The sequence below is a fragment of the Aminipila sp. genome (genome assembly GCF_032051575.1).
Lineage (GTDB): Bacteria > Bacillota > Clostridia > Peptostreptococcales > Anaerovoracaceae > Aminipila.
The window spans coordinates 45,226-102,896 of the sequence record NZ_DAMBYD010000002.1; the positions used below are offsets into that span (position 1 = coordinate 45,226).

56 protein-coding genes and 1 riboswitch are annotated in these 57,671 nt (G+C 36.5%); of the genes, 46 read left to right on the forward strand and 10 right to left on the reverse strand.

What is annotated here, in order from left to right:
* The 10 genes from RTW14_RS02395 to murA form a co-directional block, all read left to right on the forward strand.
* The coding region (locus RTW14_RS02395) for an S-layer homology domain-containing protein (RefSeq protein ID WP_312647963.1) at positions 1-2,287 on the forward strand (2,287 nt) is incomplete at its 5' end.
* A gap of 127 nt (positions 2,288-2,414) precedes the next feature.
* The gene (locus tag RTW14_RS02400) at positions 2,415-3,629 is read left to right on the forward strand and encodes a BTAD domain-containing putative transcriptional regulator (RefSeq protein WP_312647964.1); all 1,215 of its coding nucleotides are present in this window, start codon (positions 2,415-2,417) and stop codon (positions 3,627-3,629) included.
* Between the two features lie 41 nt (positions 3,630-3,670).
* The gene (locus RTW14_RS02405) at positions 3,671-4,630 is read left to right on the forward strand and encodes a transglutaminase domain-containing protein (RefSeq protein WP_312647965.1); all 960 of its coding nucleotides are present in this window, start codon (positions 3,671-3,673) and stop codon (positions 4,628-4,630) included.
* 74 nt (positions 4,631-4,704) lie between these two features.
* Positions 4,705-5,733 carry a type II secretion system F family protein gene (locus tag RTW14_RS02410; protein ID WP_312647968.1) on the forward strand — a complete coding sequence of 343 codons (1,029 nt, stop codon included), beginning with the start codon at positions 4,705-4,707 and terminating at the stop codon, positions 5,731-5,733.
* 18 nt (positions 5,734-5,751) lie between these two features.
* Positions 5,752-6,039, forward strand: coding sequence for a hypothetical protein (locus tag RTW14_RS02415; protein ID WP_312647970.1), 288 nt, complete (start codon positions 5,752-5,754; stop codon positions 6,037-6,039).
* 9 nt (positions 6,040-6,048) lie between these two features.
* Positions 6,049-6,546, forward strand: coding sequence for a DUF4860 domain-containing protein (locus RTW14_RS02420; protein ID WP_312647971.1), 498 nt, complete (start codon positions 6,049-6,051; stop codon positions 6,544-6,546).
* Positions 6,539-6,940 (forward strand): hypothetical protein, encoded by a 402-nt coding sequence (locus RTW14_RS02425; protein ID WP_312647973.1) that lies wholly within the window; start codon positions 6,539-6,541, stop codon positions 6,938-6,940. The genes RTW14_RS02420 and RTW14_RS02425 overlap by 8 nt, the downstream gene beginning before the upstream one ends.
* The gene (locus RTW14_RS02430; protein ID WP_312647975.1) at positions 6,930-7,418 is read left to right on the forward strand and encodes a hypothetical protein; all 489 of its coding nucleotides are present in this window, start codon (positions 6,930-6,932) and stop codon (positions 7,416-7,418) included. The genes RTW14_RS02425 and RTW14_RS02430 overlap by 11 nt, the downstream gene beginning before the upstream one ends.
* Before the next feature lie 27 nt (positions 7,419-7,445).
* Positions 7,446-8,510: a type IV pilus twitching motility protein PilT gene (locus tag RTW14_RS02435; protein WP_312647976.1), complete on the forward strand. Its 1,065-nt coding sequence runs from the start codon at positions 7,446-7,448 to the stop codon at positions 8,508-8,510.
* A gap of 347 nt (positions 8,511-8,857) precedes the next feature.
* On the forward strand, positions 8,858-10,120 hold the full coding sequence (gene murA, locus RTW14_RS02440; RefSeq protein ID WP_312647977.1) for a UDP-N-acetylglucosamine 1-carboxyvinyltransferase: 1,263 nt from the start codon (positions 8,858-8,860) through the stop codon (positions 10,118-10,120).
* A gap of 96 nt (positions 10,121-10,216) precedes the next feature.
* On the opposite strand, the gene spoIID is transcribed toward murA, so the two are convergent.
* Positions 10,217-11,224 carry a stage II sporulation protein D gene (spoIID, locus tag RTW14_RS02445; protein ID WP_312647978.1) on the reverse strand — a complete coding sequence of 336 codons (1,008 nt, stop codon included), beginning with the start codon at positions 11,222-11,224 and terminating at the stop codon, positions 10,217-10,219.
* An 80-nt stretch (positions 11,225-11,304) separates the two neighbouring features.
* Between spoIID and RTW14_RS02450 the strand changes: the two genes are divergently transcribed.
* A complete protein-coding gene (locus RTW14_RS02450) occupies positions 11,305-12,147 on the forward strand; it encodes a fumarate hydratase (protein ID WP_312647979.1) in 843 nt (280 codons plus the stop codon).
* Between the two features lie 9 nt (positions 12,148-12,156).
* Entirely contained in the window at positions 12,157-12,726 is a 570-nt protein-coding gene (locus tag RTW14_RS02455; protein WP_312647981.1) for a Fe-S-containing hydro-lyase, read from the forward strand.
* Positions 12,727-12,775: 49 nt separating this feature from the next.
* On the opposite strand, the gene RTW14_RS02460 is transcribed toward RTW14_RS02455, so the two are convergent.
* Positions 12,776-13,993: an EAL and HDOD domain-containing protein gene (locus RTW14_RS02460; protein WP_312647983.1), complete on the reverse strand. Its 1,218-nt coding sequence runs from the start codon at positions 13,991-13,993 to the stop codon at positions 12,776-12,778.
* 285 nt (positions 13,994-14,278) lie between these two features.
* Here RTW14_RS02460 and RTW14_RS02465 point away from each other — a divergent pair, with 285 nt between their 5' ends.
* From RTW14_RS02465 to RTW14_RS02500, 8 genes are all read left to right on the forward strand, one after another.
* On the forward strand, positions 14,279-14,491 hold the full coding sequence (locus RTW14_RS02465; RefSeq protein ID WP_312647985.1) for a FeoA family protein: 213 nt from the start codon (positions 14,279-14,281) through the stop codon (positions 14,489-14,491).
* A gap of 54 nt (positions 14,492-14,545) precedes the next feature.
* Positions 14,546-14,770, forward strand: a complete 225-nt coding sequence (locus RTW14_RS02470; protein ID WP_312647987.1) for a FeoA family protein — start codon at positions 14,546-14,548, stop codon at positions 14,768-14,770.
* A 38-nt stretch (positions 14,771-14,808) separates the two neighbouring features.
* A complete protein-coding gene (gene feoB, locus RTW14_RS02475) occupies positions 14,809-16,956 on the forward strand; it encodes a ferrous iron transport protein B (protein ID WP_312647989.1) in 2,148 nt (715 codons plus the stop codon).
* Complete coding sequence (locus RTW14_RS02480) at positions 16,938-17,114, forward strand: FeoB-associated Cys-rich membrane protein (protein ID WP_312647991.1); 177 nt, start codon at positions 16,938-16,940, stop codon at positions 17,112-17,114. Before feoB ends, RTW14_RS02480 begins: the two co-directional genes overlap by 19 nt.
* A gap of 159 nt (positions 17,115-17,273) precedes the next feature.
* Entirely contained in the window at positions 17,274-17,834 is a 561-nt protein-coding gene (locus RTW14_RS02485; RefSeq protein ID WP_312647993.1) for a DUF3793 family protein, read from the forward strand.
* Between the two features lie 29 nt (positions 17,835-17,863).
* Positions 17,864-18,289: a flavodoxin gene (locus RTW14_RS02490; RefSeq protein ID WP_312647994.1), complete on the forward strand. Its 426-nt coding sequence runs from the start codon at positions 17,864-17,866 to the stop codon at positions 18,287-18,289.
* A 15-nt stretch (positions 18,290-18,304) separates the two neighbouring features.
* Entirely contained in the window at positions 18,305-18,628 is a 324-nt protein-coding gene (locus tag RTW14_RS02495) for a DUF2325 domain-containing protein (protein ID WP_312647996.1), read from the forward strand.
* Entirely contained in the window at positions 18,615-19,205 is a 591-nt protein-coding gene (locus tag RTW14_RS02500) for an HD-GYP domain-containing protein (RefSeq protein WP_312647997.1), read from the forward strand. Before RTW14_RS02495 ends, RTW14_RS02500 begins: the two co-directional genes overlap by 14 nt.
* A 93-nt stretch (positions 19,206-19,298) precedes the next feature.
* Here the strand turns inward: RTW14_RS02500 and RTW14_RS02505 are convergent, their stop codons facing one another.
* Positions 19,299-20,558, reverse strand: a complete 1,260-nt coding sequence (locus RTW14_RS02505; protein ID WP_312647998.1) for a P-loop NTPase — start codon at positions 20,556-20,558, stop codon at positions 19,299-19,301.
* A gap of 55 nt (positions 20,559-20,613) precedes the next feature.
* Entirely contained in the window at positions 20,614-21,009 is a 396-nt protein-coding gene (locus tag RTW14_RS02510; protein WP_312647999.1) for a DUF134 domain-containing protein, read from the reverse strand.
* 157 nt (positions 21,010-21,166) lie between these two features.
* Here RTW14_RS02510 and RTW14_RS02515 point away from each other — a divergent pair, with 157 nt between their 5' ends.
* From RTW14_RS02515 to RTW14_RS02530, 4 genes are all read left to right on the forward strand, one after another.
* Positions 21,167-22,498, forward strand: a complete 1,332-nt coding sequence (locus tag RTW14_RS02515; RefSeq protein ID WP_312648000.1) for a sigma-54 interaction domain-containing protein — start codon at positions 21,167-21,169, stop codon at positions 22,496-22,498.
* Positions 22,499-22,800: 302 nt separating this feature from the next.
* Positions 22,801-24,105: a CitMHS family transporter gene (locus tag RTW14_RS02520; protein ID WP_312648001.1), complete on the forward strand. Its 1,305-nt coding sequence runs from the start codon at positions 22,801-22,803 to the stop codon at positions 24,103-24,105.
* A gap of 67 nt (positions 24,106-24,172) precedes the next feature.
* On the forward strand, positions 24,173-25,525 hold the full coding sequence (locus RTW14_RS02525; RefSeq protein WP_312648002.1) for an acyclic terpene utilization AtuA family protein: 1,353 nt from the start codon (positions 24,173-24,175) through the stop codon (positions 25,523-25,525).
* 3 nt (positions 25,526-25,528) lie between these two features.
* The gene (locus tag RTW14_RS02530) at positions 25,529-25,828 is read left to right on the forward strand and encodes an AtuA-related protein (protein ID WP_312648003.1); all 300 of its coding nucleotides are present in this window, start codon (positions 25,529-25,531) and stop codon (positions 25,826-25,828) included.
* Positions 25,829-25,933: 105 nt separating this feature from the next.
* Here RTW14_RS02530 and RTW14_RS02535 read toward each other — a convergent pair whose 3' ends face one another.
* On the reverse strand, positions 25,934-26,185 hold the full coding sequence (locus RTW14_RS02535) for a methyl-accepting chemotaxis protein (protein WP_312648420.1): 252 nt from the start codon (positions 26,183-26,185) through the stop codon (positions 25,934-25,936).
* A gap of 85 nt (positions 26,186-26,270) precedes the next feature.
* Positions 26,271-27,119, reverse strand: a complete 849-nt coding sequence (locus tag RTW14_RS02540) for a GGDEF domain-containing protein (RefSeq protein WP_312648005.1) — start codon at positions 27,117-27,119, stop codon at positions 26,271-26,273.
* Positions 27,120-27,519: 400 nt separating this feature from the next.
* On the opposite strand from RTW14_RS02540, the gene RTW14_RS02545 reads away from it, so the two are divergent.
* The 3 genes from RTW14_RS02545 to RTW14_RS02555 all read left to right on the forward strand — a co-directional run bounded on the left by RTW14_RS02545 (position 27,520) and on the right by RTW14_RS02555 (position 30,052).
* A complete protein-coding gene (locus RTW14_RS02545) occupies positions 27,520-28,908 on the forward strand; it encodes an aminotransferase-like domain-containing protein (RefSeq protein WP_312648007.1) in 1,389 nt (462 codons plus the stop codon).
* A 114-nt stretch (positions 28,909-29,022) separates the two neighbouring features.
* The gene (locus RTW14_RS02550; protein WP_312648009.1) at positions 29,023-29,724 is read left to right on the forward strand and encodes an AzlC family ABC transporter permease; all 702 of its coding nucleotides are present in this window, start codon (positions 29,023-29,025) and stop codon (positions 29,722-29,724) included.
* Positions 29,714-30,052, forward strand: a complete 339-nt coding sequence (locus RTW14_RS02555; protein WP_312648010.1) for a branched-chain amino acid transporter permease — start codon at positions 29,714-29,716, stop codon at positions 30,050-30,052. Before RTW14_RS02550 ends, RTW14_RS02555 begins: the two co-directional genes overlap by 11 nt.
* Positions 30,053-30,061: 9 nt before the next feature.
* Here RTW14_RS02555 and RTW14_RS02560 read toward each other — a convergent pair whose 3' ends face one another.
* Entirely contained in the window at positions 30,062-30,892 is an 831-nt protein-coding gene (locus RTW14_RS02560) for a carbon-nitrogen hydrolase family protein (protein WP_312648011.1), read from the reverse strand.
* A gap of 229 nt (positions 30,893-31,121) precedes the next feature.
* Here RTW14_RS02560 and RTW14_RS02565 point away from each other — a divergent pair, with 229 nt between their 5' ends.
* From RTW14_RS02565 to RTW14_RS02650, 18 genes are all read left to right on the forward strand, one after another.
* The gene (locus tag RTW14_RS02565; protein ID WP_312648013.1) at positions 31,122-31,805 is read left to right on the forward strand and encodes an HD domain-containing protein; all 684 of its coding nucleotides are present in this window, start codon (positions 31,122-31,124) and stop codon (positions 31,803-31,805) included.
* Positions 31,806-31,924: 119 nt separating this feature from the next.
* Positions 31,925-33,259, forward strand: a complete 1,335-nt coding sequence (locus RTW14_RS02570) for a sodium-dependent transporter (RefSeq protein WP_312648015.1) — start codon at positions 31,925-31,927, stop codon at positions 33,257-33,259.
* 61 nt (positions 33,260-33,320) lie between these two features.
* On the forward strand, positions 33,321-33,782 hold the full coding sequence (locus RTW14_RS02575; RefSeq protein ID WP_312648017.1) for an acyl-CoA thioesterase: 462 nt from the start codon (positions 33,321-33,323) through the stop codon (positions 33,780-33,782).
* A 19-nt stretch (positions 33,783-33,801) separates the two neighbouring features.
* Positions 33,802-34,698, forward strand: coding sequence for a cation diffusion facilitator family transporter (locus tag RTW14_RS02580; protein ID WP_312648019.1), 897 nt, complete (start codon positions 33,802-33,804; stop codon positions 34,696-34,698).
* Between the two features lie 30 nt (positions 34,699-34,728).
* Positions 34,729-35,988 (forward strand): nickel pincer cofactor biosynthesis protein LarC, encoded by a 1,260-nt coding sequence (larC, locus tag RTW14_RS02585; RefSeq protein WP_312648020.1) that lies wholly within the window; start codon positions 34,729-34,731, stop codon positions 35,986-35,988.
* Between the two features lie 286 nt (positions 35,989-36,274).
* Positions 36,275-37,393 carry a hypothetical protein gene (locus RTW14_RS02590; RefSeq protein ID WP_312648022.1) on the forward strand — a complete coding sequence of 373 codons (1,119 nt, stop codon included), beginning with the start codon at positions 36,275-36,277 and terminating at the stop codon, positions 37,391-37,393.
* A 265-nt stretch (positions 37,394-37,658) separates the two neighbouring features.
* Positions 37,659-38,777, forward strand: coding sequence for a hypothetical protein (locus RTW14_RS02595; protein WP_312648024.1), 1,119 nt, complete (start codon positions 37,659-37,661; stop codon positions 38,775-38,777).
* Positions 38,778-38,866: 89 nt separating this feature from the next.
* Entirely contained in the window at positions 38,867-39,601 is a 735-nt protein-coding gene (locus RTW14_RS02600) for an ABC transporter ATP-binding protein (protein WP_312648026.1), read from the forward strand.
* 47 nt (positions 39,602-39,648) lie between these two features.
* Positions 39,649-40,410: an ABC transporter permease gene (locus tag RTW14_RS02605; protein ID WP_312648027.1), complete on the forward strand. Its 762-nt coding sequence runs from the start codon at positions 39,649-39,651 to the stop codon at positions 40,408-40,410.
* Between the two features lie 6 nt (positions 40,411-40,416).
* Positions 40,417-41,547, forward strand: a complete 1,131-nt coding sequence (locus tag RTW14_RS02610) for a sensor histidine kinase (protein WP_312648028.1) — start codon at positions 40,417-40,419, stop codon at positions 41,545-41,547.
* 19 nt (positions 41,548-41,566) lie between these two features.
* A complete protein-coding gene (locus tag RTW14_RS02615; protein WP_312648029.1) occupies positions 41,567-42,262 on the forward strand; it encodes a response regulator transcription factor in 696 nt (231 codons plus the stop codon).
* A 14-nt stretch (positions 42,263-42,276) separates the two neighbouring features.
* The gene (locus RTW14_RS02620; protein ID WP_312648031.1) at positions 42,277-43,122 is read left to right on the forward strand and encodes a polysaccharide deacetylase family protein; all 846 of its coding nucleotides are present in this window, start codon (positions 42,277-42,279) and stop codon (positions 43,120-43,122) included.
* Positions 43,123-43,355: 233 nt separating this feature from the next.
* Positions 43,356-44,651: a stalk domain-containing protein gene (locus RTW14_RS02625; RefSeq protein ID WP_312648033.1), complete on the forward strand. Its 1,296-nt coding sequence runs from the start codon at positions 43,356-43,358 to the stop codon at positions 44,649-44,651.
* Positions 44,652-44,753: 102 nt separating this feature from the next.
* Positions 44,754-44,848: riboswitch (NiCo riboswitch) on the forward strand.
* Between the two features lie 48 nt (positions 44,849-44,896).
* Positions 44,897-45,778 (forward strand): cation diffusion facilitator family transporter, encoded by an 882-nt coding sequence (locus tag RTW14_RS02630; RefSeq protein WP_312648035.1) that lies wholly within the window; start codon positions 44,897-44,899, stop codon positions 45,776-45,778.
* 271 nt (positions 45,779-46,049) lie between these two features.
* A complete protein-coding gene (locus RTW14_RS02635; protein WP_312648036.1) occupies positions 46,050-46,457 on the forward strand; it encodes a hypothetical protein in 408 nt (135 codons plus the stop codon).
* 162 nt (positions 46,458-46,619) lie between these two features.
* Positions 46,620-47,633, forward strand: a complete 1,014-nt coding sequence (locus RTW14_RS02640; protein WP_312648037.1) for a glycosyl hydrolase family 18 protein — start codon at positions 46,620-46,622, stop codon at positions 47,631-47,633.
* Between the two features lie 235 nt (positions 47,634-47,868).
* The gene (locus RTW14_RS02645; RefSeq protein ID WP_312648039.1) at positions 47,869-49,266 is read left to right on the forward strand and encodes an oxaloacetate decarboxylase subunit alpha; all 1,398 of its coding nucleotides are present in this window, start codon (positions 47,869-47,871) and stop codon (positions 49,264-49,266) included.
* Between the two features lie 85 nt (positions 49,267-49,351).
* Positions 49,352-51,508, forward strand: coding sequence for a DNA topoisomerase 3 (locus RTW14_RS02650; protein ID WP_312648040.1), 2,157 nt, complete (start codon positions 49,352-49,354; stop codon positions 51,506-51,508).
* A gap of 102 nt (positions 51,509-51,610) precedes the next feature.
* On the opposite strand, the gene nhaC is transcribed toward RTW14_RS02650, so the two are convergent.
* Positions 51,611-53,080, reverse strand: coding sequence for a Na+/H+ antiporter NhaC (nhaC, locus tag RTW14_RS02655; RefSeq protein ID WP_312648041.1), 1,470 nt, complete (start codon positions 53,078-53,080; stop codon positions 51,611-51,613).
* Between the two features lie 253 nt (positions 53,081-53,333).
* On the opposite strand from nhaC, the gene RTW14_RS02660 reads away from it, so the two are divergent.
* Positions 53,334-55,283, forward strand: coding sequence for a fructose-1,6-bisphosphatase (locus RTW14_RS02660; RefSeq protein WP_312648043.1), 1,950 nt, complete (start codon positions 53,334-53,336; stop codon positions 55,281-55,283).
* A gap of 54 nt (positions 55,284-55,337) precedes the next feature.
* Here the strand turns inward: RTW14_RS02660 and metA are convergent, their stop codons facing one another.
* Positions 55,338-56,261: a homoserine O-acetyltransferase MetA gene (gene metA / locus RTW14_RS02665; protein ID WP_312648045.1), complete on the reverse strand. Its 924-nt coding sequence runs from the start codon at positions 56,259-56,261 to the stop codon at positions 55,338-55,340.
* Positions 56,262-56,273: 12 nt separating this feature from the next.
* The gene (locus RTW14_RS02670; protein WP_312648046.1) at positions 56,274-57,563 is read right to left on the reverse strand and encodes an O-acetylhomoserine aminocarboxypropyltransferase/cysteine synthase family protein; all 1,290 of its coding nucleotides are present in this window, start codon (positions 57,561-57,563) and stop codon (positions 56,274-56,276) included.
* Between the last annotated feature and the right edge of the window lie 108 nt (positions 57,564-57,671).

Consider the following 57,671-nt stretch of genomic DNA (forward strand, 5'->3'; position numbering starts at 1 on the left):
GTATACAAATGCAATGGATAGTAAAACAGTACAGTACCGAGTTTCAATGAAAGGTTATAAGACTGTTGAAGGGTCTGCTGATGTTAAGATAGCAAAGCAACCTATAACAGTAGAATCAGGAAGCTTGGAAAGAGTATATGATGGAAAACCATTAACTGCATCAACAGCAGTAGTAAAAGGATTGGCTGCAGTAGATGAAGGAAAGATAACAGCTACAGCAAAAGGTACAATTACAGATGCTGGAAGCATATCAAATGTGGCGGTAGTAAATGGTGATGCAGATTTGCTTAATAACTATACTGTTTTTGAAAAGTTTGGAACATTAACAGTAACAGCAAGACCAGTTACACTGGCAGCGAAGAGTGCAACTCTGGACTGGACAGGAGAAAAGCTGAATGTAGAAGCACCTGGATATGATATCACAGGTGGAACATTAGCAGAAGGCCAGACAATCACCAGCGTAACAGTAAGTGAAGGTCAGACCGATCCAGGAGAATATACAACAACAGTGTCCAATGCACAAATCGGAACATTCACAGGAAACTACGATATCAAGTATGCTGAAGGCAAACTTGTGATTAAGCAGCTAGATATGAGTAGTAAGGTGAAAGCAGAAGGTTACGAAGGTGTTTATGATGGAACAGCGCATGGAATAAAAGTAGATGCACCATCAGGAGCAAAGATTGAATACAGTGTAGAAAACTCCCTAACAAATGTAGGAGAATTAACAGTAGGCTACACAGTAAGCAAACCGGGATATGCCAACGTGACAGGAAGCAAGACCATAAAGCTTACAGCAAGACCAGTTACACTGGCAGCGAAGAGTGCAACTCTGGACTGGACAGGAGAAAAGCTGAATGTAGAAGCACCTGGATATGATATCACAGGTGGAACATTAGCAGAAGGCCAGACAATCACCAGCGTAACAGTAAGTGAAGGTCAGACCGATCCAGGAGAATATACAACAACAGTGTCCAATGCACAAATCGGAACATTCACAGGAAACTACGATATCAAGTATGCTGAAGGCAAACTTGTGATTAAGCAGCTAGATATGAGTAGTGAAGTGAAAGCAGAAGGTTACGAAGGCATTTATGATGGAGAAATCCATGGTATTAAGCTAGATTTACCACAAGGTGCTGAGCCAATATTTATCGATGGCAATGATAATGCGTTCAGAAATGTGGGTAAACATGTTGTAGAATATACTGTGAAGAAGTTTGGATACAATGATGTAACAGGAAGTGCTATTGTAAATATTACAGCAAGACCAATTACTTTAATAGCTGGCAGCACAAGTAAAACTTACGATGGTACTGCATTAACTACAACAAGTTATGCTATTTCAGCAGGAGCAATCGTAACAGGACAGAGCATTGCAGTAACGGTTACTGGAGGTCAAATTCAAGTTGGCTCAACAGCAAGTGCAATCTCTGCAGTAGTGATGAAAGATTCTGAAGGTAATGATGTTACTTTCAACTATGAAATTACAAAGCTGACGGGTGTATTAACTGTAAATAGCAGCGGTGGATCAGGCGGCAGCCACCATCATAATAACAACAACAATAATAATAATACAACAACCATCAATGATGAAGCTGTTCCACTAGCTGGAACTATGGAACTTAACAAAACGGATCACTTCAATTATGTTAAGGGATATCAGGATGGAAATGTTAAGCCGCTAAATAATATTACAAGAGAAGAAGTAGCAACCATCTTCTACAGATTGCTTACAGAGCCTTCAAGGGCAATGTATTTCTCACAAAATGAGAATTTCAGTGATATTGCAAGTAACAGATGGTCATTAAATTCTATTGCTACTCTTGCAAACGGAAAAGTTTTAACAGGTTATGAAAATGGAACATTTGGAGCAACGAGACCAATTACAAGGGCAGAATTTGCTGCAATTGCTTCCAGATTCGATTCCCTTGAACAAACTACTGACAATCAGTTTAGCGATGTTTCAAATCACTGGGCGAAATCTTATATTAATTCTGCAGCTAAGAAGGGCTGGATTAATGGATATGAAGATGGAACCTTTAAGCCAGATCAGTATATTACAAGAGCAGAAGCCATGACTCTTATAAACAAAGTTCTTGAAAGAAGAGTAGATGCAGCTGGATTAATGAATGGCTACAAAGTATTCCCTGATAATAAGGAAAATGCTTGGTACTATTATCAGGTAATTGAAGCTACAAATAATCATAAGTATGCTGATAGAAAAAACATGAGTGATATGGAAAAATGGACGGAAATTTTAAGCGATAAAACTTGGAATGAGTAGTTAGCAAAAGTATCCAAATTAATTGTGTTTTAATAAACATTGTTATATAATGAAATCGTATAAATATTTAATATTTATACGATTTTGTTTTCTACAAGTAAAGGAAATGAAGGTATAGAGTTTAGTGATGGAAAAGACAACACAAAGTGATAAGCAACTTAAAATTTATATGTTGGGTAGATTTGCGCTTGAGTATGATGGTAAAATTATGATTGAGAACCAGGGAAAGATTCATAAGGTCTGGACCTTACTTGGATATCTGCTTGCCAATCATGATAGAAAACTTGGAGCACAGGAACTTCCTGAGATTTTGTGTGGTGATGACAGAAGCAGTGAACCGGTAAAGGCTGTAAAGAATTTAGTATATAGATTAAGGTGTGTACTTGCAGAAAGTGGACTGCCTAAAGAAAACTATGTTATACAAACTGGAGGCATTTATAGTTGGAATAATGATTTAGATTGCGTTATAGATACGGATGAGTTCATTGAGGCTTATAATAAAGCGAGAAAAGTATTTTATGATTCTGACAAAGCCATTGAGTTCTATTTTCAGGCAATTTCTATCTATAAGGGTAAATTCTTACCACATGCGGCTTACGATGAATGGGCAGTAAACGCTACTACATATTACCATAGATTGTTTATAGACAGCGTCATATGCTTATACCAGCTCTTAGAGAAAAAAGAGTCTTATGAACCGATGGTAGAGATATGTGAAAAAGCTATAAACATTGATGCTTATAATGAAGATATTTATAAAATTTATATTCATTGCCTAACAAAAATAGGAAGACATAAGGAAGCCCTTGCTGCATATGAGACTATAACAACTCGTCTTTATGATGAACTTGGCGTTAATCCATCAAAAGAGTTGAGAAGCCTGTATAGGGACATTATAAAAACTTTGAAAAGCGTAGAAACCGATTTGGTTGCAATTAAAGAAGATTTGAATGAAGGCGGTCATGCTGAGTGCAGTTATTTTTGTGAATATCAAATCTTTAAAGATATATATAGGTTTATAGCCAGACGAGTAAATCGTACAGGAGAGTCCATTTATATAATGCTTTGTACATTAACAGATAATCAGGATGAAATTCCATCAACCGAGTATTTGGCTGAGGCTATGGATACCTTGAAAACTTCCATAGGGAAAACACTTCGTAAGTGCGATTTGTTTTCCAGGTATAGCAATTCACAATTTGTTGTAATGCTTCCAGACATTTCATATGAAAATGGGTGTATGGTAGCGGGACGAATAGAAAATGTATACAAGAAAAATAAAGTGAGTAAAGTTGTAGTTATGCATTATAAATTACAACCATTAGATCCGAAATTGTTTTAATTAAAATATAAAGGAGACGTTCAACAAAGGTGGTGGCAACGGTGAAAAAAAAGATTATAACCTTATCGTTAATTGGTGTTCTTTGTATAGCACCTATAATGGCGGGATGTGGACAAACTAGCAACGGTAATGCACAAAATGCTTCTGAAGAGGTAGTAATTGCAGATGAACAGGTGCCTTTAGCAAATTCTGGGGTAAAAGTATTGGAACCTTCAGCTCCAGGCACAACTACATATAAAGGAAATGGCGTTATTGTAGATGCCTCCAATATTAATCAAGGCTATATTATGATTAAGTATAGCGGAAAAAATCAGAAACTTAAGGTACAAATCGTTAAAAGTTCAGGAACTACATATACATATAATTTAAATGCAAGAGATGCTTATGAGGTATTTCCTCTTACTGATGGGGATGGAAGTTATTCGCTAAAGGTTTTTGAAAATGTTTCAGGTGCTAAGTATTCGCAAGCTTTTAGCAAGGATTTAAATGTAAAACTGGCTAATCAGTATTTACCATTTCTATATCCAAATCAGTATGTTAATTTTAATGCCAGCAGCGATGCCGTTAAAAAGGGTATTGAGGTCACAAAGTCTACTAATGATGATTTAGAAAAGGTACAGCTAGTATATGATTACACTGTTGGGGCTTTAACTTACGATAAAGTAAAAGCTGCTAATGTTCAATCAGGATATCTTCCAAACGTGGATGCTGTTCTTGCAGCAAAGAAAGGTATTTGTTTTGATTATGCTTCCGTTATGGCAACTATGCTTCGTTCACAGAACATTCCTTGCAAACTTGTTGTAGGGTATACTGGCAATGTGTATCACGCATGGATAAATGTTTATACACCTGAGTCAGGCTGGATTGATGGTATGATTTTCTTTGATGGCAAGAAGTGGCAGTTAATGGACCCTACTTTTGCTTCCTCTGGGAAGAAGAGTGAATCCATCATGAAGTATATAGGGGATTCAAGTAATTATACTGCAAAGTATGCTTACTAATAATAGAAATGGTTTTAGGGCAGATAGAAATATTTGCCCTTTTCTAGGTGTAAGTAGTAAATGAAGGAGTAAAAATGAAAGCAAATGAATTGTCATCATTTTGTATGCAGATAGCTTTTTTATTGGAGGCAGGAATTTCTATTGATGCTGGGCTGGCAGTACTTGCCGAAGATGCAGATAATCAAACGGGAAAGAACATGCTTTTGAAAATGTCAGAAGATGTTGAACTTGGGGCATCTTTAGCTGTAGCCATACGAAAAACAGGACTTTTTCCTGAATATTTGATAGAAATGGCTCAGATTGGCCAAGAGACAGGGACTCTGGATACGGTTATGAGATCTCTTGCACAGTATTACGAAAAAGAAAGCATATTAGCCCAGACCATTAAAAATGCTGTCACATATCCACTTATTATGGTATCTATGTTAATGGTGGTTTTGTTTGTACTTCTCACTAAGGTCATGCCAATTTTTGAAGAGGTCTATGAACAGCTGGGTGCACAACTTTCACCAATAACTAAACATGCTGTACAGATAGGTACTATTCTAAGTGGCACTGCTATAGGAGCCATATTACTTTTAGTTGTGATTTCTGCAGGCATAGTTATTTCGTCAAAGAGGGGCCATAAAATGTTATGGGCGGAACACCTGCTGGAAAGTGTAAAGGAAAAAAGCAGTATTGCAATAACCTTAGCAAAAAGGAGAATCACAGCTGTTTTAGCGATTTCAATCAAAAGTGGCTTGGAAATCGATGCAGGTATGGAAATGGCAATAAAACTGATATCACAAAAAAAGATCCAAGAAAAGCTTCAGGACTGCAAGAAGCAGATGGAACTTGGAACCCCACTGTATGATGCCTTAAAGGGAACGGGTATTTTTAAAGGTATGGATATGCAAATGATCAAAGTGGGAAGCCGTTCAGGAAAATCCGATGTGGTTTTTGATGAGCTATCGAAAAAATATGAAGGTGAAGTGGATTTAGTCATTGACAGCCTTATAGCGAGATTTGAACCTACAATGGTAGTGGTTTTAGCAATAATTGTAGGATTGATATTATTATCTGTAATGATGCCTCTTGTGGGGATTATGGCATCTATAGGTTAGCAAAAGATAGGAATAGGTATGAAAAATTATGTTTTATCAATAGTCGCTTTTATATGTGTGGTGACGATATTTATATTTGCTATCGATGGAATTTCACAAAAGTCTACCTCCGAAGGGGCCGCTACATTGCAGCGGGCAATTCAGAGGGCCTCTGTACAATGTTACGCCATAGAAGGCAGATATCCTTCTTCAGTGGAGTATTTGGTTGATAATTATGGAGTTCAGATTGATACAGACAAATATTCAGTGTTTTATGAAGGATTTGCATCAAACATGATGCCCGATATTACGGTTTGTCAGTTATAGGAGAAATTTATGAATAGTAAAGGAAATTATAATAAAGGACAATCCGTACAGTTTTTGTTTACAATGGTGTTATTATTTTCCCTTGGCATAAGTGCACTATTTACGATTTTATTTGGTGCAAGAATTTATGATAATATAGGAGAACGAATGAATGAAAATTTCAGCAGTACTACGGCATTATCCTATATTTCCAATAAGGTCAAGCAAAATGACAAAGCTGGTATGATAGTAGTAGAACAATTGGAAGGTGTATCAACTTTGAAGCTTGTTGAAGCATATGATGGAGAAGTCTATAACACTTTCATATATTGTAAAGGCGGTAAACTAAAAGAACTATTTTGCAAAGATGGCAGTGGACTGACATTAAACGATGGAATAGACATTATGGAACTGCAGGGAATGTCTTTTGAAAGGATAGATGATAACCTTTTAAGGGTGGATACCTTAGGAGACAACGCAAATTATTTACTTTTGTCATTGCGAAGTGAGGTGGATGATTATGAGTAATGGAAATTCATCTAAATCTCAAATATTTCTTATGGAGTTTATTTGTGTTGTAATGTTTTTTGCTTTATGTGCAGCATTATGCATAAATGCCTTTGTAAAGGCAGATGGGATAAGTAAAGAAGGACATGAATTAAACGAAACTTTGCTTTTAGCACAAAGTATGGCTGAAACTATTAAATCCATGGACTATCCAAGCAGGGAAGAGATAAACATTGCAGTTGATAAAATGAATAAGGAATGTAAAAATAAGTATACGGTGAGAGTGAAAGATAAAGTGCAGGTGGATATGTTACAGGCAGATATCTATGTATATAATACAAAAAGTAGTGAAAAGGAAATTTGCACTCTATCAATAAAGAAGTATTTGCCTGGAGAGGTACAAAATGAAGAGTAAAAGTACATCGAGTAAGCAAAGAATTCAGATTGGTACCAGCTCACTTTTATTAATCTTTACAGTGTTATGTCTTGTAGTTTTCAGTACTCTTTCTTTGGCCAGTGCAAAGGCTGATTATGCTCTGGCTGCCAAGAATGAAAAAAGCGTTAAGACATACTATGAAGCAGACTGTAAAGGTGAAGCTTTAAAGAAGGATATCAACAGGAAGATAATTAATCTGGCAGGTCAAGCGCCAAATAAGGATCAATTTAGAGAACTTATGAAGCGGTCATTTAAAGAAGCATTTAATGAAGAGGATAGTAGTATCAGTTATACTATTGATGCAGGTTCACAGCAGTTTCTTTTTATACAACTACGAGTAAACAATTATGAGGAAATTGCAGAAGGAAAGCAAAATTATAAAGTAACATCTTGGATTATTCAAAATAAAGTGGATTATGAAGTTGATAATAATATGCCAGTTTGGAGCGGCATTTAGTATTTAGGGTTGAATGGAGAAGAGAATATGAAGGCTTTAAAAATATTACAAATAGCGGTTGAAAAAAATGCATCAGATATTTTCCTAATTCCAGGCGTAGGTTTTTCATTAAAGATTAATGGAAAGATTTATCCTCACGAGGGTGAAATCTTACTCCCTGATGATTTGGCTGATATTATTTCACAGATATATAATCTGTCAAAAAGTAGATCGATGGAGAAAGTAAACCGGTCAGGAGATGATGATTTTTCCTTTTCGGTCCAGGGGTTATCCAGATTTCGTGCCAGCATATTTAAGCAGAGAGGTTCTTTGGCAGCAGTTATAAGGGTTGTAACTTTTGATTTACCTGATTTTAATGAACTACATATTCCTAAGACAGTTATAAACGTGGCAGAAATGAAAAAAGGACTGGTACTTGTTACTGGTTCTGCGGGTAGTGGTAAGAGTACTACACTAGCATGCATAATAGATCAAATAAATAAAACTAGAAATGCCCATGTTATAACCCTGGAAGATCCGATTGAATATCTTCATAAACATCAAAAAAGTATAGTAACCCAGAGAGAAATTTGCACAGATACAGAGGATTATGTTTCGGCATTGAGAGCTGCACTTAGACAGGCCCCAGATGTAATTTTATTAGGAGAACTTAGGGATTATGAAACGATTCGTACAGCTATGACAGCCGCCGAGACGGGCCATTTAGTTATTTCTACATTACATACCATAGGAGCGGCAAATACGATTGATCGAATAATAGATGCATTTCCGGAAAACCAGCAGAATCAGATAAGAATACAATTGTCTATGGTTCTTCAGGCTGTTATTTCTCAACAATTACTTCCTACTGTTGACGAAACTACTATTCCTGCATTTGAGCTGATGTTTCTCAATAATGCCATTCGAAACATGATTCGGGAAAGAAAGAATCATCAGATTGACTCGGTTATATCTTCTGGTCAAGAAGAGGGCATGATTTCTATGGACAGTAGTTTACTAAATTTATATAAGACAGGGCATATAAGCAAAGACGTAGCATTGACCTATAGTACGAATCGGGAATTTTTAGAAAAGAGAATGGAAAGAGCATAATATTATGATTATTTAATAGCCAAATTGTTAATACTAATTCTGTAAAGAAAGAGGCTATTAAAAAGTATGTTTTGTCCCCCTTTAGCATAAATTAGCAGCTTCTTTCTTTATTTGTGTGGTACTTAGTTGCCATAGTTTTACTAGATGGAAAAACTTGTTTGCGGCGATTATTAAATTGTATAATTATTCTTCTTGTAAATCAGAAAAAAAATGATATAATATTTAAGGTGTGCTTTGGAAAATAAATTTTTGGCTAAAACGCTTAGCATACATGAGTATACATAGAAATTTGATAGGAAATTAGTGAATATAATAATAGATATAAATAGATTTATTTGGAGGGAAAGTTGGCTAAATATTTAGTTCAAAAAAGTGGTCCGCTTAGTGGTGAAGTTATCATTAGTGGCTCTAAAAACGCCGTTCTTCCTATTATGGCAGCTGCCATTTTGAGTGGTGAAGCTTGTGAACTGACAGAGGTTCCAGCACTGAGAGATGTAGATGTAATGTGTAAGCTGCTTAGAAGTTTGGGCTCAAAGGTTAAAGAACAATATAGTGAAAATAAGCTTGAAATAGAAACAAACGATGTAATAACTAACGAAGCTCCTTATGAGCTGGTTAAGAAGATGAGAGCATCTATACTAGTAATGGGTCCTCTTTTAGCAAGGACTGGAAAGGCTAGAATAGCACTTCCAGGAGGATGTGCTATTGGTGCAAGGCCGATAGATTTGCACCTAAAAGGATTTCAGGCTCTTGGTGCGCAGATTATTGAGGGACATGGGTATGTTGAAGCTGTTGCGGACAAGCTTATGGGAAATAATGTTTATTTAGATTTTCCAAGCGTGGGTGCAACAGAAAATATTATGATGGCAGCAGTATTGGCTGAGGGAATCACCATTTTGGAAAATGTAGCAGAAGAACCAGAAATTGTAGATTTAGCTAACTTTTTGAATAGAATGGGTGCCCGCATTAAAGGTGCAGGTACGGATACAATTAAAATAGAGGGAGTTTCCGCTCTTCATGGAGCAAAACACTCTGTTATACCGGATAGAATTGAAACGGGAACCTTTATGGTAGCGGCTGCAATTACAAGGGGCAATGTACTGATTAGAAATGTAGTACCTGATCATGTAAAACCGATAATTGCTAAACTAAAAGAATGTGGTGCTGCTGTTGAAATTACAGATGAAGGTATGATTGTAAGAGGGGATATAGCACCTCTTACCGCTACAGATATAAAGACATTGCCTTATCCAGGATTTCCAACAGATATGCAGTCGCAGTTTATGTCTCTTCTGGCAACAGTAAAAGGCTCAAGCATAGTTATTGAAACTGTATTTGAAAACAGATATATGCATGTGGGTGAGCTGAACAGAATGGGTGCAAATATAAAAATTGAAGGTAGGAGTGCAGTGATACAGGGCGAAAAACTTCTACAGGGAGCCCAGGTTATTTCTACGGATTTAAGGGCAGGTGCTGCATTAGTTTTAGCTGGGTTAACGGCTGAAGGAACTACTGAGATTTCCGAAATTTATCATATTGAAAGAGGATATGAGAAATTTGTGGAGAAATTTAGAGGAATTGGTGCAACTATCATAAGAGTTGAAGAATAAAAATTTGTTTGTCAACGGTTGATATTTTGAACATTTTATGAAAATGCTCAAATATCAACCGTTTTTTATATAACGGAGTGTGAAGCCACGTCTTTTCTAATAAACTTTTACTCCTGTATAGTAATGCTCTAAAATTTGTTTATAGTTGGAGCCTTTTTGAGCCATTCCATTAGCACCATATTGACTCATACCTACACCATGACCAAAACCATTGCTGGTTATGGTAATCGTACTTCCATTAATTGAAGCTTGAAAATTTGCAGAGGACAATCCCAATGCATCACGTAATTCTCTACCGTTATAGGTGGAATTGTTTATTTTTATATTTTCAACACGGCCTCCTGTACTTTTTGAAATGACTGCAATGTTGTTTATTGGTGATGAGAGATTTCTGCCGGGATACTTTAAATTTAGTAAGTAAGCAAAGTCTTTTGCAGAAAAATGTTTTGTCTCTTGCTGGTGCGTTGCTCCTTCTTCATATGGGCTGTCTACACTTCTTAAATAAGGTACTGCTGAGGCAAAAACATCTTCTGAATTTTCAGTATGACCTCCACTGGAGGAGTGGAAAAGTGCCTGCTCTGCAAGCTGGCCATTATAATACATTAATTCGCCTTTTGTTGAATCTACTGCATCACATATTTTCTTCCAGTCTTCATTTATCCACTGGTCACCCTTTAGGGATTTAAGCTCATATACACTGCGATATACCTGACAATGTGTATCATCACAAAGAGGTGCGTCAGGATGTGCAGGTGGATTACCGCCCTGTCCGGAGCGGGTTATTTTCGAAAGTGAATAAGTTCTTGCGGCTACGGCTTGGGCTTTTAGAGCTTCGGGTTCGAAGTTGGATGGCATTTCCCCAGCAACAACACCTTTTACGTAGTCTTCAAAGGGAATCGATTCGGTCACTCCATAGGTGTGACGATAAACATTTATGTATTCAGGGGTCTGAATTTTATTTGTGAATATTTCAGGTGCAGGTGACTTAGAGTCCGGAGCTTTGTGAAAATTACCATTTATGCCTAGTAGTATAGATGGCAGTATAATAAACAAAAATAGCTCTGTAATAATAATATATAAAATAGTTTTTTTCGTTATTCTCATAGTAAATCCTCTCAATTTAGTTTATTATATTAACGAAAAGGACAAAGTATGCCTACCAAAAAGTATAAGGAGTCATAGTGATGAGAGAAATAAATGTTTCCCAGATTACAAAAGCCATTGCAGAAATGGCAATTGCTACGAATCATAATTTAAGCAGTGATGTATGCAAAAGAATAACAGACTGCAGCCGTAGTGAAAAATGGCCAGTTGCAAAAGATATATTAAAAAATATTGAAGAGAACATAAAAATTGCCCAAGAAGGTGTTTTTCCATTATGTCAGGACACCGGAATGGCATGTGTTTTTCTCGAAATAGGGCAGGATGTACATCTCATAGGTGGAAACATCGAGGATGCTGTAAATGAAGGTGTAAAAAAAGGATATACAGAGGGGTATTTAAGAAAATCTGTAGTCAGGGATCCGATTAGGAGAGGAAATACAGGGGATAATACGCCGGCACACATTCATTATGACATTGTGGCAGGGGATAAGGTTAAAATAATTTTTGCCCCAAAAGGTTTTGGATCTGAAAATATGAGCCAGATAAAAATGTTTCCTCCTGCAGCGGGAGAAGCAGGTGTTAAAGATTTTATTGTTCAGGTGGTAAAAGATGCAGGGGCAAATCCCTGTCCTCCGATTGTTGTAGGAGTAGGTATAGGAGGAACCTTTGACCGTGCAGCTCTTATGGCAAAAGAAGCATTACTAATACCTTTTGATAAAGAAAATGAAGAGGAGTATTACAGGGAGATGGAGGAAGAACTGCTTACAAGAATAAATGACCTGGGGATAGGGCCGCAAGGGTTAGGCGGGAAAACTACCGCATTGTCAGTTAAAATAAAGACTTTCCCTACTCATATTGCAGGGATGCCCGTTGCCGTAAATATTAACTGTCATGTTTCCAGGCATGAAGAGAGAATTTTATAGGAGGGCCGTATGACAGAAATAAAATCACAAATTAAGAAAATTGAATTTCCATTTACCAAGGATAAATTGGGACAGCTGAAGGCTGGGGATAGTGTTTTGATTTCAGGCACTATTTATACGGCACGTGATGCAGCGCATAAGAGACTAACAGAAATGCTAGATCAGGGAGAAGATTTACCGTTTAATTTAGAGGGTTCAATTATATACTATGTGGGACCGACTCCTGAAAAGCCAGGAAATGTCATTGGGGCTGCAGGACCCACTACCAGTTACAGGATGGACTCCTATGCTCCCAGATTTTTAGACTTGGGACAAGCAGCTATGATAGGCAAAGGTCAAAGATCCAGGGATGTGTTTGATGCGATTGTAAGAAATGGAGCCATATACTTTGCAGCAATTGGCGGCGCAGGGGCACTGATAGCTAGAAGTATCGTTAAGGCGGAAGTAATAGCCTTTGAAGATTTAGGTGCAGAGGCTGTGAGAAAATTAGAAATTGTAGATTTTCCTGCTATAGTGGTAATTGACAGCAAGGGCAATAACCTATATGAAATAGGCCCTAAAGAATATTTAGAATCATAAAAGGTGTCCAATAAGGACACCTTTTATGATATGACAAGGATTACTAATTTTAATTAGTATATTTAATTATTTCAGAAGCCCATTTGACGGAGTCGATATAAGTAGACAAGATGTTCATAGGTTTTAGTTTTAATAATCTGCACAATCTTTCAACTTCATTCCAATCACCTTTCTCATAAGCTAAAGTAAGCTTTAAAGGGCGCCCTAAAATATTATCTCTATAAAGAATCGCTTCCTTTGTTTCAATGGGTAATGGAAGGTCTTCCAGGACTTTTTCAAGTGGCTTATTCATAAGAATATCCAACATAGAGAATAATCCAACTAAAAAGCATTCCGGAGCCCTTTCACCGAGGCCACAGCTAGGTGCAATCATTTCAAGCATTTTAGCTCTTTGAAGTGATACACATACTACTTCATCGCTTTGACCAGAAGACATACAACGAAGCACAATTAAATACATCCACTTACGTATGTTAGAAAAGCCTAAACGCACAAGAGCTTTACGTACGGTACTGATTTGTTCAATGCCTCCATATATAGGTGAATTAGCAAATTTGAACAGCTTATAGGTTAAAGAAACGTCTTTTTCAACTATAGAAGAAAGGCTTGTATAATTAGGATATGGGCTGTTCAGTACCTTAATTATTTCAAAATGACTGGTTCCTATACTATTTATATCTTTGTATTTAAAAATCGAAGGTTTTGAAAAGTAGTAGCCTTGAAAATAATCATAACCAACAGATTTGGCACGGTCAAAATCCTTGGACGTTTCCACTTTCTCTGCTAAAAATTTTAAACCGGGTCTTTTATATTTTTTGATGATTTTTATTTGATCAGCGGGAGTTGTGAGTAAAAAATCTACTTTTATTATATCAACGATGTCGATGACCTCGGGGTAAGCATAATTTATCGTAAAATCATCTAAAGCCAGGGTATAGCCCTTTTCTTTTAATTCAAGAAGCCGTTGCATAAACTCATCATCTGGGATGATATCTTCTAAAATCTCTATAGTCATATAATCCTTTGAAAAAAGAAGTGGAGTACCATCATTAATCAGATTTTTTGTGAAGTTTATAAAAGCCCGCTTGCCATCTACAAGTTTTTCAAAAGTTGCTACTAGTGTGCTCCCCATAAGTACAGAGTTTGTGGCAGCATCAGCATCTTTTATATTGGCGGTTTGTGTTTCTGGATCTCTATATAATAGTTCATACGCAACAACATCTTTTAGTTGATCAAAAATAGGTTGTCTTGCAATATATATAAGCATAGAACCCTCATTTCTAATAGAAGTCTATTTAAATCGAAAAATCAAAGCTAATACTGATTTCCTAATTATACCATTACTAGTAGGAAAAATAAAGCAAGGATATTTTCCACTAAAAGGAACAAATTATAATAAATAAAATATTATAAAGTGTTGACAGAAGAAGTTAGCTATGGTAAACTCATAAATGAAGTTAGCAAAAGCTAACTATTTTTTAAAGCTTGCGGTTAGCGTAAGCTTACTTTTAAACATTAAGGTTAGCTTAGTCTAACATGAGGAGGTAACATTATGCCATTAACGATGACAAGACCAGGAACACAGGTGACGGTTTCCACGATTAGAGGCAGGGACAATACAAAACGTTTTCTTGAAAATTTAGGATTTGTTGAGGGAACACGGGTAATGGTAATCTCTGAACTTGGAGGAAATGTTATTGTAAATGTTAAAGATGCAAGGGTAGCCATAAGCAAAACAATGGCATCAAGAATTCTTATAAATTAAATAGATATAAACGGATAGGTATTAAATCTGTCATTTAAATAAATTGGAGGAGCTATGAAAAATTTAAAAGAAGTGAAGTGCGGTGAAACAGCAATTGTACAAAAGCTGCAAGGCGAGGGAGCACTGAAAAGAAGAATTATGGACATGGGCATTACAAGGGGAGCTGAAATTTATGTAAGAAAAGTTGCACCTTTAGGTGACCCAATTGAAATAACAGTTAGAGGATATGAACTTTCAATTAGAAAAAGCGAAGCGGAAAATATAATTGTTCAACAATAAATATTACTTTCACACTAATTGAAAATAGGAGGTAAAGCATGAAGAATATTACGATAGCCTTGGCGGGCAATCCTAATTGTGGTAAGACTACAATTTTTAACGATTTGACTGGTTCAAGCCAGTATGTTGGCAACTGGCCTGGAGTTACAGTAGAAAAGAAAGAAGGAAAATTTAGAGGAAATAAGAATGTCACAATTACTGACCTTCCAGGGGTTTATTCACTTTCTCCATATACTTTGGAAGAAGTTGTAACTAGAAACTATTTAATAAAGGAAACCCCAAGTGTAATATTAAATTTAGTGGATGGAACTAATCTGGAAAGAAATTTATATTTAACAACACAGCTTCTTGAACTTGGAATTCCTGTTGTTTTGGGCATAAACATGATGGACCTGGTTAGAAAAAATGGAGATAAAATTGATATAAAGAAACTTGCAGAAAAATTAGGGTGTCCTGTAATGGAGACTTCTGCACTTAAGGGTGAAGGCTGCAATGAATTAGTTAATTGCGCCATAGAGTTAGCTACAACTAACCGAATAAAGAACCACAAATTTGATAAAAACATAGAAGCGTCAATTGAAGCAATTGAACATCTCATAAAAGATGTAACAACACCAGAGCATCTAAGATGGTATGCAATTAAGTTATTTGAACATGATGAAGAGATTGCTAAAGAATTTAAGTTGACCGAAGATACTGCAATAAAAATTGATGACATAATTACAAAACTTGAAAATCTAATGGACGATGATAGTGAGAGCATAATCGCAAACGAAAGATACAACTTTATCGGAGATGTTGTTAATGGAGCATTAAAGAAAAAACAAAAAGGACTTACGACTTCTGATAAAATTGACCAGATTGTTACCAATAGATGGCTGGCACTACCTATATTTGCGGTAGCAATGTTTATTGTTTATTATGTATCGGTCTCATGGCTAGGTACTATTGTGACAGATTGGACAAATGATGTACTGTTTGGTGAATACATACAAGGTGGAGTTTCAGCACTTATGGATAATGCAGGTACTGCGGAATGGCTTCAAAGTTTAGTTGTTGACGGTGTAATTGGCGGTGTAGGTGCTGTTCTCGGATTCGTACCACAGATGTTTATCTTATTCTTCTTCTTATCTATCCTAGAAGATTGTGGATATATGGCAAGAGTTGCGTTTATAATGGATAGGATATTTAGAAGGTTTGGTCTTTCAGGAAAGAGTTTCATACCACTTTTAGTAAGCTCTGGATGTGGTGTGCCGGGAATTATGGCTACTAAAACCATTGAAAATGAGAAAGATCGTCGAATGACTATTATGACGACTACGTTTATTCCGTGTGGTGCCAAGCTGCCTGTTATTGCGCTAATTGGAGGAGCTATGTTCCCCAATATAATCTGGATTGCTCCGGCGATGTATTTTATGGGAATTGGTGCAGTAATATTTTCAGGAATAACACTTAAGAAAACTAAAATGTTTGCTGGAGATACAGCCCCTTTCGTAATGGAACTACCTCAGTATCATATGCCTGCGCCTAAAGGTGTTTGGATTCACATGTGGGAAAGAGGAAAATCATTTATTATAAAAGCAGGTACTGTAATATTCGTGGCTTGTGCAGCTATCTGGTTCTTATCTAATTTTGGTTTTACATCTGGCAGCTTTGGTATGGTAGAGCAGAACAAAAGCCTGCTTGCTGTAATTGGTTCTTTTGTAGCACCAATCTTCGCACCTCTTGGATTTGGAAACTGGCAGGCAACAGTTGCAACTTTGACAGGTCTTGTTGCTAAAGAAAATGTGGTAGGAACATTTGGCGTGTTACTTGGGCTAGGTGGCGATGTAGCAGAAGATGACACAGGACTTCTTGCCCAGCTTACTATAATGTTCCCTTATGGTTCAGCTGCATTATCCTTCTTAGTGTTTAACTTGCTTTGTGCTCCATGCTTTGCCGCAATTGGTGCAATCAGAAGGGAAATGAATAGTGCAAGATGGACTTGGTTTGCGATAGGATACCAGACAGTTCTTGCTTATGTGACGGCTTTGATAATTAATCAGCTGGGTGGTATAATATTTGGAGGTCTTACTTTTGGGGCAGGCACAGTTGTGGCTATAGCATTACTAATACTAATGATATTTTTACTAGTAAGACCAATGCCTAAAGAAAGAAGGTTGAAGGTATGCTGTCAACAATCATAGTGAGTGGAATATTAGTTGTTTTGGTTTTCTTTGCTACAAGACACTTAATCAGAAATGCAAAAGCTGGAAAGTGTGCAGGGTGTAGTGGCTGCGGCAGCTATGGTAAAGAAGACGGGTGTAGTTGCTGTAACAGCAAAGAGACTCATAAACATGAATAAGTAAACATACAAAGAACATAGAAATTATCAAAATTGATGAAATGAAAGGGTGGCATGCGTTTGTCACCCTAAAAAATGGAAATAAGTTAGCTATGGCTAACTTGAGCCGATTCAGGAAATAAGGTATGAGCAAAATATATTTTAAAGGGGGTTTTTAATATGCTGGAAAAATTGATTATTGAACAATGTGCACCAACACTGGCAAACTTAAAAACAGGAGAAATTGTAAACTATAGATTTAATAACTTAGAACAGGCGAAAAGGGAAATAAGAATATTAAGCCATACGTTAGAATTAAGAGGGGTTAATATAGAAATTTTAGTAAAAAGAGAAAAAAGCTTATTACTTTATGTATATAGGAAAAACCGGCTTGCATGTGATTTATCATGTCCAATAGCAAGAAGCTTTTTAGAAAAGAAGGGATATAAGCCAGATAGTATTGACGAAACAATACAGAATTTACGCATTAGAATGAACGTAGATAAAATAAAAAACAAATTTCCACACGAAATTGGATTGTTTTTAAGCTACCCAGTTCAAGATGTAATGGGATTTATTAAAAATCAAGGAAAAAATTGTAGGCACTGCGGCTATTGGAAAGTTTATGAGGAAGAAGAAAAAGCAATTTTAATGTTTGCAAAATTTGATAAGTGTAAGGCCGCTTATAAAAAAATGTGTAGGCAGGGAGCAAGCATTAAAAAGCTTACAGTTGCATGTTAACGTATGAGAGAAAGGGAAGGTAAATTCATATGAAGAAAATGGCGATCATTTATTGGAGTGGAACAGGGAATACAGAGAAGATGGCAGAAGCTGTTTTCCATGGTGCAAAGTCAGCAGGTGCAGATGTTACATTGTATAATGTAAATGAATTTGTCAGCAATAATATCGACACTTTTGATATTGTTGCTTTTGGCTGCCCGTCTATGGGAGCAGAAGTTTTGGAAGAAACTGAGTTTGAACCAGTATATAATGACTGTCGAAATAAATTAAATGAGAAAACTGTTGGAGTTTTTGGTTCTTATGGCTGGGGGGATGGCGAATGGATGAGAAACTGGGAACAAGATCTGCTTCAGGCAGGAGCATTGTTACCAGAGGGTTATTTGATTATAAATGAAACCCCTGATGAATCGGGAATAGAAAATTGTAAAAACTATGGTGCAAATTTAGTTAAGTAAGTAAAAGGATAAAATATGAGTGTAGTAATAGTAGGCGGTAACGAAAGAATGGTTACACAGTATAAAGGGATTTGTAAAGAATTTGGGTACAAAGCAAAGGTCTTTGCTAAAATGACAACAGACTTTAAACGAAAAATAGGGACTCCTGATTTAGTAATCTTATTTACAAATACTGTTTCACATAAGCTGGTAAACAGTGCAGTTCAAGAGGCACTAAGATGTAATTCAGACGTGATACGCTGTCATAGCAGCAGTTCATGTGCATTAAAAAAAGCGTTGGAATATCACTGTAGTGGAAATTGTCAGGAATGTGAGATGTTAAACTGTGATTTATCATGATTTAGTAGACAGTATTGTAGCAGCTCTGGAGGCTAGAGACCAATATACAGCAAATCATTCAAGACGAGTAAGTGATATGACTGAGCAAGCTTGCATTTGCTTAGGTATGGCAGAAGAAGATTATGAAAATATTCACATGGCAGCACATGTACATGATATTGGAAAAATAGGAATTCCAGATGCTATCCTCTCAAAACCAGATAAGCTCAATGACGAAGAATGGTCGTATATAAAAATGCATCCTCAAATTGGAGCTGATATTTTAAGCAAGTCCAAAACATTGCAGCCGCTAGCAGAAATTGTATTACACCACCATGAACGCTGGGATGGAGGAGGCTACCCATCAGGGCTGAAAAAATCTGATATTCCATGGGGAGCAAGGATTATTGCAATCTGTGATTCCATTGATGCAATGATGAGCAACCGGGTGTATAGGAAAGCCTTAACATCAGAACAATGCAAAAGGGAAATGGCAAAATTCTCTGGAAAATTGTATGACCCACAAATTGTACAATGTGTAGTAGAACATTGGGATAAAATAGTAGAGCCAATATATATAAATCAGCAAGAGTTATGAATACTATGCAACATAAATCTGAAAAAGCTTTCTATGATAGTTTGATATATCATAGAAAGCTTTTGTAATAATAAACTTGATATTATAGTCGTATTAGTGACATCCACCACCGCATCCACCACCGTGGCTTCCGCACTGTCCACCTTGATGATTATGATCATGTTCACCACAACTATGGCCCTCACCGTGTTCATGATGATCGCAAGTAGGTTCATCAGTAGATTGAAGTTTACCAGTCAGGAATAAATCTATCTGTTCATCAATATCACCAGAAACTCCAGCAACGACTTTAATTCCAGCCTCTGCTAAAGCTGATATAGCACCGCCGCCAATGCCTCCACAAATTAAGGTAGATACATTGTTTTCAGCAAGAAAACCGGCTAATGCACCGTGACCTCCACAATCAGGAGTAACTACATCCTTTTTTACAACTTTACCTTTTTCAATTTCAATTATTTCAAACTGTTCAGAATGACCAAAGTGCTGAAATATCTGTCCATTTTCGTAAGGCACGGCTAATTTTGTATTCAGGCTGCTTTCAATGAAATCAGCTAAACCGTCTAGCCAAGTTCCATCAAATAATTCAATCATTCCCTTATCAACCGCAGCAGCCAGCTTAGGATTTATGGGTAGTCTTGAAACGTTCTTAATGTTGTATTCGTTTGCAACTTCATCAATGTGGCTTTCACCAAAAATAGGATATTGTTTGCCACAATCAGGACATGTAAAGTAGGACATGTTTTCAACTATACCCAGGATAGGTACATTCATCAATTGTGCCATTTTTACAGCTTTACCAACAATCATAGACACTAATTCCTGAGGGGAAGTAACGATGACAATTCCGTCCACAGGAAGTGATTGAAATACTGTTAGAGGAACATCGCCGGTTCCTGGAGGCATATCAATAAACATGAAGTCTACATCCCCCCAAATAACATCTGTCCAGAATTGTTTTACAGTTCCAGCAATGACAGGACCTCTCCAGACTACAGGATCTGTATCATCTTCAAGTAGTGAATTTACAGACATCGTTCTGATACCTGTTTTAGAGTCCACAGTCAGAATACCAGCTTCTGTGCCTACAGCTTTTTCGTTTAGACCAAAAGCTTTTGGTATAGAAGGGCCTGTGATGTCAGCATCAAGGATTGCAGTAGAATAATCACGTCTATTCATAGTAACTGCAAGAAGAGAAGTGACTAAAGATTTTCCTACACCACCTTTACCACTAACAATTCCAATCACTTTTTTTACACTGCTTAATTCGTTGGCTTCTTCAAGGAAGCTCTGAGGAGCTGTTCTGTCTCCACAATCTGAACCACAGTTTCCACATTCATTTGAACAATCACTCATATTTTTATCTCCTTTAATCTATAGTTTTCTAATTTTTATAAAAATTATTAAAACATTAAATGGTTGAATGACATCTTTGATGACATTTTTTATTGCAACCGTGTCCACAACCTGCCTCAAAATTCTCACAGAGCATATAATCTCCGCCTGTAATGATTAATCTTTTACCATGAACAAGGGAGTCAGCTAGTTTTTTTCGTGCTCCATTATATATACCCTGCACAGTGGTGCGTGCAATACCCATTTGTATGGCACATTCCTCCTGTGTGCATCCTTCTAAGTCCATAAGTCGAATCGTTTCATATTCATCGACAGACATTTGGACTGGTGGGCAATCTATTGGAGGCATAGAATCGCAATCCACATTTATATTTTTATTAGAACAAATGGGACCAAAGCATTCAGTTATAGGCATGCAGCAGACACGTCTGAACTTGCGCGGCCTAGGCATAATGTACCTCCTTTAAATTTAAGATGTTTCCGACATATGTCGCCAACTAGATTTATCATAACACTCTTTGAGCAGATGTCAATAAGTAAAAACAAATAATTGATACTATAGTTGGACAGTGTTATTATTGTAGCAAAGACAAAGAAAGGGTTGTTACATGATTAAATTTGAAACAGTTTTAAATGCCATGGACGAAGGTGTCCTTATTGTGAATGATGAGATTAAAATAGTTTATTTTAATAATGCCTATGGAAATTTTATTGGGCATACACTTGAAGAGGTGAAGGGCGCATCTTTGACTGACATTCGTCCAGGTGCCAGAATGCCAGAAGCATTAAAAAACGGAAAACCCATGGAGGTAGTTTTCAGAGAAGAAAAGGGAGAAGAATATTTTGCAAACATCTATCCCATTTTTGACAACGGAAAACTAAAAGGTGGTGTTTCAACTGTTACCTATTTAAAAAATGCAAAATTTATCATGGACACTTTAAAGGAACTGGAAAAAAAGCAGGCAGATTTAAAAGAAAGAATGAGACAAACAAATGGCACACGATATGTCTTTAAGGATATTATATGTGAAAGTCCCAAATCTATTCAATGTATTGAAGATGCTAGAAAACTTGCAAAATCAGATATTCCAGTACTTATACATGGTGAAAGTGGATGTGGCAAAGAACTGTATGCCCAATCCATACACAATGAAAGTTTACGAAGTGAATACCCCTTTGTAGCCATTAATTGTGCGGCCTTAAATAGCAGCATCCTTGAAAGCGAACTTTTTGGATATGAAGAAGGCGCTTTCACTGGGGCTAAAAAAAATGGCAAACCAGGAATCTTTGAAATCGCTGAAAAGGGGACTATATTTCTGGATGAAGTGTCAGAAATGGATTATATTTTGCAGGCTAAGCTGCTTAGAGTGCTTCAGGAAAAGAAGATTAGACGTGTGGGGGGGACGGCAGAAATAGATATAGATGTAAGAATAATCTGCGCCTGTAACGTTGATTTACTGAAGTATATAGAGGAAAAAAAGTTTAGGAAGGATTTATATTATAGAATTTCTACTTTTCCGCTATTTTTACCGCCGCTTAGAGAGCGCAGAGAAGACATAATTCCTCTTATGGAAAAACATTTAAAGGTGCTTGGCATTCAGCAAAAAAGAGAATTATCCATCAGTGAAGAAGCAAAGCAGGCTCTTTATGTTTATGACTGGCCAGGTAATGTAAGAGAATTGAACAATGTATTAGAGTATAGTGCAGTTGTTTGCCGTAACAATGAAATAGGAGATTCTAACTTACCACCTTCGGTTCTTCCGACTATTGACAAATCAAATTATAAATTCAGGCCATTGTCAGAGGCTATCCGTATATTTGAAAAAGAGCAGATAAAACAAGCTATGGATATTTATGGAGATACAGTAGAAGATAAAAAAAATATTGCAAAAAAATTAGGAATTTCATTAGCTACACTTTATAATAAATTAAATAATTAACAAGGAATAAATAAGCAATTTCTAAAATTATAGAAATTGCTTATTTATTTCTAGAATTTTAGAAACAAATAGAGGCATAGTCATAGACTATTGATTTATAAAAAATAGTAATAGAAAATTCTAAAATTTTAGAAATAGTACAGTCGTGGGAAAAGAAAAAATACGTCAAATGCTGAGCTTTTCAACAATACTAAACTTGGCACATGAATTGCTATATATGACAGTATAAGGGTGAAGCATCGATGGCCAGGATGAATACATCTTTATGCGAAATATTTTTATAAAAGAAAAGGAGAACGATTATGTCATTAGCACTGATTGGATTTTTAACAATTGTTATTATGTTAACATTAATTATGACCAAAAAGCTACAGACACTTCTTGCACTTATTATTGTACCAATTATAGGCTGCCTAGTCGCAGGTCAGGGTTCACAGTTAGGCACTTTTATCACAGAAGGTTTACAAAATATAGCTCCAACCGGAGTAATGTTTATTTTTGCTATTTTATTCTTTGGAGTTATGTCAGATGCAGGCACATTTGATCCGATTGTAAAAGGAATTTTAAAAGTGGTAGGAAAGGATCCAGTAAAGATTTGCATTGGAACTTTCTTACTTGCAGCAATTGTTCATTTAGATGGTTCAGGAGCAGTAACTTTCCTGATTGCAATTCCTGCATTATTACCCCTTTATCAAAAGCTGGGGATGAAAGCCACCACGCTTGCAACATTAGTAGCACTTGGTGCAGGTGTTATGAACATGCTTCCTTGGGGAGGCCCTACCATAAGAGCTATAACAGCTATGAAATCGGATATTAATGGTGTATTTATTCCAATGCTTATTCCAATGGCAGTTGGTTTCATTGTAATTCTTGTTATGGCAGTGTTTCTTGGAAAATCTGAAAAGAAAAGACTGGGTGAAACTTTAAATGATATTGATTTAGACGAACTCGACCAGGAAGAAACTCCAGAAGATGTAGCTTTAAAAAGACCTAAATTATTTGTTGTAAATCTTATTTTAATTGTGCTGGCAGTTTTTGTTATGCTTAAGTCAATTTTACCTCCAGCAGCAGTATTTATGATTGGAACTGCCCTTGCACTAATTATAAACTATCCTGATATGAAAATTCAGAAAGAAAGAGTCGATGCTCATGCAAAAGCTGCGCTAATGATGGCTTCCATGTTATTTGCGGCAGGTTCATTTATTGGGATTATGCAGGGCTCAGGAATGCTTACAGCAATTGCTCAGACTATTGTTACATTTATTCCAGCATCCCTTGGTGGATTCATTCCAATTTTAGTTGGTATATTGGGAGTACCTTTAAGTTTAGTTTTCGATCCGGATTCCTATTATTATGGTGTACTACCTGTACTATCTCAGGCAGTAGATATGATGGGCGGAGATCCACTTTCTGTAGCAAGGGCCTCTATTGCAGGTCAGATGACTTTAGGATTCCCAATCAGCCCGCTTACAGGTGCAACATTCTTGCTTACAGGGCTCGCAGGAATTGACCTTGCAGAGCATCAGAGAAAAACTCTGCCTTTAGCATGGGGGGCATCTATTGTAATAGTAATCGTTGCAGCTATAACTGGAGCTATAGCATTTTAGGGGATAGATAATTTGGTACTGTCTGGCAGTTAATGTTTGGACAGCAGAATTTAAGGAGATAATAAAAATGAAAAAAATCAGAATTGGAAGTGGAGCTGGATATGCAGGAGACCGTATAGAACCAGCAGTAGAACTGATGGAAAAGGGCAATCTTGATTACATCATATTTGAATGCCTGGCTGAAAGGACGATTGCAATCGGCCAACAGGATAAAATGAAGGACCCCCAAAAAGGATACAATCAGTTGCTGGAAGCAAGAATGAGAAAGATTCTTCCTCTTGCAAAAAAGAACGGCATTAAAGTTATTACAAATATGGGTTCGGCAAATCCTCTTTCAGCGGCAGACGTGACGGTTACAATCGCTAAAGAGCTTGGTGTAAAAGGACTTAAAATTGCAGCAGTGACAGGTGATGATATTTCTGACAGCATTACAAAGTATTATGATAATGAGGTTCTTGAATTAGGATGCCCTCTAGGAACGATAAAGGAATCTATTTTATCTACAAATGTTTATTGTGGAGCCGATGGTATTATTGAAGCTTTAAAGAATAATGCCGACATTATTATTACTGGTAGAGTTTCTGATCCAGCACTTGCTATAGGACCCCTTGTTCACGAATTTGGATGGAATGTTAAGGATGACGCTGACAAGATGGGGCAGGCAGTTTTAGTAGGGCATCTGCTTGAATGTGGTGGTCAGGTAACCGGAGGATATTATGCGGACCCTGGATATAAGGATGTTCCCAATTTAGAAATACTTGGATTCCCCCTTATTGAAATTGATGAAACTGGTGAATTTATAGTAACTAAAGTAGAAGGCTCTGGAGGAATGGTGACAACCGACACTTGTAAGGAACAGATGATTTATGAAATTCATAATCCAGAAAAATATATGACTCCAGATGTTATTGCAGATTTTTCACATGTAACTTTTACACAGATGGAAAAGGATGTAGTACAGGCGGCACATGCTACTTCACACGGCAGGCCAGAAACACTAAAAGTTAGTGTTGGATACAAAGACTGCTTTATAGGAGAAGGTGAGATTAGCTATGGTGGATTAAACTGTATGAATCGAGCAAGATTAGCAGCAGATATTGTCGAAAAACGTCTAAAGCTAATAGGCGTTGAGATGGAAGAATACAGAACAGACTACATTGGATATAATTCACTATACAAAAATGATATTTCTAATAAAATAGCTCCTGACCATTTTTCTGAAATTCGAGTAAGATGCTCAGGAAGAACAAAAGATAAGGCAAATGCAACATTGATTGCCAATGAAGTAGAAGCATTATATACAAATGGTCCTGCAGGTGGAGCAGGTGCTACAAAAAAGGTCTCAGAAGTGGTTTCAATTTGTTCCATTTTTGTCCCAAGAGAAATTGTAGATATAAAAGTGTCATATCAGGAGGTGTAGAAAATGAAATTAAAAGATATTGCACATTCAAGAACAGGGGATAAAGGAGATATTTCAAACATCTCTTTGATACCTTATGATGAAAAAGATTATGAAATGCTAAAGAAAAAAGTTACTCCAGAAAAAGTCAAAGAATATTTTGGAGAAATCTGTAAGGGTGAAGTGGTTCGTTATGATATTGACAGCATTTGTGCTATGAATTTTGTGTTGGATAAAACTTTAGGCGGTGGTGTAACCAGATCGCTTGCCCAAGATAAGCACGGTAAGGCACTGTGCATGGCTCTTATGGAAATGGAAATTTAGAGGTCAGTCTGATGGGTAATTACAATTGACTAGGTCTGATAAAAGTGCTGTTTCGTCATGAAGCAGCACTTTTAAGATTGTAAAAAGTCTATAAAGGCTGTGCAGTTAATCTAATTCAATACTGCTCATTTGATGCATAGATTTTCCCATGGAAGCTGCAATTTCTTGTATTTCAGTATATACGGAGGTTGCGTTAGATGAAAGTTCACCAATTTCATTTGCAACCACTGCGAAGCCAACGCCTGCTTGTCCGGCTCTGGCGGCCTCTACCGATGCATTAATTGCTAATATGCGCTCCATTGAAGCCACACGCTGTAAATCTTTAGTTCTGCTGTTAATAGTTTTTATTGACTGTATAACATTTTGTGATAATTAAACGAAAAATTGATGTTGATAATACTGTAATCCTTATAAAGAGTATAAGCAATGTAAAAAATTGTTATCAAGGTGCATTTTTATAGTCAAGATAGCCAACTGCTCTGTTACGGCCTAGTTCTTTTGCTTTATATAAGCTTTTATCTGCCATATGTATTAAATCTTTGTAGCTGTCCGAGCTGCAGGTATTTAATTCCGCAAATCCAATACTTACTGTAATGATGTTATCAGGGGATTCCTTGAATGAAATTTGCAGATATCTTACCGCTTTTAAAATTTCTTGGCATATTAAGCTGATTTCTTCATAATTATACTTTTGTCCTAAAGCAATAAATTCTTCTCCACCATACCGAAAAATTTCTAAGCCATATCGTTTAAATAACGAAGAAAAACATTTTCCCAATTTTTTAAGACAGGCGTCACCTTTTAGATGTCCATAGCAGTCGTTATACTTTTTAAAATAATCAATATCCAGCATAATTACTACAGATAAAGAATGCAACCCAAAGGTGTCATCCCAATTCTCAATGGTATCTAATAATTTACGGCGGTTAAAAAGAGAAGTAAGTATATCTGTATCACGCTGTTTTGTCAATTTACGCTGCATTTCCATATTCTCCACTCGGATAGAATACATAATCTGACCGACTATAATGCCCATGATACAAAAAACAACGCAATTGGTTATATCAACAATAGCAATCGATAAAGTCTGATATAAATAAGATATAATGCAGAAAACCATAGACATGAAGATTATGATACTATTTATGCGCCATCGTTTATCCAAAATCAGCATAGGAGCCATAAGCAGTAAGCACATAAAGGTAACGGAAGCTGAACTGGGAGGAACAAAAATGCCAAGATATATAGCAGCAATAAAACAATAAATTAAATATATATATGTAATTAGCAAAACTAAATTCCTGTGTTTAGAAGTAATAAATTTTGAAATCAAAAAAACTATCATCGACACCATAGACCCGATACCATAGAAAGGTGTTAATAGATGATCAGAAGTGAGAACACTGATGAAAAACAAAACTGCCCATATTAATGTAACAATAGAGGATAATTGCGTGAGTATTTTATTATTTAGTTTAGATATTTCTTGAAAATTTCGAACAAATATATTATTTTTAATCATTTTAAGTTAGTCCCTTTTGCAATTAGTATAACATGGAGTATATCATTTAAAATCATAGTCTGCAATGAGTGTATTTCTAAATAACGACAAATTTGAAGTATAGGCTGAATAATGATAAAATGATATAATCTACAGTGAATAGACCATATAAAGTATAAGGAGGCGGGCTATGCCTTTTAATTCATTCGAAAATTACCCTATGTCATGGAAACCAGTTATAGACAAGGAAAAGCGTGCGCTTTACAGAACACTGGCCAGTCAGCTGGAAGAGGATATTGTGAAGGGAAAGCTTTTGCCGGGGACAAAGCTTCCACCACAAAGGGAATTGGCAGATTTTTTAGATATAAATGTAAGTACTGTTTCAAAGGCTTTTAAAGTTTGTGAACTAAAAGGCTTGCTTAGTGCAATTGTGGGGAGCGGGACTTATGTTTCTTTTGATGCGTTGTCTAATGTGCGTTTGTTAGCGGAGAATACACCAACACAGATTATTCAGATGGGCACAACCGTACCTGATTATGATGCCAACGAGTTTATTATGCAAATGCTAAAGAAAATGGTAAACGAGCAGGGTAAAGAGAACTTATTCAGCTATGCAAGCCCTAATGATACGCTGTGGCAGAAAGATGCGGCGGTTCTATGGATGAAAAAGTGCGGTTTTGATACAAAAAACAAAAATATCTTATTTGCTAATGGTGGTCAGAATGCGATTGCAGCAATACTCGTTGGGTTATTTAAATACGGTGATAAGATTGGTGTTGCGCCACATACTTACTCAGATATGAAGGCCGCAGCAAATATGTTTGGCATTCAGTTAGTTCCAATTGATTTTATCGGAAAGAAAGATGAATTAAATAGTGAAGCGTTGATATATTCCTGTAAAAAAAATAATTTAAAAGGAATATATATTATACCGGATCATCAGAATCCAACTACACATACCATGTCAATTAAAACAAGAAAAGAGCTGGGGCATATTGCATGTGAGCAGGGGCTAGTCATAATTGAAGATGGCACCTATCATTTGATGAGTACGCCCAAGGCAGCTATAGCTGCCTTTGCACCAGAGAATACAATTTACATTGCAAGTTTATCAAAAGCCATTGCACCAGGGTTAAGGCTGGCATATGTGGCAGCACCAGATCAATATAGAACACAGATATCCAATGCATTATATAATATGAACATAACTGTTTCACCGTTGATGGCCGGGTTAGCTGCTCGGCTGATTATTTCTGGTCAAGTAGAGAAAGTATTAGAAATACATAGGAAAAAGAACGTTCTTAGAAATGAGAAAGTGAATAAGTATTTGTCTGAGTATGATTGCAGAGGAGAAAATACAGGGATATTCCGATGGCTTCTGTTGCCAGAGCAAATGAGTGGCGCTGATTTTGAAGCCCTTGCATTTAAACATGGAGTCCAGGTTTATGCTGCGGAGAGATTTGCAGTTGGAAATACCGTTCCAGAAAGGGCAGTCAGAGTAGCCGTATGTGGTACGGGTTCTATCGAAGAGTTAGAACAGGGACTGAGAATTATAAAGGAGTTACTTGCTCCTTTATAAAGGTAGTATTAAAATAAAATTGTACGCCATACATTAAAATAATTGTATGGCATTTTTTTATGTGCTAATATAACTAATTATACCAAAAAATACAGATTAGGAGGACTACTTGTTTTGAAAAATTTCCGTTTTGCTGTGAAAGAAATCATACCAATCATGTTTGAATACATATTTGTTGGAATTGCTTTTGGTGTACTATTAAATGATGCAGGTTATTCGGCTATATGGGCGTTTATATGTGGCTTTTTTATTTATGCTGGTTCTATGCAGATTGTAATGATATCGCTTATGACATCAGGGGTACCTTTATATATGATAGCAGTCATGACCTTCTTTATTAATGCAAGGCATATTTTTTACGGTTTAGGCTTTGTAAATAAATTCCGTCAAATGGGATGGAAGTATCCATATATGGTATTAACTATGACAGATGAAACTTATTCCGTCCGATGTGATATAAGATATCCTGAAGAGGTGGATGAAGAGAAAGTAGACTTTTATATCGCATTGCTGCCTCATTTACTATGGACTATTAGCTGCACTGTTGGTGCCCTGCTAGGTGAAATGCTGAACTTTGATATGACGGGCATAGAATTTTCTGCAACTGCATTCTTTGTTACAGTATGCGTGAACCAGTGGAAGCAGTTTGGCTCACGTATTCCTGCAATCGCGGGCTTTATTAGTGGTATGCTGTTTTACGTTATGTTTGGTGCAGAGCATTTCCTCTTGCCAGCATTGTCGGTTAGTTTAATTGTACTTATTATAATGAAGGATAGAATAACGTTGCAGATGGGAGGGATGGAGAATGTCAAATAGTGTGATTTACTTTGTGGTTATAATCTCCATTGTAGCCCTGGTAACCTGGCTGACTCGTGCGATTCCTTACATATTATTTGGAGGGCAGAAAGAACTACCTGCGACTGTTGAGTACCTCGGTAATGTCCTTCCGGCTTCCATTATGATTATTTTAGTAATTTACTGCCTTAGAAATATCAATTTAACAGCTTTTCCTTTTGGATTAGCAGAACTGATTTCTGTGGGAGTTGTTATTTTAGCGCAGATTATCAAGAAGGACAGTATTTTAAGTATGGTATTAGGGACTGTCTGCTATATGGTTTTAATCAGAACGCTGTTCGCAGGGTAAAATTGAGTACTATAAAATTTGTGATAAAGAATAAACATCAGAACGCCTATGGGCTAACAAAGGCAGCTGGCTGCGGACTTGTTCCACTACATCTAAGTTTAACTCCTGGATGGTATATCCTTCCTTCTCATCCATTTGATTCAGGATATCACCCCAAGGTGAAACGATAATACTGTGTCCCCAGGAGATGTATTTGGAGGACAGATTACGGGCAGGGGCAGTTCCGGCAACATAAACCTGATTGTCTATGGCTCTGGAACGAAACATTATTTCCCAATGAGCGGGCCCTGTTGTCATATTAAACGCAGCAGGAACCAGAATAATCTTTGCACCTTGATCTACCATAATGCGGGATAATTCTGGAAAACGGAAGTCATAACAGATGCAAAGTCCAATTTTACAAAATTCTGTGTCAAAAACAGTAGGCTGACTGCCAGCGGTCAGAGTGTCTGATTCTTTAAAACTTTGGCCATTTTTTATATTTATATCAAATAAGTGCATTTTTCGATGTTTTGCAATTTGTTCTCCCTGCGGGTTAAATACATATGCAGTATTATAAACATTGCCCTCATCGTCTTTCTCAGGAATAGACCCTGCTGAAAGATAGATATGATATTGTTTTGACAAGGCAGAACAAATACTCCATATTTCCCCCTTTTCTTTTTCTGCAAAAATAGGGAAGCTGGAGGTATTATAGGGGCAGGTAAACATTTCAGGCAAAGTAATCAGGTCGATTCCTTGACTGCAAACCTTATCCATAAAAGAAGATATATACTTGAGAATCTGATTTTTTTCTGGAACAACTTGCGTTTGAAGTTGTGCTATTCTTATAGTATTCATATATTTTACCTCCTGTCTTTTAAACAAATAATATATATATAATTGTATGAAGTCAATTAAAAATAATGATTTGAGGAATGCTATTCATAGTAGCATAAACTTAATAATAATTTAATTTTCCCTTAACACAATAAACATATTCATATGTTAAACTAGTATAGTGATATATATGATGCAAAAAAGGTTTGTTGCCGGATGTGGAGGCAGCAAGGAGAAAGAAGAGGAAAATATGAATAAGAAACAGATAACATTTGAGGACATTAAAAATAGTGTAGAGATTTCTACCTATATCAAAAAGGGAAATGACCTACTAGGAGCAATAGGCTTCACTGAACATGGATTTGCCCATGCAGGAAAGGTAGCTGAGAGAGCAGCAGAAATTTTGACTGTTCTAGGTTATGATGAGAGAACCATAGAGCTTGCTAAAATAGCAGGATATATACATGACATTGGAAACTGCATAAACAGACATGACCATGCGCAGAGTGGGGCGGTTATGGCCTTTAGGATCTTAGATCGTATGAAATTTGATGCGGAAGAACTGGCAGACATAATTGGAGCTGTGGGTAATCATGATGAAGGCACAGGTATTGCATTTAGCCCGATTTCAGCAGCGTTAATCTTAGCAGATAAGTCAGATGTAAGAAGAAGCCGTGTCCGCTATAAGAACAGAAATGAAGAAAAATTATCAGAGGACATACATGATCGTGTAAATTATGCGGTGCACCATACCCACTTGACCGTTAGTACTGAAGAAAAGTCCATATTACTTGAACTAAATATTGATACTGAAATTAGTGCAGTGATGGAATACTTTGAAATCTTTCTAACAAGAATGGTGATGTGCCGTAATGCCGCTCAGTTCCTAGGGTTATCCTTTGAATTAAGTATTAACAACATTAGGTTGTTATAAATTCATAAAATGTTATAAAACTGGTCTTTGATTCATACAGGGGCCAGTTTTTGTTTAGTTGAAATAGTATTTTGATTTTGATATACTTAAGCCTATATAAAGTAATTGAGGAGAAGAATATGAGCAGTAGAAAAGAATCTATATTGAAGGAAAGGGACAGCTTTAGCACGAAATTTGGTTTTGTTATGGCTTGCATTGGTGCTTCAGTAGGAATGGGTAACATCTGGCTCTTCCCGTATAGAGTGGCAGAATTTGGTGGAGCGGCGTTTTTAATTCCATATTTTATATTTGTGGTGATATTAGGATTTACAGGTTTAATTGGTGAAATGGCATTAGGACGTGCTATGGGAACTGGACCTATAGGCGCTTTTGAAAAAGCTTTTAAACAGCGAGGGTGGAAAGGCGGCGCAATAGTTGGATTTATTCCCACAATTGGTTCCTTAGGTATCGGTATCGGATATGCTGTGGTTATAGGATGGATTCTAAGGTATTTGGTTGGAGCCATTGCAGGGAATTTTATTGCGGAAGAAAGTGCTGGTGCGTATTTTGGGGCTATTGCAGGGAATTTTGGTAGTATACCATGGCACATGATTGGACTTGTAATAACTTTCATATTTATGATATTTGGTATTTCAGGTGGAATAGAAAAAATGAATAAAGTATTAATGCCGATTTTCTTTGCATTATTTGTAATATTGGCTGTGAGAGTGTCATTTTTAGAAGGGGCAGCAGGTGGATATGCTTATTTATTTTCTCCAAAATGGAGTGCTTTGGCCAATCCCAAGACTTGGGTATTTGCATTAGGACAGGCTTTCTTTTCTTTGTCTTTAGCAGGCTCAGGGACCTTAGTTTATGGCAGTTACTTGAAAAAGGATGCAAATGTTATACAATGTGCCACCAGGGTTGCATTCTTTGATACCACAGCAGCTCTTCTGTCTGCTTTGGTTATTATACCTGCAGTATTTGCTTATGGCTTAGAAATGGGTGCAGGCCCTGGATTATTATTTATAACAATGCCAGAGGTATTTAGAGATATACCTTTTGGACAGATTGTTGCAATTGCTTTTTTCTTTGCAGTCTTCTGTGCGGGAATTACTTCACTTGTTAATTTGTTTGAAACACCTGTTGAAGCTATTCAGGAACGAATGGGCGTAAGCAGGCCTATGGCTATAGTCATTGTAGCCATTATTGCATTTGGAGCAGGTGTGTTTATTGAGGGCGATCTGCTTTCGCCTTGGATGGATATTGTATCGATTTACATAGTGCCTATGGGAGCTCTTTTAGCTGCACTTGTTATGTTTTGGGTTTGCGAGCCGTGGTTTGCCAGAGATCAAATTCAGCTGGGTATCCAAAAGAGAATCGGTGGGTGGCTGGAACCAATGACAAAATTTGTCTTTTGCGGAATTGCAATCATAGTTTATATTTTAGGTTTGGTATATGGCGGAATTGGTTAAAATTAATAGCATGATAGAACAAAATAAGATATAGAGTTTAATTTTTAGGAGGATAATATAAATGAAAAACAGACAGATTATTATGAGTCAGGTAATGCTTCCGAATCAGGCTAATGTAGCAGGAAATGTACACGGTGGCGAGATCATGAAGTTTATGGATACAGCAGCTGGGGCTGTTGCAATGAGATATGCTAAAAGCAATTGTGTAACAGCAAGAGTGGACGAGTTAGAATTTCATCTGCCTATTTTTGTAGGGGCTTTAGTTACTTGTACAGCTACAGTAGTATATGTAGGAAAAACCTCAATGGAGGTATTTGTAAATGTGGAAGTGGAAGATTTAGAATCCAATAATGGTCCACAAAAAGCATTATCTGCATATTTTACTATGGTGGCAATGGGTAGAAACGGAAAACCTCAGTCTGTTCCAGAATATATCCCACAGACAGAAGAAGAAATTCAGCGACACGAGGAAGCTAAAATTAGGATTGAAGAACATAAGGCAAAGAAAAATCGATTAGCATAATAAAATTGGAAGTGAAATTGTGAACAACAAACTTCGTTTTGAAAAAAGGATAATACAGATATCTATGGCAGGAAGTACTCTTTTTATGATAGCAGAAGGTATCATGGCGTACATTACCAGGTCAAGTTCTATTTTGATGGACTGTATATTTGATACTGCAGATTTAATTATGATAGGACCTTTTTTACTGCTAATACCACTATTGTATAAGCCTGTTACGGAAAAACGTCCGTATGGATTCTCACAAGTAGAATCTCTTTTTGTTATTATAAAATGCAGCATTTTACTTGGAGTCACAGCCCAGTTGGTCTTTTATAGCGTGCAGATCATAATAAAAGGTGGAAATCATGTAAATGCAGGGATTGTTGCAGCGTTTGAAATGTCTTTATCCATGGGATGTATAGTGATTTATGCTATTTTAAAACATTACAATAAAAGTTTTTCATCGCCCTCTATTAAAGCAGATCTCTATATGTGGAAAATAGACATTATAAGCAGCCTTGGTGTAGGGCTTGCTTTTATTGCTCAAATAATGTTGAAAGAAACAAATTTAAATTGGTTTATTCCATATATTGACCCATCTATAGCAATTATTATGGCCATTGGGTTTACCATCGAACCTTTTAAAATGATTGTTGAAGGAATTAAAAGTTTAGTACTTTTTGCCCCAAAGATGGAAATAATGGATCATATAAGGGTTGTAGTGAATAAGCATTTTGAGGATTATCCATACACTGTAAGCTTCTTGGATGTAATTCAGACAGGAAGAAAGGCATGGGTGGAAATATATATTAAGAGTGAAAGTGATATAGTAAAAATCAGTCAGCTTAAAAAGGCTCATGATGAAATCAAAAAAGAGCTAAGAGAAAGTTTTGATCAAATATATGTTGAATTAATACCAGAGAGTTTTGAATAGATAAAAAGATGAAGTTAATAGGAGCAGAATATGAGTAAAATATTATATTTAGAGTGCTATTCAGGTATAAGTGGGGATATGACCGTTGGTGCATTATTAGACTTAGGTGCTGATCAAAAGGTACTTGAAGAATCACTTGGAAGTCTGAACTTAGAAGGGTATCATCTTCACTTTGGACGAACTAAAAAGTGCGGAATAGATGCCTTTGATTTTGATGTACATTTACAACATGAGCATGAACATCATCATGACCATACACATGAAGAACATCATCAACACCAACATGGTGAAGAACACGAGCATCACCATGAACATAGAAATATAAACGATATTTATAAAATAATAGGCCAGTTGAAGGCTAGCGAAAAAGTAAAAGCGTTAGCACAAAGGATGTTTGATATTGTTGCAGAGGCAGAAGCAAAGGCTCACGGAATTCCTACGGAAGAAGTCCATTTTCATGAGGTTGGGGCTATTGATTCTATTATAGATATTGTTGCTGTGGCTGTGTGTATCGAAAACCTTGGCATAGATCAAGTAATTGTTTCCCCCTTGTCAGAAGGGCATGGCTATGTAAAATGCCAGCATGGTGTAATTCCAGTTCCGGTTCCTGCAACCGTCAATATTGCGGCGGAACATTCCCTGGTACTGAAGTTGACGGATAATGAAGGGGAGATGGTTACACCAACAGGTGCCGCTATTGCCGCAGCGTTAAATAGCGGCAGATCTTTACCTGCCAGTTATACCATATCCCAAATTGGTATTGGTTCAGGAAAAAAGGACTTTAAGAATGCCAATATATTAAGAGCTATGATTATTGAAGAGGTTGTAGCGAGTAATAGCCATGCAGCTTCAGTTAAAGGATCAGATCAATTATGGCAGCTAGAGACCAATATTGACGACTGCAGTGGAGAGGCCATGGGATTTACCTTAGAGTGTTTATGTGAAGCTGGTGCTGCAGATGCGTGGTTTACACCAATATATATGAAGAAAAACAGACCAGCATATCTACTCCAAGTACTTTGCACATATGAGCAGATGGAGCAAATGGAGAATATTATTTTTGCACATACTACAACTGTGGGAATACGTAGAATCCAGGTAGAAAGAACCATCCTTGAACGTGAGATAAAACAGGTTAAGACTCCTTATGGAAACGTAGCAGTAAAGGTATGCAGCCATAAAGACAACACTTATTTTTATCCTGAATATGAAGATATTAAAAGAGTTTGTTTAGAACAACATAAGAATTACAAGGATGTTTATCAGGAAATAATCAGACATTGTAAATAAGAATAAAGCAGCAGCTATGATGGTGAAAAACATAAATTTACCATTTTGGCTGTTTTTTTATATAATAGAAAATATCGTGGCCAAGCCACATTTTTTATATACAGAAAATGGATATTAAATAATTCATAATTGTTAATAAACCGTTAATAAATAAGATATATAATATTAAACATCATGTTTTAGAATGAATATTGTCAAAGAGCTTAAGCAATAATTTGATAAAAAGAATTGTCCATTGAAAGCAAGGACTAGAGATTAGAATAAAAAACCATAGGAGGGTATTGGGATGAAAAATTTAAACTTTAAAGGGAGAAAGCATGCAGTAACTGCTACTTGTCTGCTGGTAGGGATGTTTGTGCTGACTTCGGCGGCATATGCAAATTATGATGATTCAAGGGGATATACGAGCTACAAAGATGCGGTTAAAGATTTAGCTTTTTACCAAGATAACTTTTCGGCAGATGGGGAAATGTCCATACTAGTTGATGGCGAAAAGATGGCAACCATTAAAGGGGCACTTAAACTAGATGGCGATGATTATTATATACGCACAGTAAGTGAAGCTAGTTCAAAGAAGGAAGGCAGTAAGTCTGAAAGTATACAAGTTTATAAAGACGGAAAAGCTTATTATTACTCTCCAGATTCAAATTCTTATTGGAAGTCTGAAGGGGCTGAAAGCCTTAGACCTGACATGAGCGATCCAGCCGTGAAGAAAGGGATTAAATTTGCAGAATTATTTGCAGATTCTATGGTAGGAGATTTAAAGAATAACTTTGTGCTGGCATCTAAAGATGGTGACAACAGAACCTATTCAGTAAATGTTTCAGGTAGTCAGATTCCGGAGGTTGTAAATGCAGGTATCTCATTGATGTTTACAGCGGCTAACAATGCTGATAGGTCACAGTCCTCATATGTAACTTATGAAAGCTACGAAAAGACACTGGCAGCTTATTATGAGGCGCAGACTGGAAAAAAATTAGCTGACGATTTTTATGATGAGACTAACGATGAATCAAATAAAGTTTTAAAAGATTTCGATAAAAAATACAGTGATGTTTTAAAATCAAAAGGGAATACTGGCATACTTTATGTAAAGGCAGATGGAACTTATGATTACTATAAGACTTATGCTGAATATGAAAAAAATGTTAAGCCAAGCAATGTTGCAACAAATGATATTATGGCTATGTTAGGAACTGATCCTTATATTGACAGTGCAGCCAGCACTTTTACGCTTGATAAAGATGGCAAACTAGTTTCAGACCAATCGGAGGCTACTATGACAGGTGTGGATAGCAAAGGCAAAAAGCACACCATCACTATGAAGGTTGCCTACAATATATCCGATTATGGAACAACAAAGGTTGATACCTTTGATACAAATGGAAAAACTGAACAAAAATAAATGAAATGAATAATTTTACTAAGCTGGCAGGGCTGTAATCAGACCTGCCAGTCTTTAGTTATTAGGCTTTTGTTTTTGTTATATATTTTAAAATCGCAATAGGTTATAATTGTTAATAAACAGTTAATAATTTAGATATATAATGTTAAAAACTATGCTTTAGAATAAATATTGTCAGAAGGTGCTGAGCACGGTAATCTAGATAAGGTTTACAGCTGCAGCCCAGGGACAGGGATTAAAATAAAAGACAATAGGAGGTATTGGGATGAAGAAATTTACTTTTAAAGGAAGAAAGCATGCTGTAACAGCTACGTGCCTTATTGCAGGGATGTTTGTGCTGACTTCGGCAGTATATGCAAACTATGATGATTCAAGAGGATATACAAATTATAAAGATGCGGTTAAGGATTTAGTTCTTTACCAAGACAATTTTACAGTAGATGGGGAAATGTCTGTATTAATTGATGGTAAAGAGATGGCAACCATGAAAGGGAATTTTAAACTGGATAACGATGACTTTTACTTGCAGACCGTAAGTGAAGACAGTTTTAGTGAAGGGGATAACAAGTATGAAAATATACAAGTTACAAAAGATGGGAAGGAATTTTCTTATTATCCGAAAACAAATTCTTATACAATATCTGAAGCCTCTAATGATTTCAGACCAGATATGAGTGATCCGACAATGAAGAAAGGCGTTAGATTTGCGGAGTTGTTTGCAGATGCGATGGTAGGAGATCTGAAAAATAATTTTGTGTTGTCCTCCAAAGAGGGAGATAACAGAACTTATTCGGTAAACGTTTCAGGAAGCCAGATTCCGGAAGTAGTAAATGCAGGAATATCACTTATGTTTACCGCAGCAAATAATCAGGATTATTCAAATTATTCAGCTATAGAATATGAAAATTATCAAAAGACTTTTGCGGCTTACTATGAAGAACAGACCGGTAAGAAAATGACTGAGGACATGTATAATGAATGGAATGAAGAAATAGAAAAAATAAATGAAGATTTTTATGGGAAATATGAGGATGTTTTAGAGGCAAAAGGGGATGTTGGAATCGTATATGTAAAGGCTGATGGAACTTATGAGTATTACAAGACTTATGATGAATACAACAAAAACGTTCAGTCTAATGCTTTTAACGATCGTAATATTATGAAGCTGTTAGGAAATGATCCTTATATTGATAGTGCAGCTTGCAATTTTACACTTGATAAAGATGGAAAAATCGTTTCAGACGAAATGGAAGCATCTATGACAGGAGTGGACAGTCAGGGTAAAAAGCACACAATTACTATGAAGGCAAACTATAAGGTATCTGATTATGGAACAACAAAGGTTGATGCCTTTGATACAGCAGGCAAGACTAAAACAAACTAAGATGAACTAGTATATTTAAGCAGGTGGGCCTGATTGCGGGCCTGCCATGCTTTGGTTATGGTTCAGAGTTTTTAGAAGGGGAAATATAAATGGAAAAAATACTTGAAGTGAATAATCTAACAAAACTTTACAAGAATGGGAGAGGCGTTAAAAATATAAATTTTTCCATTGAAAAAGGTGATGTTGTAGGGTTGCTTGGACCAAATGGATCGGGCAAAACTACAATTATGAAAACCATTATGGGGCTGGCACATGGCAGTGAGAATAGTGTCACAGTATTTGGAAATGATGTAGAGATGGATGTAGAAACAACCTTGAAAGAGGTAGGGGGATTAATTGAGCGGCCGGCTATTTTTGAACACTTGTCAGCTAGAAATAATTTGAAGATGATGGCAAGATATTATCCAAATGTAGATGATGCCAGAATTCAGCATGTACTGGAAGTGGTAAGAATCAGTCAATACCAGAAAGAAAAGTGCGGAAAGTTTTCATTAGGTATGAAACAACGACTGGGATTAGCACTTGCTATACTATCAGATCCAGAGCTGGTTATACTGGATGAACCTACAAATGGATTAGATATTGAAGGAACGGTAGAAATAAGGGAAATCATAAAAAAGATGGCAGCAGAAAAAGGAACGTCGTTTTTAATTGCCAGCCATCTTGCACCTGAGATTGAAAAAACCTGCAATAAGGTAGCTATTGTTCATGATGGAGAATTATTATCCTTTGAGACAATGGATGAAGCATTAAGGTTAAATCCTACTTTAGAAGACTATTTTTTGTCAAAAGTAAAAGACAAGAGAGGCTCGGTAGTGATTTAGCCAATTGTAAAGACAGAACTTAATGAGGAATACAGGAGGAATGTTCGGTGACAACATTTATTGCAAGTTTGCAAAATGAATTAATGAAAATATTTACAAGAAAGAAATTTTTTGTATTACTTATAATAGAAATACTTATTTGTATTTTATGTGGAGGTGTCAATTATTTAATAGGAAAAGCATCTGCAGGGGCTGTTTCCACATCCTTGATGCTTTCTAATATGCCTATGAACATGCTATCATTTTTTATTCAGATATATGTACCTCTTATGATACTTATGGCTTCTTCTGATTTGTTTGCGTCAGAGGTGCAGGATGGAACCATAAGGGCTTCATTTATGAGGCCGGTAAGCCGGTTTAAATTGTATGCATCAAAGGTAACAGCCATTACGATTATGGCAGTAATCTATTTAGCAGTATTATTTGTTTTAACAACCATTATGAAATTAGTTGGCGGCTCAGGGGTTGCGTCAGCTACAGGAATAGTGGATAGCTTCTTTGCTTATTTTCTAGATATATTCCCAATAATAGTTTTGGTTCTATTTGCAGCTATGCTGAATCAACTATTAAACAGCCCCTCGCTTTCTATTGTTATTTGCGTTATAATCTATATCGGACTATATATATTGGGAATAGTTGTACCTCAGGCAAGTGGACTTCTATTTACTGGTTACTTACAGTGGCATAATCTATGGTTGGGAGTAACACTTCCGTTTGGGGCTATGCTTTCAAAAATTGGTCTGATTTTTGGTTATGGATTGGTCTTTGGGTGCATTGGATATTATTTATTTGAAAGAAAAGAAGTGTAAAGCAAGATGAAATCTCTAAGAGGACGTTTTATAAGAGCAACTATATTAATGGCAATAATTTCAACAGCACTGGTAATTTTTGTTACCTTGCTGTTGTTATTTGTTTTTTCAGTTTGTGAACCTTATGGATTTGAACGGATTTGGATGGGGATTAGCAATATGTCACTTGAAACCCATAGCGATGGACATAATTTTGTCATATATGCTGTTTTATGGGCTATACTTGCTATGGGCACGATTCTATTAACATGTACATTTTTAAGTGCCAAGTTGTCAAGAGATATGTTGAAAGCTATAAAGCAATTACAGCGGGCAGCAGAGAATATTACAGAAGGCAACTTAAACTTTGAAGTAATGGCATGTAAAGATCAAGAACTAAATGACCTATGTAATGCTTTTGATGAGATAAGGAAAAAATTAAAAGCCAATGCAGAACAGGAAATTAAGAGCAAGGAAGAGCGAAATATGCTTATGGCAAATTTATCCCATGATATGAGAACACCGATTACAACCATAAAAGGGTATTTGGAAGGAATAAAAGACGGGGTTGCTAATTCACCTGAAAAACTGGACAAATATTTAGATACGATATATAGCAAGGCAATAGTACTTCAAAGGCTTGTAGATAACATGGCGGAATACTCCGAATTAGAACTTGGGAGAATGCAGTATGCATTTGAATTTGTGAATATTACAGAACTGCTGAATAGTTTGGTGCGGGGATACAAAGCTGAAGTGCAAGAGCAGGGATTAAACATGGAAAGTAATATTGTATCAGAGGAATTGACTATTGTTGGCGATAAGAGCAAACTAAAAAGAGTATTTGATAATTTAGTATCAAATGCGATAAAATACAATAAAGAAGGCGGTACCATTTCCATAAGCATGGAAAATGAAAGAAAAGGTGCGCTAATTTGTATATGTGATACAGGAAAAGGAATCAAAGAAAAAGATATAAATAAAGTATTTGATGGATTTTATAGAGGCGATGCCGCAAGAAGTAATATAAAAGGCAATGGATTGGGTTTGGGTATTTCTAAACAAATTATTGAGAGTCACCACGGAAAAATCTGGATTAAGAGCGAGGAAAATATAGGCACAGAAGTGTATATATATATGCCGTTACGAAGCTTCTAATCGTTGAATGGAGGAAAATATGAGAATTTTAGTTATAGAAGATGACAAGAGCATAGCGGAATTAGAACGTGATTATTTAGAGATAAATGGATACGAATGCGACATTGCATCAGATGGTATTACTGGCCTTGATATGGCATTAAAAAATGAATATACACTTGTAATTCTTGATATAATGCTTCCAGGGATTGATGGGTTTGAACTTTGTGCAAAGTTTAGAGAGCAAAGTGACACGCCCGTTATCATACTATCAGCTAAAGAAGATGATATTGACAAGGTTCGAGGTTTAGGACTAGGGGCAGATGACTATATGACTAAGCCTTTTAGCCCAAATGAACTGATGGCAAGAGTAAAAAGCCATATAACAAGATACGACCGTCTTACTGGAAATGGGGGCAGTAAGATTGGACAAAATAGGACCTTAAAGGTGAGAGGGCTAGAGATTGATAAAGATAGCCGCAGAGTATTTGTAAATGATGAAGAAAAGATTATGCCGGCAAAAGAGTACGATTTATTGTTATTTTTGGCAGAAAATCCAAATAGGGTCTTTTCAAAAGAGCATATTTTTGATAGAATTTGGGGCATGGATGCTATCGGAGATGTTTCTACAGTTACTGTGCATGTTCGAAGGCTGAGAGAAAAAATAGAGCTGGACATGGACAATCTTCAATATATCGAGACTGTTTGGGGTGTAGGCTATAGATTTAAAGGATAGAAAGAAGATTTAGTATGAGATGTAGAAAAGTATTTGCAGTTATTTTGTGTTTAGTTATGTTGGTCGCATATAGTAATGTCTGTTATGCAGAGGAGTCAGTTAATAGTCCGGAAAATGAGCATTTATATATACCCATATTAATGTATCATCATTTTGTTAAAGATCCGCAGTCAAAAGAACTGGCTGGTGCTGCAATTACAGAAGAAAAATTTGAGGAAGATATGACTTATTTATCTGAGAATAAATATACAGCATTGCTGCCACAGGATTTAAAAGCTATAGAAGAAGGGAAAATGAAAATTCCGGAAAATCCTATAATGATTACATTTGATGATGGTTATGAATCTGCTTACACAATAGCATATCCTATACTTAAAAAAACAGATATGAAGGCTACAGTATTTGCCATAGTAGGAAACGTTGAAAATCCAAGAAAGAACGAAATAAAAAAACTAAATTGGGGGCAAATGAAAGAGATGTATGAAAGCGGAGTGTTCGACATCCAAAGCCATTCATACAATTTACATAACCAGGACCTAAAAGGAAAATACATGAAATTCCTGGTGAATGGCATACAAAAGGGCCTTATTGAATGCCGTGCACAGTATGATATGCGTGTGGAGGACGATATAGTTAAAAGCATTGATACCATTGAGGAAAATGTGGGAAATGAAGTAATTTGTTTTTCATACCCATATGGAGTATATGAGGAATGGGGCAAAGATCTTCTTCAGAAAAATGGTATACTGTTTGGATTTGGAACAACATATGGAGCAGGTGACTTAAAAGGAAACTTGTATTATTTGAATCGTTTCTCTGTAGGCATGGGTACAGATTTAAGTAGCTTACTAGAACAATAGAATCAGCTGTAGATTGACTCTGAAATCAGGTGACTGCCTGGTTTCAGAGGTTTTTAATATAATAGGAAATATCGATGGATTTTCCTATTATATTAAAAAGGAAGTGCAGAGGGGCGGAAGCCTCTTTGCCCATAAAGGAGGGTGTTCAGCGAATAAAATGAGTACCGAAGGGAACCAAGGGGTTCCCTAACGGAGTGGCGAAGCCACATTTTTAATATATAAGGGGAAAGTAAATGAAGACTGTAAGAATTGTGTTGATGGTTTTAGTGGTGATGCTAAATCTTACATTTGTTGCAAATGCAGACACTGATGACGAAAAAAATAATAGCAGCATAAAGATTGACATAAACGGAAAGTTTGTAGAATTTAACGCTGAAACAGGAGCACCTTTTTTAGATGAAAATAAGAGAACTCAGGTGCCGCTCAGAGCTGCTATGGAGGCTTATGGGTGTGAAGTAAGCTGGGATGCAGAAAAATCTGTTGCTGTTATAGAAAAAAATGGCACTGAAGTCCAAGTGCCAGTGGGACAAAATTATATAAAAAAGGATGATTTTGAAATCTTTACCGATACAAAAGCATTGCTGAAAGACAATAGAGTATATTTGCCTATAAGGGCTGTGGTTGAAGCTTTTGGGGGAGACGTTCAATGGAATCAGGTATCTGAGACAGTAATCATTACATCGTCTGATTCAGGTATAAATCAAGTATCCGTTCATTTTATTGATGTAGGACACGGAGATTCTGTATTGATAGATGATGGAACGTATGAAGTACTAATTGATGGTGGCACAACCAGCAACGGAGCGCTGGTTTCAGATTATATAAGACCCTATGTGGATGGTAATCTGGATTTACTGATTGCTACTCACGGACACCAGGATCATGTGGGCGGGCTGCCTAAAATATTTGAGGATTATCAAGTAGATCGGGTGATTGAGAGCGGAAGTTTTGTGGATACGCCGGAGTGGTATGCTTATAAGAAAGCTTTAGAAAACGAGCCCAACTGTATCACCAGTGAGGCTGTAGATGAAACCATACCTTTAGGAGAAGGTGTCTCTCTAAAAATCATTAAAGCCATGGCCTCAGGACAGCCTTTAGAAAATAACAATAGTGTAGTGGCATTGCTGACATATAATAATGTGTCAGCGCTGTTTACTGGTGACAGCCAGGCAGAGGAAGAATCCGAAATTGCACAAAAAGTTGCAAAGGTTGACGTCTTTAAGGGCGCTCATCATGGGTCATTTAACGCTAATAGCAATGTGCTATTAAATGTTATAAAGCCGCAATATATAGTTATATCCGCGGGTAAAGGCGTGAATTATATGCATCCGTATGCTTCAGCCTTAAAAAGGATGTTTTATTCTGGCGCAACTGTTTATGGGACGTTTATATCAGGAACTATTGTCATGAAAACGGATGGAACCTCATATAGTTTTGATACAGCGGCAAGTGGCGAGACGCTGACTCCAAAGACACTGATTCCATTGCAGATAACAGATGCAGGCAGTTATCAGAAAAATATTCGTTAGTAGATTCTAAATAGAATAATAACGATGCGTTAGGCTATGCAAACTTTGAAATTAGTGGGTTTTAGCAAAAAAATAGTTGACATTAAATTGAAATTTATTTAAAATGTAAGATAAAATCAGGCAATGGATTTGATACAATAAATACATTGCTGGGCCATCAAATTGGCAACAGGAATAAAAAGACCTGTGGGACTATACTATTATAGTGCTACAGGTCTTTATTTATATAAAAGAGAGGGTTAAAGATGAATAAAATAAATAGAAAATCAAAAGTCGCGCTTTTATCGGTTATGTCTAATACCATGCTTATTATATTAAAAGTAGTAGCTGGCTTGTTGAGCGGTTCAGTCAGTATTATTTCGGAAGCTATTCATTCTTCAATGGATTTGGTTGCTTCTATTATTGCATTATTTTCAGTTACTGTATCCTCAAAACCGGCTGACAGACAGCATCCCTATGGGCACGGCAAAATTGAAAATATCTCAGGTGTTATAGAGGGATTATTAATTTTTATAGCGGCATTTTTAATCATTAAAGAATCCATTAATAAAATTCTTAATCCATCTGAGATATCAGGAGTATCCATCGGTATTGTTGTTATGGGTATTGCTGCTATTTCCAATTTGTTTGTATCAAGAGAACTCTATAAAGTCGCAAAGCAGGAAGATTCAATAGCCCTTGAAGCGGATGCTCTTCATCTGAAAACTGATGTTTATACCTCTTTAGGCGTTGCCATAGGGTTACTTCTTATAAAAGTAACGGGTATTGCCATTTTGGACCCTCTGGTAGCTATGCTTGTAGCGCTGCTTATTATAAAAGAGGCATGGGTACTCTGTTCGGATGCCTTTGGACCATTGCTGGATACTTGTCTTCCGGAAGAAGATGAAAAGCAGATACAAGAAATTATAAATAATTTTGATAATGTCACTGGGTGCCATAGTCTAAGAACAAGAAAATCTGGACATTATAAATACATTGATATGCACTTAGTAGTTAAAGGAGAAATATCTGTTGCAGCAGCCCATGGGATTTGTGATGAAATAGAAAAATCAATTGAAGAAAAGATTGTAAATAGTTCTATAAACATTCATGTTGAGCCTGAGGAACTACCAATAGAAGAGAAATAAAAAAATATTTAAATATTTTTTATTTGATGAGCTTATTTAGATGTCTCAGAGTAGCATACTAGATAAGCTTTTTTATTTGTAAGCTTTACCTATAAGCCTGAATATTTTAGGGCTACTTACCCAAAATAGATTTAAGTATGATTTTTTATACAAAAATTGTTTAAAAGCTATAAAACAATAAGGAGAATTCAGGTGGATAAATTAAAGAAACTTGACATGAAACATATACTTCATGAAGGATTTAATATCGGAATACAAGGGTGATTTGTGAATGAAAGAGTTAGCAGGATCTATGGGCTGGATTGCAGTTTGGGGGTTTTGTTTTGAGGTTTTAAGTTACTTTATTAAACTTATAAATAAAAAATATATCTGCAAATTGCCGAAAGAAAAAAGCAAAAGCCTAAATTTATACCATTTTGCTATGAAACTGATAATTAAATACCATAAACCCGTAGGGATAATAACTGTAATTGCCGCCATAATCCATATGATATTAATGTTTGGTTTTTTTGAATTGAGCCTTTCTGGAATTATTGCTGTTGGTTTAATGCTGTGTGTACTGATTACTGGTTTATATGGTGCTTTCATCAATAAAAACAGAAAGGGAAAATGGCTTAAATTTCACAGAGCCCTTTCTATTGCTTTAATTATTGTTATCATGATTCATGTCGCTGGTTGATGTTTTGGCTAAACATCTGGTTTCCTGTTACACTTCCAAGTAGTTTTCATATTATGATATAAATATGAATGGCTGAAGAGTATTAAGAAATTGAAAAATAATTGTTAATTATAAAATAAAAGCACCCCAAGGTGCATAAAATCTACCTGGGGGTGTTTTTATATGGATGAAATAATTGTAAATGGATATGTGTATCCAAGTGTTCAGCCAGAAGTATTACAATCATGGCTGGCAGATTTGTCATTAATAGCTACATTTAGTTATGGTATGACACCAGAGGGATATGTAATACCTCTAAATGATGAAAAATTAATTGAAGCTGCAAACAATGCAGGGGTAGGTTCTATGATGGTCCTTACACCTATGAATGAAATGGGGCAGTTTTCTGAATATCTGGTAAGCGATGTGGTCGAGAATCCAGAGGCAGTGGACCGGCTATTAAATGAAATACTATATGTGATGAGAACAAAAAATCTTTTTGGAGTTGATTTCGATTTTGAGTTTGTGCCAGCAAAAAATAGAGACCAATATACAGAGCTAGTCGGAAAAGCTGCAGAACGGTTCAATCCTGAAGGATATTTGGTTACAGTTGCTCTTGCACCTAAGACTTCAGCGAATCAGCCGGGATTATTGTATCAGGGTCATGATTATGCTGGTATGGGGCAGGCGGCTAATTTTGCCCTATTGATGACTTATGAATGGGGTTATACATATGGTCCACCTATGGCAGTGGCTCCAATAAATAAAGTGAGAGAGGTTATAGCGTATGGCGTTAGCGAAATACCTCCAGAAAAGATACTGATGGGGATTCCAAATTACGGCTATGATTGGAAACTTCCTTATGTGCAGAAAGAATCAAGAGCAGAGAAAATTTCTAATGAGGAAGCAGTGGCTCGGGCTGCACAATATGGTGCGGAAATTCAATTTGATGAAGTAGCTCAAAGCCCACACTATAATTATTGGAAACAAGTAACTACGCCAAAAGAAGATGGAACAGAAGAAATTTCATATGAACAACATGAAGTATGGTTTGAAGATGCAAGAAGTTATAAGGCCAAAATGGATGTAGTGAAGGAATATGGCCTAGCGGGTATTAGCATATGGAACATTATGGATTATGATCCGAATTTAGTAGGAGAAATAACCAAGGCTTTTTCAGTAGCAAAAGTGTTTTGATACAATTTTTTTTGGAGTTTATCAAACAAGTAATTATAAACAAATATTAATATAATCAGGACTACCAGGTAAAAATATACCAGATAGTCCTGTTGACTTTTTTGCAAATGTTGATTATAGTATAATGTGAAATAGTTTGAAATTAAAAATATTTGCATTTAAAAATATTAGTAAACTTGAATATAAAATATTACATGGCTAATTGAAAAAGGAAAACATATTGGGAGGAATATACATGGCAAAGGTCAAAATAACCGAAACAGTTCTCAGGGATGGGCAGCAATCACTGATGGCAACCAGAATGAAAACTGATGAAATGATACCTATATTAGAAGTGATGGATTCTATCGGGTATAATGCAATAGAAATGTGGGGAGGAGCTACCTATGATGCCTGTCTCAGATTTCTGGATGAAGATCCATGGGAAAGGCTTAGAAAAATAAGAAAAAGGGTAAAAAATACTGAGCTTCAAATGCTGTTAAGAGGACAAAATCTACTGGGATATAGGCATTATGCAGATGATCTGGTGGATGAGTTCGTGGACAAGGCTATTAGTAATGGTATAGACATCATAAGAGTATTTGACGCTTTAAATGATACAAGAAATTTGCAGAGATCGATTGAAGCATGCAATAAGTTTGGTGGACATGCACAAGGGGCCATATCTTATACAAAAAGCCCAGCACATAGTAATGAAGTTTTTATTAATCTGGCAAAAGAAATTGAACAAATGGGAGCGGCTTCTATTTGTATAAAAGATATGGCGGGACTGCTTGATCCGTATAATGCATATGAATTGATTACGCAGATTAAAAAAGTTATTTCAGTTCCTTTAGAACTTCACACACATTCAACAAGTGGTTTAGGCAGTATGACTTATATGAAAGCTGTAGAAGCAGGTGTGGATATTATAGATACAGCTATATCACCATTTGCAGAAGGAACTTCACAGCCATCTACGGAATCCATGGTAGTGGCTTTTAAAGGAACTCAATACGACTCTGGTTTGGATTTAGCTCAATTAAATAAAATTGCAGAACATTTTAAACCTATACGAGAAAAATATATTGCAGAAGGTCTTATTGATACTAAACTAATGGGGGTTGATGTCAATACCTTAGTATATCAGGTACCAGGGGGTATGCTTTCCAATCTGTTGTCTCAATTGAAACAGTCCAATGAGGAAGAAAGATTTGATGAAGTGCTTAAGGAAGTTCCAAGAGTCAGAGCAGATTTGGGTTTTCCACCGTTGGTTACCCCTACAAGCCAGATTATAGGGACACAGGCAGTGCTAAATGTTCTAACTGGGGAACGCTACAAAATGGTCCCCAATGAAGTTAAAATGATTGTTAAGGGGATGTATGGGAAAACTACTGTCCCAATTAGTGAAGAAGTAAAAACAAAAATTATAGGTAGTGAAGAACAGATTACTTGCAGACCTGCAGATTTAATTGAACCAGAATTACATGCTGTAAAAAGCGAATGTGCAAGGTATCTGGAGCAAGAGGAAGATGTTCTGACTCAGGCTATGTTTCCAAAGAATGCAGAAGAGTTCTTCCAAAAAAGAGCAGGAAGAATATATGGCATGGATTGGAATCTTGTTGACGAGGAAGCTATGGCATATCCGGTATAATTACAGGAAAAATCAGACCGTTGGAATTTATAATAAATTCGGCGGTCTGTTCACATTTTAGGCTGATTATGGTATACTTAAAATTATGAAATTAGTAATAGCAGAGAAACCAAGTGTTGCTGCAGAAATTGCAAAGGTAATGGGTGCAGACAAACGAGGAAATGGATTTTTTAAAGGAAATGAATATGTGGTGTCTTGGTGTGTAGGTCATTTGATCGAAACAGTAATGCCAGAAGCTTATGATGAAAAATATCAAAAGTGGCGTATTATGGATCTTCCAATCCTACCACAACAATGGCAATATCAAGTGTCTGCAGGAGTGCAGGCACAATTTGACGTAGTGAAAACTCTCATGGAGAGTGACGATATTGATGAAATCATTTGTGCAACCGATGCTGGACGTGAAGGTGAACTAATATTTAGGCTTGTATATAATCAAGTAGGTTGTTCAAAAAATTTTAAAAGACTTTGGATCAGTTCTATGGAGACGAAAGCTATAAAAGAAGGTTTTGCGAAATTAAAGGAAGGAACTGAATACGACAGACTATATCAGGCTGCACTTTCAAGACTGCAGGCTGACTGGCTGGTAGGTATAAATTTTTCCAGGTTGTTCGCTTGTATGTCAAATTCTCAGATTAACATTGGACGTGTACAGACTCCTACCGTTAACCTAATTGTAGAACGGCAGAGAACGATAGATTGTTTTGACTCAAAACCATTTTATATTCTTACTGCAGCCTGCAGCCATGAGGGTACAAATTTTAATGCTGCAAAAAGAGTAGAAAACCAGGAGGAAAGCAACCGAATTGTAGAAAAGTGTAAGGGAAAAGAAGCTATAGTGGCCTCAATGACTCAGGCCCCAGTAAAAGAAAATCCATCGGCATTATATGATTTAACAACATTACAAAGAGAAGCCAATAAAATGTTAGGATTATCGGCACAACAAACCTTAGATGCTACTCAGAATTTATATGAAAAGAAACTTGTCACCTACCCTAGAACGGACAGCAGGTATTTGACAGCAGATATGAAAGACAGTGCCATGCAGATTCTGGACAGTATTTTGAAAGCACCGTATATAGATGCCAAAACGATTGAGGTTTATAATCTACAAAACACCAATGTGGACAGACTTATAAACGATAAGAAGGTCACAGACCACCATGCAATTGTCCCCACAATAGAAGCCTATAAAGCCTCAAGTAAATTGCCTAAGAATGAGTTCAATGTATTGCTTTTAATTGTATATAAATTGTTGACTGCGGCTTATCTGCCACATGAGTATATAAAGACAGAATTATTTTTGGATATTGAAGGAGAGGAATTTAAAGCCACAGGTAGGCAGATTACAGAAAATGGTTTTAAAGAAATAGCTTCACATTTGACTGAACTACTTAAACTCTATCAAAAGACTGAAGCGGAGGGAAAGAGTAAAGGTAAAAAACCGAAGAAGAAACAGACAGAAGAGAAAGAAGAAGAAATTATTCCTGCATTAACTGAAGGGCAGACAATTGCTGATGTGGATATTACTTCAAAAGAAAAGAGCACGCAGCCGCCAAAACCTTATACCGAGGATACATTGCTTTCAGCTATGGAAAATGCTATGAAAACCCTTGAGGATGAGGAATTAAAAAAAGAGGTAGCAGGAGCTGGTTTGGGCACCCCAGCTACAAGGGCGGGAATCATAGAACGAATTATAAAAACAGGATTTGTGGAAAGAAAAGGAAAAAATCTTCTTCCAACAGAGAAGGCTTATGAAGTAGTTGATACAGTGCCGGACAAGGTTAAAAGTGCTATTCTCACCGCAGAATGGGAACAGAAGCTGGAACAGATATATAAGGGGGAAACTACTAGCAACGATTTCATAGAAGGTATAAAAGCTTTTGTTAGTGAAATGGTTGAGAGTTATACGGAAGACTGTACTTATGATGAAAGGGGAAAAGAGATTGTTGGAAAGTGCCCTCGATGTGGGAAAAATGTTTATGAAGGCAAAAAGAATTACTACTGCGAAGGTGGTATGGAGTGTGGGTTTACTATTTGGAAAGAAGACAAATTCTTTTTAAGTAAGAAAAAACCACTGACAAAGCCTATGGTCAAGGCATTTTTGGAAAAGGGCAGGATAAAGGCAGTTAATCTATACTCTGAAAAAAAAGATACAACTTATTCAGCCTATATTTTTATGGAGGATACTGGGCAGTATGTAAACTTTAAACTGTACTTCCCTAAGAATATAAATTTCTAAATAAAAAAAGAGACAGAAGGAAGATAACCTAACTGTCTCTTTTTTGTCCGGAATGCAGTATAATCTGTAATAATTAATTTACATTAAGTCCTACTTATCAGTCTATGCTACTTGCTTCATGTTAGCTTTCTTTTTGGCCTGCGCCCTTCGGGTCATTCTTACACCATCAGCATCGGCTAAGCAATGACCTGTAAAGGATAAAGTCACAACCATTATAGGCATCAAGTAGTTAAATATAGCATAAGGTGCATATTGAGCTGTTGATACACCAAGAACACTTAAAATATATACACCGCAGGTATTCCAAGGAATAAGTGAAGAGGTTACCGTTCCAGCTCCTTCCAGAGCATTGGATAATGTCTTTGGATGTAACCCCATTTCCTTATATGTTTCAGCATACATTCTTCCTGGAACAACAATTGAGATATATTGTTCTGGCATAGTTGCATTACTAGCTACGCAAGTAAGTTCTGTAAGAGCAACTAATCCTCTAGGTCCTTTTACGAGCTTTAAGAACTGACTTACTATTACCTCTAATTGTTTAGTAGTTTCCATAATACCGCCAAACATCATAGCTATGATTGTGAGTGATATAGAGAACATCATTCTCATAAGCCCACCACTTGTTAAAAGTGTATCAATAGCGTCAACGCCAGTGGCGCTGGTATATCCGTTCATGCCAGCATCTAGTAATGCCCCTAAGTTGGCTTCTGAACCTTGGAAAATTGGCCCTAGTACAGCCGCAGAAAGGATACCTAATACGATACCTGGAATAGCAGGTATTTTACATGCTACTGCAACAATAACAATAATTGGAGGAAGCAGCAATAAGGGATTTAGGTTAAATGTGTTAGCTAAGCCATCACTCATAATTTTAATGGCACTGGTATCAGCGGCCTGACCTGAAGCTGCGTATTTAAAGCCTATGAATGTAAAGAAAACCATACAAATACCATATGTAATCATAGTAGGTAGCATCATAAATTTAACATGGGTAAATACGTCAGTACCAGCCATGGCTGGTGCTAAGTTAGTTGTGTCGGATAGTGGTGACATTTTATCACCAAAATAAGCTCCGGAAATGATTGCGCCAGCCGCAACTGGGGCAGGAATTCCAAGACCAACAGCAATCCCCATAAGGGCGAGCCCCATGGTTCCCATAGTTCCCCAGGAAGTTCCTGTAGCAACTGAAGTAATGGAACAAATAATAAGTGCAGCAAGTAAAAATATACTTGGTGAAAGGATTTTTAACCCATAATAAATCATTGTAGGAACAACACCTGATACAATCCAGATACCAACAAGAATCCCGATGATTGCCAGAATCATAATTGCCTGCAATGCTCTGAAGATACCGTCCATCATACTCTTTTCAATGGTATTCCAATCATAACCAATGTAAAGAGCCATAAGGGCAGCAATGATTACTCCGATAAACATAGGAATGTGTGGAGAAACATGATAATGTATAATACCCACTGCCATGACAGCTATGAGTACGGCAAATGTGATTAGGGCTTCGATCAATCTGGTCTCTCTAGGCTGCTTTTTTGTTTTGTCTTTAACTTCCATTTTTTCCCCCTTAATAAATATAACATGACTGCATTTAATCCGGTACAACTTAAATTATACTGTATACATTGGATAAAAGCAATCAAAATATTCAGAAAATGAATAATTTAGAATGTGCATGTACTATTTTATGCAATATATGTATAAAATGGTAATCACTTTGTATATTTGTTTTTTTGACGTTTTATGTTGCTTTTATGTAGTGCCTCTAGTATTATTTTAGTAGTAATGTTTTTATGAAGGGAAACAGAAAATGTTTGAAGAAAAATATTTAAAGTTATTGTCTAGAGAATATCCCAATATTGAGAAAGCATCGGCGGAAATAATAAATTTAAGAGCAATCTTGAGTTTGCCAAAAGGAACAGAATACTTTTTAAGTGACCTGCATGGAGAGCATGAGGCATTTATTCACATGCTAAAAAGTGCATCAGGAGTTATACGTTCAAAGATTGATGAAATCTTTGAAAAACGTTTACCAGAGAAAGAAAGAGATAAGCTGGCATCCCTTATCTATGATGCAGAGGCTGAACTTGAGCGAAGACATAAAGAAGAGACTGATTTTAATGAATGGTGCAGAGTTACGATTTATAGACTAATCGAAGTGTGTAAATCAGTATCTACAAAATATACAAGATCAAAGGTAAGAAAAAGATTACCAAAAGATAGCGCCTATATCATAGATGAACTACTGCATGCTGATGATGAGGCAAATCGTTCACATTACTACAATGAAATTATTAATTCTATAGTGGAGTGTCAGGTTGCGGAACAATTCATTGAAGAATTATCTGATACCATAAGCAGACTTGCAGTAGACAGATTACATATTATAGGAGACATTTTTGACAGGGGGGCACATCCTGATTACATTATGGAATACTTAATGCATTTCCATGATGTTGATTTTCAGTGGGGAAATCATGATATTGTCTGGATGGGTGCAGCAACTGGAAATTGGGCCTGTATAACTAACGTTATAAGAATGAACATCAGTTACAACAATTTCGACATGCTCGAAATTGGATATGGAATTAATTTAAGACCTTTAGCGGTATTTGCGGCTAAGGTTTATGCGGATGATTCATGTACATATTTTGCACCTCACATGTTGGATCGAAATACATTTGATCCAGTTGATGAGCAACTGGCAGCGAAAATGCACAAGGCCATAGCTATCATTCAGCATAAGGTTGAAGGGCAGAGAATTATGTCTCACCCAGAATATAAAATGGACCACAGACTGCTTTTGGATAAAATTGATTTTGAAAAAGGCACTATAAAAATTAAGGACGTTGAATGGGAACTGAGAGATACAAATTTTCCTACAATTGACCCTGAAAATCCATATAATCTTACAGAGGAAGAAAATCTATTGATGAATACTTTGGAAGCTTCCTTTGTGGAAAGTGAAAAATTACAAGAACATATAAAATTCCTTTATAGTCATGGGGCAATGTATAAATGTGTTAATGGAAATCTGCTTTATCATGGATGCATACCAATGACCGAAGATGGTGAATTTGAGGATGTTACTTTAAATGGTTCTACTTATAAAGGCAAGGCTTTTATGGACTATGTTGATGATGAGGTTAGAAAAGCCTATTTTAATCCATTGGCATCGGATGAGACAGGTAGGTCTGGGGACATTATGTGGTATTTATGGCTGGGAAGTAAGTCTCCATTATTTGGAAAAGACCAGATGACTACTTTTGAACGCTCCTTTATTGCAGATAAAAAATCTCATAAAGAATATACGGTACCTTATTATAAATTAGTGAACGAACGTGTAATCTGTGAAAAAATATTGGCAGAATTCGGTTTAGATCCGGATACCTCACACATTTTAAATGGACATGTACCAGTTAAAATAAAAGATGGCGAAAGTCCAATCAGAGGTGGGGGAAAGCTGTTTATCATTGATGGGGGGATATCAAAGGCTTATCAGAAGCAGACTGGTATAGCGGGATATACATTTATTTTTAACTCGAGATTTATGGCGCTTGCTGAACATAAGCCTTATAGTCCTATGCAAGAGGATGGAAGTCAGGAATTTCATGCTCCGAACATTAAGATTGTGGAATATTTACCGGTAAGATTAACGGTTAAGGCATCTGATATAGGAGAAGATTTACAGGTACAAGTGGAAGACTTAAAAAATCTGGTCAAGGCTTATCGATCAGGCTTAATAAAAGAAACAAGATAACACAATAAAAAACTGGCTGTCAAACGGATAGCCAGTTTTTTTATTATACTCTATTTATTTATGCTCTAAAGAAGATAAATCATAAGGGGTTTCCTGATATACATAATAGTTTAGCCAGTTTGTGAAAAGTAAGCTGGCATGACCGCGCCATCTAAATAGGACTTCTTCTTCAGGATTATCATTTCTAAAATAGTTAAAAGGAACATTGATATCAAGCCCTTTGTTAACGTCCCTGAAGTATTCGTTAGCTAAAGTATCCTTATCATATTCCTGATGGCCTAAAATGAATATTTGCCTACCGTTGTCAGTAGCAAGAATATGGACGCCTGCTTCCTCTGACTCCGCTAAAATACGAATTTGAGGATGAGCTAAAACATCTTCTTTTTTAATCATTGTATGCCTTGAATGAGGTGCATAGAATACTTCATCAAAGCCCCTTACTAATGGAGTGTAAGGTCTTGTAACTTTGTGTTCAAACACCCCGAAGACCTTTCCATCAGTCAGGTATTTTGGGATACCAAAGTGATAATATAGTGCAGCTTGTGCTCCCCAGCAAATATGCATACTACTATACACATTTGTCTTTGAAAATTCAAAGATTTCACAGAGTTCTTTCCAGTAATCCACTTCTTCGTAAGGGAGGGTTTCTACAGGAGCCCCCGTGATAATCATTCCATCAAATCGTTGATCTTTAATTTCATCAAGTGTTTTATAGAAAGAAGTCATATGCTCTTGAGAGGTATGCTTAGATTCATGGGAATCCATGCATACCAAGGTTAATTCAACTTGTATGGGTGAATTCGCCAGTACTCTGGCAAGTTGAGTTTCTGTGGCAATTTTTGTAGGCATCAGATTAACAATCAATATTTTTAATGGTCTGATGTCCTGACTGATGGCTCTGCCTTTATGCATAATAAAGATATTTTCTTTTTGCAGTGCGTCAGAAGCCGGTAACTCGTTAGGTATGATTAAAGGCATTTAAAAACCTCCTTATTTTACTGCTTTTAATGCTTGGTCGAAATCTTCTTTGATGTCAGTGATGGATTCCAGACCTACTGAAACTCTGATTAGTTCAGGTCTGATTCCTCCTGCAATCTGTTCTTCTTCAGAAAGCTGTCTGTGAGTTGTGCTTGCAGGGTGCAGTACTGAAGTACGGATATCTCCAACGTGAACGACTATACTTGTAAGTTTTAAATTAGCAAGGAACTTTTCTCCAGCAGCTTTACCACCTTTTACTCCAAAGCATAAAACACCTCCTGCACCTTTTGGTAAATATTTTTGTGATAAATCATAATACTTATCACCTTTTAATCCAGGATAAATGACCCAGTCAACCATTTCATGGCTCTGCAGAAATTCAGCCAAAGCAAGAGCGTTTTCACAGTGACGCTCCATCCTTAAGTGCAGTGTCTGCAAACCCTGATGAGTTAGATACGCATTCATTGGAGCCATAGTGCATCCAAAGTCTCTAAGCATGACTGCACGAAGTCTGATTGAAAAAGCTACATCCTTAAATTTATTATAAAAAGATAAACCATGATAGCTTTCATCTGGTTCTACCATTCCAGGGAATTTATCTGAGGCTGCCCAGTCAAAATTGCCACTTTCTACTATAACACCACCAACACAGCTTGCGTGTCCGTCTGCATATTTAGTTGTAGATTCAAGAACAATATCTGCACCATATTCAATTGGCCTGCAAAGTGCAGGAGAAGCTAAAGTATTATCCACAATAAAAGGAACGCCCATGGTCTTTGCTGCCTTAGAGAATTTTTCAAAGTCAAGAACGCTTAAGGCAGGGTTGCCAAGACTTTCCCCAAAAATTGCTTTCGTTCCAGGCCTGGCAGTTTTCAGTATTTCTTCAAGTGGAAGGTCTTGATCTACAAAAGTTACATCAATACCCAGCTTTTTTAAAGAAACACCAAATAAATTATGAGTTCCTCCATAAATATTTGCTGCTGAAATGACATGGTCACCAGCTTCGCAAATATTACAAATGGTGATGAAGCTGGCTGCCATTCCAGAGGATGTTGCAATACCAGCAGTGCCGCCTTCCAGCAGTGCCATTTTTTCTTCAAGGGCATTTACTGTAGGACTTCCAAGTCTTGTATACATAAAGTTAGCACTGTCAAGGTCAAATAATTCTGCCACATCTTTGGAATCATAGTATCTATAAGTAGTGTTCTGTACTATAGGTAATACCTGGGGCTGACCACTTTCTGCTTTATATGCGCCATGAACGCATTTTGTTTCAAATAACATATCTTTCATCTCACTCATGTTTTTACCTCCGCTAATTTTTATTGGCTCAATATTAAAATTTACCCCAATAGTTTGTATTTAAATCTATTCAAATTATAGGCTAATCTGATATAATTTGGTTTAGAC

What these genes read in the sequence shown, in the direction of transcription:
- RTW14_RS02400 (WP_312647964.1), top strand. Translation starts at nt 2,415, where the DNA reads ATGGAAAAGACAACACAAAGTGATAAGCAACTTAAAATTTATATGTTG.
- RTW14_RS02410 (WP_312647968.1), top strand. Translation starts at nt 4,705, where the DNA reads ATGAAAGCAAATGAATTGTCATCATTTTGTATGCAGATAGCTTTTTTA.
- RTW14_RS02415 (WP_312647970.1), top strand. Translation starts at nt 5,752, where the DNA reads ATGAAAAATTATGTTTTATCAATAGTCGCTTTTATATGTGTGGTGACG.
- RTW14_RS02420 (WP_312647971.1), top strand. Translation starts at nt 6,049, where the DNA reads ATGAATAGTAAAGGAAATTATAATAAAGGACAATCCGTACAGTTTTTG.
- RTW14_RS02425 (WP_312647973.1), top strand. Translation starts at nt 6,539, where the DNA reads ATGAGTAATGGAAATTCATCTAAATCTCAAATATTTCTTATGGAGTTT.
- RTW14_RS02430 (WP_312647975.1), top strand. Translation starts at nt 6,930, where the DNA reads ATGAAGAGTAAAAGTACATCGAGTAAGCAAAGAATTCAGATTGGTACC.
- RTW14_RS02435 (WP_312647976.1), top strand. Translation starts at nt 7,446, where the DNA reads ATGAAGGCTTTAAAAATATTACAAATAGCGGTTGAAAAAAATGCATCA.
- spoIID (WP_312647978.1), bottom strand. Translation starts at nt 11,224, where the DNA reads ATGAGAATAACGAAAAAAACTATTTTATATATTATTATTACAGAGCTA.
- RTW14_RS02450 (WP_312647979.1), top strand. Translation starts at nt 11,305, where the DNA reads ATGAGAGAAATAAATGTTTCCCAGATTACAAAAGCCATTGCAGAAATG.
- RTW14_RS02455 (WP_312647981.1), top strand. Translation starts at nt 12,157, where the DNA reads ATGACAGAAATAAAATCACAAATTAAGAAAATTGAATTTCCATTTACC.
- RTW14_RS02460 (WP_312647983.1), bottom strand. Translation starts at nt 13,993, where the DNA reads ATGCTTATATATATTGCAAGACAACCTATTTTTGATCAACTAAAAGAT.
- RTW14_RS02465 (WP_312647985.1), top strand. Translation starts at nt 14,279, where the DNA reads ATGCCATTAACGATGACAAGACCAGGAACACAGGTGACGGTTTCCACG.
- RTW14_RS02470 (WP_312647987.1), top strand. Translation starts at nt 14,546, where the DNA reads ATGAAAAATTTAAAAGAAGTGAAGTGCGGTGAAACAGCAATTGTACAA.
- feoB (WP_312647989.1), top strand. Translation starts at nt 14,809, where the DNA reads ATGAAGAATATTACGATAGCCTTGGCGGGCAATCCTAATTGTGGTAAG.
- RTW14_RS02480 (WP_312647991.1), top strand. Translation starts at nt 16,938, where the DNA reads ATGCTGTCAACAATCATAGTGAGTGGAATATTAGTTGTTTTGGTTTTC.
- RTW14_RS02485 (WP_312647993.1), top strand. Translation starts at nt 17,274, where the DNA reads ATGCTGGAAAAATTGATTATTGAACAATGTGCACCAACACTGGCAAAC.
- RTW14_RS02490 (WP_312647994.1), top strand. Translation starts at nt 17,864, where the DNA reads ATGAAGAAAATGGCGATCATTTATTGGAGTGGAACAGGGAATACAGAG.
- RTW14_RS02495 (WP_312647996.1), top strand. Translation starts at nt 18,305, where the DNA reads ATGAGTGTAGTAATAGTAGGCGGTAACGAAAGAATGGTTACACAGTAT.
- RTW14_RS02505 (WP_312647998.1), bottom strand. Translation starts at nt 20,558, where the DNA reads ATGAGTGATTGTTCAAATGAATGTGGAAACTGTGGTTCAGATTGTGGA.
- RTW14_RS02510 (WP_312647999.1), bottom strand. Translation starts at nt 21,009, where the DNA reads ATGCCTAGGCCGCGCAAGTTCAGACGTGTCTGCTGCATGCCTATAACT.
- RTW14_RS02515 (WP_312648000.1), top strand. Translation starts at nt 21,167, where the DNA reads ATGATTAAATTTGAAACAGTTTTAAATGCCATGGACGAAGGTGTCCTT.
- RTW14_RS02520 (WP_312648001.1), top strand. Translation starts at nt 22,801, where the DNA reads ATGTCATTAGCACTGATTGGATTTTTAACAATTGTTATTATGTTAACA.
- RTW14_RS02525 (WP_312648002.1), top strand. Translation starts at nt 24,173, where the DNA reads ATGAAAAAAATCAGAATTGGAAGTGGAGCTGGATATGCAGGAGACCGT.
- RTW14_RS02530 (WP_312648003.1), top strand. Translation starts at nt 25,529, where the DNA reads ATGAAATTAAAAGATATTGCACATTCAAGAACAGGGGATAAAGGAGAT.
- RTW14_RS02545 (WP_312648007.1), top strand. Translation starts at nt 27,520, where the DNA reads ATGCCTTTTAATTCATTCGAAAATTACCCTATGTCATGGAAACCAGTT.
- RTW14_RS02555 (WP_312648010.1), top strand. Translation starts at nt 29,714, where the DNA reads ATGTCAAATAGTGTGATTTACTTTGTGGTTATAATCTCCATTGTAGCC.
- RTW14_RS02560 (WP_312648011.1), bottom strand. Translation starts at nt 30,892, where the DNA reads ATGAATACTATAAGAATAGCACAACTTCAAACGCAAGTTGTTCCAGAA.
- RTW14_RS02565 (WP_312648013.1), top strand. Translation starts at nt 31,122, where the DNA reads ATGAATAAGAAACAGATAACATTTGAGGACATTAAAAATAGTGTAGAG.
- RTW14_RS02570 (WP_312648015.1), top strand. Translation starts at nt 31,925, where the DNA reads ATGAGCAGTAGAAAAGAATCTATATTGAAGGAAAGGGACAGCTTTAGC.
- RTW14_RS02575 (WP_312648017.1), top strand. Translation starts at nt 33,321, where the DNA reads ATGAAAAACAGACAGATTATTATGAGTCAGGTAATGCTTCCGAATCAG.
- larC (WP_312648020.1), top strand. Translation starts at nt 34,729, where the DNA reads ATGAGTAAAATATTATATTTAGAGTGCTATTCAGGTATAAGTGGGGAT.
- RTW14_RS02590 (WP_312648022.1), top strand. Translation starts at nt 36,275, where the DNA reads ATGAAAAATTTAAACTTTAAAGGGAGAAAGCATGCAGTAACTGCTACT.
- RTW14_RS02595 (WP_312648024.1), top strand. Translation starts at nt 37,659, where the DNA reads ATGAAGAAATTTACTTTTAAAGGAAGAAAGCATGCTGTAACAGCTACG.
- RTW14_RS02600 (WP_312648026.1), top strand. Translation starts at nt 38,867, where the DNA reads ATGGAAAAAATACTTGAAGTGAATAATCTAACAAAACTTTACAAGAAT.
- RTW14_RS02610 (WP_312648028.1), top strand. Translation starts at nt 40,417, where the DNA reads ATGAAATCTCTAAGAGGACGTTTTATAAGAGCAACTATATTAATGGCA.
- RTW14_RS02615 (WP_312648029.1), top strand. Translation starts at nt 41,567, where the DNA reads ATGAGAATTTTAGTTATAGAAGATGACAAGAGCATAGCGGAATTAGAA.
- RTW14_RS02620 (WP_312648031.1), top strand. Translation starts at nt 42,277, where the DNA reads ATGAGATGTAGAAAAGTATTTGCAGTTATTTTGTGTTTAGTTATGTTG.
- RTW14_RS02625 (WP_312648033.1), top strand. Translation starts at nt 43,356, where the DNA reads ATGAAGACTGTAAGAATTGTGTTGATGGTTTTAGTGGTGATGCTAAAT.
- RTW14_RS02630 (WP_312648035.1), top strand. Translation starts at nt 44,897, where the DNA reads ATGAATAAAATAAATAGAAAATCAAAAGTCGCGCTTTTATCGGTTATG.
- RTW14_RS02635 (WP_312648036.1), top strand. Translation starts at nt 46,050, where the DNA reads ATGAAAGAGTTAGCAGGATCTATGGGCTGGATTGCAGTTTGGGGGTTT.
- RTW14_RS02640 (WP_312648037.1), top strand. Translation starts at nt 46,620, where the DNA reads ATGGATGAAATAATTGTAAATGGATATGTGTATCCAAGTGTTCAGCCA.
- RTW14_RS02645 (WP_312648039.1), top strand. Translation starts at nt 47,869, where the DNA reads ATGGCAAAGGTCAAAATAACCGAAACAGTTCTCAGGGATGGGCAGCAA.
- RTW14_RS02650 (WP_312648040.1), top strand. Translation starts at nt 49,352, where the DNA reads ATGAAATTAGTAATAGCAGAGAAACCAAGTGTTGCTGCAGAAATTGCA.
- nhaC (WP_312648041.1), bottom strand. Translation starts at nt 53,080, where the DNA reads ATGGAAGTTAAAGACAAAACAAAAAAGCAGCCTAGAGAGACCAGATTG.
- RTW14_RS02660 (WP_312648043.1), top strand. Translation starts at nt 53,334, where the DNA reads ATGTTTGAAGAAAAATATTTAAAGTTATTGTCTAGAGAATATCCCAAT.
- metA (WP_312648045.1), bottom strand. Translation starts at nt 56,261, where the DNA reads ATGCCTTTAATCATACCTAACGAGTTACCGGCTTCTGACGCACTGCAA.
- RTW14_RS02670 (WP_312648046.1), bottom strand. Translation starts at nt 57,563, where the DNA reads ATGAGTGAGATGAAAGATATGTTATTTGAAACAAAATGCGTTCATGGC.